The sequence below is a fragment of the Bradyrhizobium sp. AZCC 2289 genome (genome assembly GCF_036924615.1).
In the GTDB taxonomy this organism is placed as follows: domain Bacteria; phylum Pseudomonadota; class Alphaproteobacteria; order Rhizobiales; family Xanthobacteraceae; genus Bradyrhizobium.
This window is the reverse complement of record NZ_JAZHRY010000001.1, coordinates 10,210,004-10,265,301: the sequence shown is the minus strand read 5'-3', so window position 1 is coordinate 10,265,301 and position 55,298 is coordinate 10,210,004. Positions and strand designations below refer to the sequence as shown.

Below are 55,298 nucleotides of genomic sequence, written 5' to 3'. Positions count from 1 at the left end.
GTGGTGGCCGGGAAATACGAGCGCTATCTGGCGGGTTAGGCCGGCTTTCTCGCGCGCATCGTGTACAGTCCAACCGCGACCAGCGAAAACACCGTCAGCACAATACCGAGCGCGAACATCGCCTCGTGCGATACCGTTGCCGTCAGCCACACCCCGATCGCCGCCGTCATCATCTGCCAGAAGCCGACCAGCGCGGAGGCTGCTCCTGCTCTCTCGCCGAATGGGGACAGTGCCTGTGCCGTGCCTAACGGATTCACGATGCCCATGCCGAGCAGGAACACGCTCATGGCGGCGAGGAACGGCAGGAAGGTGGGCGTGAACAGCGACACCAGCAGGATCGCGACGCTGCCGGTTGCGGCGGCAAAGAGTCCGCCGCGGATCGAGCGGTCGAGCCCGTAACGCGGCGCCAGCTTCGTTGCCAGCATGCCGGCGGCGAATACGATCATCACGGTGCCCGCGAAGAACAGGCCGAGTTCGATCGGCGAGAAATGCAGCGCCTCGATCAGGACGCGGGGCGAGGCCGAGAACATCGAAAACAATCCGCCCATGATCAGGCTGACGGTCGCGGCCGGCACCAGAAAACGGCGGTCGGCGATCAGGCCAAGATAGTTTTTGGCGATCGCCAGCGGATCGAGCGGGGTGCGCGTCGCGTGATGGGTCTCGCCGAGCACGGTGCCGTAGGCGACGGCGCCAAGTCCGGCGAAGGCTGCGACCAACGCAAATTCGGAGCGCCAGCCGAAATAATGGTCGAGCGCGCCGCCGAGCAGCGGCGAGAAACCGGGAGCGGCCGCCATTGCGATCATGATCAGCGCCATCGCGCGCGCCAGTGCGGCGCCGGAGAACATGTCGCGCGCTATGGCGCGGGACAGCACGGATGTCGCACAGGCGCCGGCGGCCTGGATCACGCGGCCGGTCAGAAGGCTCGGCAGGTCGGCGGCCAAGCCGCACCAGACGCTGCCGGCGAAGAACACGGCGAATCCGATCAGCACCGGCCAGCGGCGGCCAAAACGATCCGAGATCGGCCCGACCACGAGCTGGCCGAGCGCGAACACCGCGAGGAAGATGGTGATGGCGGAAGTGACCGCCGCGCTGGTGACGTTCAGCGAGGCCGCCATCTGCGGCAGCGAGGGCAGCAGGATGTTGGTCGCGAGCGTCCCGGTCGCCGCCAGCACGGCAAGCACCGCGATCTGCAGCACGGTCGAGGAGATCTCCGGACGGGGAGCTGCGTCGATCGCTAAGGTCTGGTCGGCCATGGGGACTCCCGGTCTGATATGAAATGACGTATATCATACAAAGCGGGATGGGGAAGCTATTTGAAGCGAGAAGAGGGGGCGTTGGAAGAAATTTAGGAGAACGTGCCTATAAAACCCGTCATTGCGAGCGAAGCGAAGCAATCCATCTCACCACGAAAAGAAAGAATGGATTGCTTCGCTTCGCTCGCAATGACGTCCTAGGTTAGCGCATGGACGAGACGGCTAACACCGTGCCGCTTCACCAACCATCTCCGGCTGCCGCACCAGCGAGACCGCGGGCGATGCCAGGATCACCAGCGCCTGGACGCCGAAGATCGCGGTGGCGAGATAGAGGCAGGCTTCCGCGCCATAGAATCCGCCGACGATGGCGCCGAGCGCGGAGCCGAGCGGGCGGGCGCCATAGCTCATGATGTTGATGGCGGAGACGCGTCCGAGCAGCGACGGCGGCGTCACCGATTGCCGTAGCGTCGTGGTCGAGATCACCCACAGGATCGGGCCGACGCCGAGCAGGAAGAAGCTCAAGCCCGCCAGCAGCGGCGTCGGAACGATCGTGGTCAGCGCCATCACGGCGGCGGCGACAAAGCCGGTTACAGGCCCGAGCCCGATCACGGTGCCGAAGGCGAGCCGGCGCATCACACGCGTCGCCAGCAACGCGCCGACCACCATGCCGACGCCGTACATTGCCAGCGTGGTGCCGACGCCGGTGGCGGTCAGGCCGAGATGGCGCACCGCATAGGGCACGAACACCGCGAGCAGCAGGAAGGAAGCTGTGTTGAAGATGAATTGCGTGATGAACACCGGCCGCAGCAGCGCGTGATGCAGCACGAAGGCCGCACCTTCCTTGATATCCTGCAGCGGGTGGCGCCGCGGCACCGGTTTTCGCGGGGGCTCGTAAATGCCCGACAGCAGCACGACCGCGATCACGGAGAGGGCTGCGGCACATCCGAAGGCGGGCGCGGCACCAACCCATCCCACCAGCACGCCGCCAAGCGCCGGTCCGCTGGCGAACGCCACGGTGCGGGCGAGTTCGATCCGCGCATTGGCCGCGGGCAGCTGTAGCGGCGCCACCAGCGAGGGCACCAGCGCAGGTGCGGCGACGCTGTAGACCACCGTTCCGCAAACCGCGACGAAGCCGAGCAGCGCAAGCAGCGGCAGCGTCATCAGCCCGAGCCAGATCAGCAGCAGAATTCCGGCCAGCGCTGCGGCGCGCAAGCCTTCCGCGCCCGCCATCAGCCAGCGCCGCGAGATGCGATCGGCGAGTAAACCGGCCGGAATCGCAAACAGGATGAACGGCAGCGTCAGCGCGGTCTGCAGCAGGCCGGTCTGGCCTTCGCCGACGCCAAGCAGCAGCACCGCGACGATGGGCGCTGCGGCCAGCGCAATCTGCTCGGCCGATTGCGCGGCGAGGTTGGACCAGGCGAGGCGGTTGAAGGTTGAGGGCAGCGGCGGGACCTTGGTAGCGGACATGGCGTGATTCCCTAAAATGTCGATTGGCCGCCATTGTCGGGGGTCGGGGCCCCCAAACCCACCCGGTTCCCGACAGGGCGGGCGGGATTGGCGTCCTAACCACCCATCCAGATGCAGTTGCAAATGAGTTGCATTAAGATTGGTTATCCCCCATCTTGCCAATATGGATGCGAGATCACCGAGTTTGCCACCGGATTCCCTGCCAAAGCTGGTTTCCAGCACTGGACGCTGGCGCATTGAGGCAGCGGTAGACACCCGGCCGAGCCTGCCCGAGGTGAACGGGACCGTTGCCGTCCCCACCGGCGGGCACTGGGTGCGCCGGCTGCTGGCCTTTGCCGGTCCCGGCTATCTGGTTTCCGTCGGCTACATGGACCCGGGCAACTGGGCGACCGATCTCGCGGGCGGTTCGAAGTTTGGCTACACCCTGCTGTCGGTCATCCTGCTCTCGAACCTGATGGCGATCCTGCTGCAGGCGCTCGCAGCAAGGCTTGGCATCGTCACCGGTCGCGATCTCGCCCAGGCCTGCCGCGCCAGCTATTCGCGGCCCGTCAACTTCCTGCTTTGGCTGGCCTGCGAGGCGGCGATCATCGCCTGCGATCTGGCCGAAGTGATCGGCACCGCGATCGCGCTGAAATTATTGTTCGGCATTCCCCTGATCGGCGGCGCGCTGCTGGCGGCGCTCGACGCCTTCCTGTTGCTGCTTCTGATGAACAAGGGCTTTCGTTTCCTCGAGGCGTTTGTCATTGCGCTCCTGATCGTCATCGCCGTCTGCTTTACGATCCAGATCGCGGCCGCGGCGCCGCCGGTCGCGGTGATGCTAAGGGGATTTGTGCCGTCGAGCGAGATCGTCACCAACCCCGAGATGCTCTACATCGCCATCGGCATCATCGGCGCCACGGTGATGCCGCATAATCTCTATCTGCACTCCTCGATCGTGCAGACCCGCGCCTATGAACGTTCCGACGCAGGCCGCCGCGACGCGATCAAATGGGCGACGGCGGATTCCACCATCGCGCTGATGTTGGCTTTGTTCATCAACGCCGCGATCCTCGTCGTCGCGGCCGCGACCTTTCACAAGAGCGGGCATGCCGACGTTGCCGAAATCGGCCAGGCCTTCGAATTGTTGTCGCCGCTATTGGGCCTCGGTATCGCATCGACACTGTTTGCGGTTGCCCTGCTCGCCTCCGGCCTCAACTCGACCGTGACGGCGACGCTGGCCGGCCAGATCGTGATGGAGGGTTTTCTCGACCTGCGGCTTCCCAGTTGGGCGCGGCGGCTTGTCACCAGGGGCATCGCCATCGTCCCGGTCGTGATCGTCACCGCGTTGTACGGCGAGCGCGGTACCGCCGATTTACTCGTATTCAGTCAGGTCGTGCTGTCGATGCAGCTTCCGTTCGCCGTGATTCCGCTGGTGCGGTTTGTCTCGGACAAGCGAAAGATGGGTGATTTCGCGGTATCGCGTTCCGTCTCCGCCGCGGCGTGGTTCGTGGCTGCCGTCATCGTGGTTTTGAACGTGAAACTTTTGCTCGATATGCTGTTTGGATGAGGTGTCAACCCTCATGGTGAGGAGCGCGCATCGCGCGCGTCTCGAACCATGAAGCCCCGATGCCGCCATCCTTCGAGACGCCGCGCTATGCGCGGCTCCTCAGGATGAGGTCCGTAAATCAATCCTGCGGTTCGGACGGCACTTCGCCGGTCGCGTCGACCCGCAACCAGCCGGACGGCGCCAGCCGCTGCTGCGGCAGGAAGCGGCCCTTGTAGTCCATCTTCTTGGAACCCTCGATCCAGTAGCCGAGATAGACGTAAGGCAGCCCCAGCCGTCTCGCGCGCGTAATGTGGTCGAGGATCATGAAGGTGCCGAGCGAGCGGCTGACTTCCGACGGTTCGAAGAACGAATACACCATCGACAGCCCGTCGCTCAGCACATCCGTCAGCGCGACCGCGATCAGTTCCTCGCCGCGGCCGGTGATGCCGGAGTCGATGTTGCGCCGGCGGTATTCGATGATGCGGGTTTCGACGTGGCTGTCCTCCACCATCATGGCGTAGTCGAGCACGGTCATGTCGGCCATGCCGCCGTGGCGGTGGCGCTTGTCGAGATAGGCGCGAAAGACTGAATATTGTTCCGAGGTCGGCACCGCGTTGCGCTGCTCGCCGATGATATCGGCGTTGCGCGCCATGACTTTCCGAAAATTGCGCGAGAGCCGGAATTCGTTGGCGATGACGCGCACCGACACGCAGGCGCGGCACTGGTCGCAGGCCGGCCGGTAGGCGATCGACTGGCTGCGCCGGAAGCCGCCATGGGTCAGCAAATCGTTGAGATCGCCCGCCTTGTCGCCGACCAGATGGGTGAACACCTTGCGTTCGTGCCGGCCGGGCAGATACGGGCAGGGCGACGGCGCCGTCAGGTAGAATTGCGGGGTGTCACGCGAATGCTGGGTCACGTCAGTTCGTCAGGCCTCCGAAGCAACTGGTCACAGCATCGCGCCGCGGAGGCCGACGGTCAATTAATTTAGTCCTGGTCAATAGCTGCGCGCGGCCGGTGCGACCTGGGTCCGCACCGAACTGTTGATAATTACGGTTCCCAGGATGATGTCGTGCAGCAGCCGGCGGCGGCCATTGAACAGCCCGACGAGGAGCACCAGCGGGGTCAGGAACGAGATCGAGACGTAGAACAGCACCGCGTGCGTGGCGCCGAGCACGAAATAACCCGGTGCGCCGTACCAGGTGCGTAATTCCAGATCCATCACGCGCATGCCTACGGTAGCCGAATGCGGGCCGCCCAGCGAGGCGCCGTAATAGACGATGGCCCAGACGATCGAGGCCGGCCACGCCAGCCAGAACAGCGCCCAGCCTAACCCGAGCGTAATCAGGCCGAACACGGCGATGAAGATGTAACCCAGGATCACCGGGATCGACAGCACGACGAGGTCGATCAGGAACGCAAACACCCGTCGCGTCAGCACGCCGCGAAACAATTCCGGCTGCAAATAAGGATCGAAGGCGTGCGGCTGCACCCCACCGTCGTTGCGCCAGGCACCACCACCCATGTTACCCGAACCGCTATAAGACATGACCCGTCCTCCCGACATGACGTCCGGTGCAGCAGATGGGAACCGGCCCGGGGCGTGCCAAGGCCCCGCCAGCATTAACAAGCCGCAATATTCGGGCGATTTGGCGGCTGACCGTCGTCCCGGCTGTCCCCCATCCGTCATTGCGAGGAGCAAAGCGACGAAGCAATCCATCCATCCGCGTGCGCCGCGCGATGGATTGCTTCGCTGCGCTCGCAATGACGTGGAAGGGGCGGGGGTCTACCCTTCCGCCTTCAGCTTCTCGGCCGCCTTCGGCGCGAAGTAGGTCAAAATGCCGTCGGCGCCGGCGCGCTTGAAGCCGACCAGGCTTTCCATCATCGCACGGTCGCCGTCGATCCAGCCATTATTGGCAGCGCCTGCGATCATCGCGTATTCGCCGGACACCTGGTAGACGAAGGTCGGCATCGCAAAGGTGTCCTTCACCCGCCGCACGATGTCGAGATAGGGCATCCCGGGCTTCACCATCACCATGTCGGCGCCCTCGGCGATGTCGAGTTCGACCTCGCGCAGCGCTTCGTCGGAATTGGCGCTGTCCATCTGGTAGGTGCGCTTGTCGCCGGTCAGCGTTTTCGCCGAACCGATGGCGTCGCGGAACGGGCCGTAGAAGGCGGAGGCATATTTGGCCGCATAGGCCATGATCTGCACGTCGAGGAAGCCGGCCTGATCCAGCGCCTCGCGGATGGCGCCGACGCGGCCGTCCATCATGTCGGAGGGCGCAATGATGTCGCAGCCGGCTTCGGCCTGCACCAGCGCCTGCCGCACCAATACCGCCACCGTCTCATCGTTGAGGATCTTGCCGTCCTCGATCAGCCCGTCATGGCCGTGGCTGGTGAAGGGATCGAGCGCCACGTCGCAGAGCACGCCGAGATCCGGGAACTCCTTCTTGATCGCGCGCACCGACTGGCAGACCAGATTGTCGGCGTTCAGCGCCTCGGAACCCTCCTCGTCGCGCAGCGAAGGCTCTGTGTAAGGAAACAGCGCGAGGCAGGGGATATTCAGCTTGGCCGCGCGCTCGGCATCCCGGACCGCCTGATCGACGGTGACGCGGTCGACGCCGGGCATCGAGGCGACGGCGGTCCTGGTATTGTGGCCGCCGACCACGAACAGCGGCCAGATCAGATCGTCTGTCGTCAGCACGTTTTCCCGCACCAGCCGCCGCGCCCATTCGGCCTTGCGGTTGCGCCGGGGACGGGTGACCAGGTCGAGCGGGGGCGAGGAGAGGGCGGTCGGCCGCCGAGGCGCGTCGCGCATTTCGATCGGACGCCCGAATTTGATCGCCATGTGATGGTTGCTCCTCGACGGCGGGATAGGTTCGATTTGGTCCAATTCTAGCACCTTGCCGGGGCCCCGTCACCGCACCGTTGATTTACCGCAACGGCAATTGATTTTACCGCCCCGGCAGGCCAAGACTCGGTCTATGAGGACATCTTTCCGGCTCATGAGCTTCGATTCCCAGGTTCAATCTCAGGTCCAATGCGATGTCTGACACCTCGACGCGCGAGCAGTCGCGGGACAACGCCATATCGGTGGCGGCGATCTCGTCCGAACGGATCGAGCCCGACGATAATGCGTGGACGCGGCGACTGGTCTTGTTCCTGCGGATCATGGCGGTGGTCTCGATCGCCAAGGGCCTCTACCACTGGGCGCAGGTGACGGGCTTCATCGGCGGCGAGGAAGAAGCGTTCGAAAACCAGTCGATGGCCTGGCAGACCGCGACGATCTATTTCGCGGTGATCGAACTCGTGGCCGCGGTCGGCCTGTGGCTCGCGACCCCATGGGGCGCGGTGGTGTGGCTGACGACCGTGGTGTCGATGGCGGTGATCGAGCTGATGTTTCCGGGTATCTACGGCGGCAGCCTGACAGTGGTGGGTTTCGAGGCCGTGATGCTGGCGGCGTATCTCGCGCTCGCCTGGATGGCCGCGCGCGAGCGCCCGCCATAGGCTCGTCCGCCTCGATAGTAGCTTGCTGCGCATTCCGTGGCTTCATGGTTCGAGACGCGCGGCTTTGCCGCGCTCCTCACCATGAGGGGCCGACCAGGACCAAGACCTCATCCTGAAGAGCGGCGCAAGCCGCGTCTCGAAGGGTGAAGCCACCGAACTTCAATTGGCCTAACCCACCTGCGTGCAGGAATCGCCACGCGGCCGCGTAAGATTTTCCGAAAATTTGCCGGTAACCCTTCGCTCACCGTAAAGGGTTCCCTCACACCTGTTACGCAGGCGTTTCGAATTTGAACGAACCTGTTTCCGAATGCGACAGGGGGCGCAGACGAAGCGTGAACAGGGGCCCGCCACCGTCAATGAAAGGTTGCGAAAAGCCCTTGAGCCATGGGCTTAATCCGTGATTCACTGTCTTAAATTCATGATCTCTTTATTGTCTTATTTAAGCTGATCTTCAAACGCCCCCCTTAAGTTGAAGCTATCAGGCGGGACACAAGTTTCGTCGAAATAAGTCGATAAAAACGACTACAGGGGAAGTGTCATGATCAAAGCCGTTGCAACGGCGGTGGAAACCGCTGAACGCTCTGCCGGTCAAGCTCCGGTGCAGCCGCTCTATCTTGAAGCATTGACTTTGGTAGAGCGGTTGCATCGCCGCCTGCTCGACGTCATCAAGGACGAATTCGATCGCCGCGGCCGCGCCGACATCAATTCGGTGCAGGCGCTGTTGCTCTACAACATCGGCGACAAGGAATTGACCGCGGGCGAACTGCGCACGCGCGGTTACTATCTCGGCTCCAACGTCTCCTATAACCTCAAGAAGCTCGTCGAACTCGGTTTCCTCGATCATCAGCGCAGCCGCGTCGATCGCCGCTCGGTCCGCATCCGCCTGACCGCGCAGGGCCAGGAAATCCGCAAGATCGTCGACGCGCTTTATCAGAAGCACGTCAAGACCGTGGAGCAGGTCGGCGGCATCTCGAACGAAGAGTTTGCGACGCTAAACAAGTCGCTGCACCGGCTCGAGCGGTTCTGGACCGACCAGATCCTGTATCGGCTCTGAGACAAGTTTCGAAGCCTCGACGGCCAAGCCGGCGACTCAAGAAGACCGGCAGCCCAACGGTTTCAGATAGAATCGTAAGGCAATAAGCCTTCACGGAGCGCATCGGGTCCGGTCTTCCGGCCCGGTGCGTTTTGTTTTTCGGCGGTGCGAAGACGAATTTCCGAAAAGGAACTTATGATCGGGTGACGCATTATCCGTTGTAACGGAGACCCGGATCATGCTGGTCGAGCGCGGATTGCAGGTGATGAATGTCGAGGTGGTGGGCGATGCCTACGCCATCGCCTCGAACTATCTGCGCAAGACCGGCGCCATTCCCGACAGCTTTGCGACCGACGAGCGGCTGCTGGAAATCATCGTCCAGATGTTTCAGCGCGGCGAATTCAACCGGATCAGGCTCGCCAACAAGGCGATCGCCAAATTCGAAGCCGAAACATTCATCGCCTGACCTCTCCCGGAGAAAATCATGGAAGCCGCCGTCGACCGCATCATGCTGACCTATGACCTGCTGCTGAACCGCACCGCGGCGGCCAGCGCCGAGGCGCGCGAGAAGGTGACCGACTATGTGAAGACGCTGTTCGAGGCCGGCGAAAAGGATATCCACCGGCTGACCGTGTGCGGGCTGACCTATCTGCGCCAACTCGACGGCTCCACCGATCCGGTGAAGGCCGGGTTTACCGGGCTGTAGCGGCAAGCCGCGCGTTCGCTCATCGCGGCTTTGTCAGGCCACGGGGTTAGACAGTAATCTCCAAGAGCCGCGGCCTTACCATTGCTCCGATGCAACCTGATTGCATCCATAGCAACGGAAAATTCTGGCCGCGGCGAAGCTCTTGGTGTTCGGCAGGTCACCCAAATGCGTCATCTCCTCTCCGCAAACGTCGCATTTGCAGGTCGGTGACTCCTCGGGCGGTTCGGCAACATCGTTCATCGCGGCTTATTGTTTGGGCCTGTCCAGGCCGGACAACGCCGTCAGCATACTCCATCGAATGGGTCGAAATAGTGAAACGCGCCCCCCGTAAAACTACGCTCCTTTTCTCGGCTCATGCGGGCTACTCGTGACGTCGAGACCGCCAGGCCGGAGACGGTAAGCTCGCGCCGGCGCTGATGTTCGATACCGAGGATATCGTCCCGAAGATCGTGAATGCATTGGCGTAAATGGTTGGGCGATGGTGCTATAAGCTCCGCGCACCAACAAGAAGCCCCAGGAAACGCCGATGCTCACGTTTCACCATCTCAACGACTCCCGCTCGCAGCGCATCCTGTGGCTGCTGGAGGAGCTTGGGCTACCCTATGAGATGAAGCGCTATCAGCGCGATGCGGTGACGCGGCTGGCGCCGCCGGAATTGACTGCAGTGCATCCGCTCGGCAAGTCGCCGGTCATCACCGACGGCGATATCAGGATCGCGGAATCGGGCGCGATCGTCGATTACATCATCCGCCGTTACGGAAAGGGGGCGATGATGCCCGCGCCCGGCGGCGCCGAATATGAGGCCTACAATGGGTGGCTGCATTATTCGGAAGGCTCGGCGATGCTGCCGCTGATGCTGAACCTGTATGTATCGCGGCTGAAGGAAGCCGGCGCGCCCCTGCATCCGCGCATCGACAGCGAGATGGCCAATCATCTCGGCTATGTCGATGGCGCGCTGAAAGGGCGCGAGTTCTTCGTCGGTCCGGCGCTGACCGGGGCCGACATCCAGATGAGCTTTGTCGGCGAGATGGCAAAGGTGTTCGACAAGCTCGGGCCGTATCCGAACCTTGCGGCGTGGCTGTCGCGGATGCATGCGCGGCCGGCGTTCCAGCGGAGCGTGGAGAAGGGCGGGGCGTATCGGTTTTCGAAATAATTCCGTCGTTCCGGCGAAAGCCGGAACCCATACGCCGCGGCCAGGGAAAGGGGCACCTTGGCGGAGGCCTTCTTCCTTCCCCCAACGGGCTTCTGTGGTTATGGGCCCCGGCTCAAGGCCGGGGCGACCGGTAGAAAGTTCCCTTGTTCCCCGCCATCCCCACCATATCTTGCACAAATATCAGTCTTGTACCGCAAGCGCTTGGCCAATTCCGGGCGATGTGGTATCTCGCAGGCGCTTCTTCGACCGCCACAACTGACCGGCCGCATCCCGCCGAACGGCTTGCGGCGATGGAGATATTTCTTCCATGACCGCTCCGTCCCCCTTTGCCAAGACCGCTTCCGCGCCCGACTCGTTCTTCACCGCCACGCTCGCCGAGGCCGATCCGGAGATCGCCGCCGCCATCCAGGGCGAACTCGGCCGGCAGCGCCATGAGATCGAGCTGATCGCGTCCGAGAACATCGTCAGCCGCGCCGTGCTGGAAGCGCAGGGCTCGGTGATGACCAACAAATACGCCGAAGGCTATCCGGGCGCGCGCTACTATGGCGGTTGCGAATGGGTCGACGTCGCCGAGACGCTGGCGATCGAGCGCGCGAAAAAGCTGTTCGGCGCTGCCTTTGCGAACGTTCAGCCCAACTCGGGCAGCCAGATGAACCAGGCGGTGTTCCTGGCGCTGCTGCAGCCCGGCGACACCTTCATGGGTCTCGATCTCGCCGCCGGCGGCCATCTCACCCACGGCGCGCCGGTCAACATTTCCGGCAAATGGTTCAAGGCGCAGCACTACACCGTGCGCCGCGAGGACCAGATCATCGACATGGAGCAGGTCGCGCGCCGCGCCGAGGAGGTGAAGCCGAAGCTGATCATCGCCGGCGGTTCGGCTTACTCGCGCGCGTGGGACTTCAAGCGCTTCCGCGAAATCGCCGACAGCGTCGGCGCCTATTTCATGGTCGACATGGCGCACTTCGCCGGTCTCGTCGCCGGTGGCGTGCACGCTTCGCCGGTGCCGCATGCGCATGTCACGACCACGACGACGCACAAATCGCTGCGCGGCCCGCGCGGCGGCTTGATGCTGTGGAACGACGAGGCGCTGACCAAGAAGTTCAACTCGGCGGTGTTCCCGGGCCTGCAGGGCGGTCCGCTGATGCATGTGATCGCTGCCAAAGCGGTGGCGTTCGCCGAAGCCTTGCGTCCGGACTTCAAGATCTACGCCAAGAACGTGGTCGAGAACGCCAAGGCGCTGGCGGAGAGCCTGCGCGCCAACGGCCTCGACATCGTTTCCGGCGGCACCGACAACCATCTGATGCTGGTTGACCTCAGGCCCAAGGGCCTGAAGGGCAATTTGTCGGAAAAGGCGCTGGTGCGCGCCGCCATCACCTGCAACAAGAACGGCATTCCGTTCGATCCCGAAACCCCGTTCGTCACCTCGGGCCTTCGTCTGGGTACACCGGCGGCGACCACGCGCGGTTTTGGCGTCGCCGAATTCAAGCTGGTCGGCGGCATGATCGCCGAAGTGCTGACCGCGCTGGCGCAGTCGGCGGACGGCAAGGCGCCATTGGTGGAGGTCGCGATCAAGGAACGCGTCAAGGCGTTGACCGACCGCTTCCCGATCTATCAGTAAAGGTCCTTTCGGATGCGCTGTCCCAGCTGCAACAGTCTCGATACGCAGGTGAAGGATTCGCGTCCGACCGAGGATTCCGCCGTGATCCGGCGGCGGCGGGTGTGCATCGCCTGCAATTTCCGCTTCACCACCTTCGAGCGGGTGCAGCTGCGCGAGCTGACCGTGATCAAGCGCAACGGCCGCCGGGTGCCGTTCGACCGCGACAAGCTGGTGCGTTCGCTGCAGATAAGTCTGCGCAAGCGGCCGGTCGATCCTGAGCGGGTCGAGAAGATGGTCTCGGCCATCGTGCGCGAGCTGGAGAGCGGCGGCGAAGCGGAAGTGTCGTCGGAGGCGATCGGCGAGATCGTGATGGAGCATCTGCGCCAGCTCGACGACGTCGCCTATGTCCGCTTCGCCTCGGTCTATCGCAATTTCCGCGAGGCCAAGGATTTCGAGACCGTGCTCGGCGAACTCTCCGCCGAAGACGCCGCGCGGGTCGCCACGTTACGCAAATGATCTTCCGCATTCTGGAAGACCAGCACGCGCAGAAATACCGGGAAGCGAAGGCGGCGGACGCGCGCTTCATGCAGCTTGCGCTGGCGCTCGGGCGGCGCGGGCAGGGCCGCACCTGGCCCAACCCTGCCGTCGGCGCGGTCGTGGTCAAGGACGGCGTCATCGTCGGCCGCGGCTGGACGCAAGCCGGCGGACGGCCTCACGCCGAGCCGGAGGCGCTGAAACGCGCCGGCGAGGCCGCGCGCGGCGCCACGCTCTATGTAACGCTCGAGCCCTGTTCGCATTTCGGCAAATCGCCGCCCTGCGTCGATGCCGTGATATCGGCCGGCATCGCGCGGGTGGTGTCGGCGATCGAGGATCCCAATCCGGAAGTGGCGGGGCAAGGCCACGCCAAACTTCGCGCGGCCGGTATCACCGTCGATGTCGGTCTCGGCGCCGCCGAGGCCGCGCGCGACCACGCTGGGCATTTCCGCCGCATCCGCGACAAGCGCCCGCATGTCATCCTCAAACTGGCCGTGTCCACCGACGACAAGATCGGCGCCGCCGGCCATGAGCCTGTTGCCATCACGGGCGAGGCGGCTAAGACCCGGGTGCATCTGTTGCGCGCGCAATGCGACGCCATCCTGGTCGGGATCGGCACCGTGCTCGCGGACGATCCGCTGTTGACCTGCCGCCTGCCGGGCATGGAAGCGCGTTCGCCGGTGCGTGTGGTGCTGGACCGCGCGCTGCGGATATCAGGCACCAGCCGACTGGTTCATTCCGCGCGCGAAACGCCGCTCTGGGTGATGACATCAGGTCTTTCGGAAGCGCCGGCGGCGATGAAACTTGGCGCCGCGGGCGCGCAGGTGATCCGGGTTGCCGCAACCACCCATCCGCCGGGGCTGGATTTGCCGGCGGTGCTGCATGCGCTGTCCGACAAAGGCATTACGCGGCTGCTGGTGGAGGGCGGCGGCAAGGTCGCGTCGTCCTTTGTCGCCGCCGATCTCGTCGATGAAATCTGGTTGCTGCGCGGGCAAGAAGCCATCGGCGCCGATGGCGTTCCCGCGCTGGACGCATTGCCGCTCTCGGCCATCACGCAGTCGCCGGGCTTTAAGGTCCGTGCTAGCGAGAGCCTGAACAAGGATACTCTGACCGTGTACGAGCGCGTTTAGCCAAACTCGTCATGCCCGGCCTTGTGCCGGGCATCCACGTCTTGGTTGCGAGCGATGAAGGAAGACGTGGATGGCCGGGACAAGCCCGGCCATGACGGTAACTAAGAGGACCCGTTGTGTTCACCGGAATAGTCACCGACATCGGCGAGATCGTCGCCTTGACGCCGACGGCGCAAGGCCAGTTGCACCGCATGCGCATCGCCTGCCGCTATGACCGCACCACTATCGCCGACGGCGCCTCGATCGCCTGCAACGGCGTCTGTCTCACCGTGGTCGCCTCCGGCGTCGAGCAGGGCAAAACCTGGTTCGATGTCGATGCCGCCGCCGAAACGCTCGGCATGACGACCGCAAAACATTGGGTCACCGGCACCAAACTCAATCTCGAGCGCGCGTTGAAGATCGGCGACGAACTCGGCGGCCACATTGTCGCTGGCCACGCCGACGGCATCGCCACCATCGTCAAGCGCGACGATCTGCCCGACATGGCGCGGTTCGAACTGCGCACCACGCGGGAGCTGGCGCGTTTCATCGCCGCCAAGGGCTCGGTGACGCTGGATGGCGTGTCGCTGACGGTCAATGCCGTCGCCGACGTGGTGTTTTCGGTGCTGATCATTCCCCATACACTCAGCGTCACCACGCTCGGCGCCTGGCGCGCGGGCAGCGAGGTCAATCTCGAGGTCGATTTGATGGCCCGCTACGCGGCGCGGCTGGCGGAAATGAAGTGACCAATCGTCACGCCCGGGCATAGCCGTCCGAAGGACGGCGTCGCTTCCGCTCGCCTGTGCCCGGGCATCTACGTCTTGGCCGCAAATGACAAGGAAGACGTGGATGGCCGGGACAAGCCCGGCCATGACGGAACATAGAACAGCCCGCATTCGTGCTTGGCTTAATACGTTGCGGCGACTACAAACGCCCAACGTTGACATTTAACGTAGATACGAAATGTCAATGTTATGAAATGGATGATGTAATGGCAGACGCGCGGCGCGCACCCTTGAAAGACCAGACCGATATATCCGGCGCGCGCGCGCTGATCGTCGAGGCGCGGTTCTATGACGACATCCAGGATGCGCTGATGGAAGGCGCGGTCGCCGAGCTGAAGACGGCCGGCGTGAGCCATGACGTCATTACCGTGCCGGGCGCGCTGGAAATTCCGGCCGCGATTGCGATCGCGATCGATGCCGCCGAAAAAAGTGGAAAGCCCTATGACGCCGCGATCGCGCTTGGCTGCGTGGTGCGGGGCGACACCATCCATTTCGAGATCGTCTCGATCGAATCCTCGCGCGCGCTGATGGACCTTGCGGTCGCGAGAAAATTCCCGCTCGGCAATGGCATCATCACCGTCAATACCGAGGCGCAGGCCTGGGCGCGGGCGCGGGCCGGCGAACTCAACAAGGGCGGCGATGCCGCACGCGCGGCGCTGGCGATGCTGCGGATCAAACGCCGGCTGACAAAGGCCTGATGATGGCAGACAGCAAGAAGCCAGCGAAGGGTCCGGACAAGAAGAGTCCGGACAAGAAGGCCAACCGGCGCGGCGCAGCAAGGCTCGCTGCGGTGCAGGCGCTGTATCAAATGGACATCGGCGGCGCCGGGATCAACGACATTTTTGCCGAGTTCGAGAGCCATTGGCTCGGCAACGAGGTCGAGGGCGATAAATATCTGCCGGCGGAGGCCGCGTTCTTCCGCGACGTGGTGGCCGGCGTGGTGCGCGACCAGGCCAAACTCGACCCCTTGATCGACGATGCGCTGTCGAAGGGCTGGCCGCTGAAGCGGATCGACGCCATTTTGCGCGCGGTGCTGCGTGCGGGCTCCTACGAACTGGAGCATCGCAAGGACGTGCCCGGCCGCGTGGTGGTTTCGGAATACGTCGATGTCGCGCACGCCTTTGTCGAAAAGGACGAGACCGGCATGGTGAACGCGGTGCTCGACCAGATCGCGCGCCAGTTCCGCGCCGATGAGTTCGCGCGTGGCTAGCCACCTACCTTGCTGTCATCACCCGCGAAAGCGGGTGATCCAGCACGCCGCGGCGATCGTGGCTGGTCATCGGCGCCGTCGAATACTGGATCGCCCGATCAAGCTGGGCGATGACAGCTGTGGGTGTGACGCCTCATGGTAGATCGCCGAAGCAATCAATCCGGCGAGGACTCGCTGATCGCCCGCTATTTCAGGCCGATCGCGACCGACCCGGGCGCCTTCGATCTCGGCGACGACGCCGCAGTCTTGAAGGCGGAAGGCTGCGAGATCGTGGTGACAACCGACGCCATCGTCGAGGGCGTGCATTTTCTTAGCAGTGATCCGCCCGATACGGTCGCGCGCAAGGCGCTGCGGGTCAATCTCTCGGATCTCGCGGCGAAGGGCGCTGCGCCTGCCGGATTTGTGCTGACGCTGGCGCTGCGCAAGGTGGACGACGCCTGGCTAAAATCGTTCGCGCAGGCACTTGGCGAGGATGCGGCCTGTTTCAATTGTCCGCTGCTCGGTGGCGATACCGTTTCCACGCCGGGGCCGCTGATGATCTCGATCACCGCGTTCGGCCGTGTGCCCGCGGGCAAGATGGTTCATCGCAGCGGCGCAAAGCCGGGCGACCGCGTCGTGGTGACGGGGACGATCGGTGACGCCGCGCTGGGGCTTGCCATTCTCAGGGGTGGCAACGTCGCCGATGCCGCCGCCAACGATGGTGCCGCGCGAAATCTGCTGATCGGGCGCTACCGCGTTCCGCAGCCGCGCAATGCGCTGGCGAGCGCGGTTCGCGACCACGCCAGCGCGGCGATGGACGTCTCCGACGGCCTCGCCGGCGATCTCGCCAAGCTGTGTGCGGCATCCGGTGCTTCCGCGGTCATCGATCTGGAATCGATCCCGCTCTCCGCTGCCGCAAGCGATCTGGTGTCGCGCCGGATTGTCGGCATCGAAACATTGATCGCCGGTGGCGACGATTATGAGGTGCTGTGCACGGTCCCGGACGATCGTGTCGAAGCGTTCGCGGAGGCCGCGCGGCGTGCCGGGGGGCAGGTGACCTCGATCGGCATGGTGGTTGCGGGTGCCTCGGCACCAAAATTCATCGACGGGCAGGGCGCGGAACTCGCGCTGGAACGGCTGTCCTACAGTCATTTTTGAATCCTCGTCAGGGTGGTCGAAGCTTTATTTTCCCGCATGCATTGCAATTTCCGGGAAAACCTTTAGTTATGACGCCCCGATTACCGCCGTGCCTTGTCGAACGCGCCCTTGGGGCCTCTTCCAGAGACATCGTCGATATTGGATTGAATCCGCGCGATCGCCGTGCGGAATGCGAGCCTTACGTGCTTTGGAGAAGAGAAAATGGCTACTGGAACAGTGAAGTGGTTCAACGGTCAAAAGGGTTTTGGCTTCATTCAGCCGAGCGACGGCAGCAAGGATGTGTTCGTTCACATCAGCGCCGTCGAGCGCGCCGGTCTTGGCGGACTGGCTGAAGGCCAGAAGGTTCAGTTCGAACTCAAGGAAGACAAGATGCGGGGTAAGGTCAGCGCGGAAAATCTGTCGCTCGCCTAAGCTTCGAAAACGTTCGTTTCACGGATGTACTGGAATGACTAGCGTGCCCGCTCGACCCCTTGGGGTTGGGCGGGTTTTTCGCATTTTGAGGCAATCAACGACCGGGTGCCATCGGCCGGCTCCCGGCCGTTGCCGAAGAAGACGCGTATTCCCCGCCACGGAAAGCCGGTTTTCCCGGTATTTCCTTTCCAGAATCGACGGTTTTCGCCCTCCGCGGCGTTGCGCCGGGGAGACGATTTTGGCATGGTCCCGCCGATTTAAGGCCGCCCTTTTGGGCAGGGAAGGCCTTCTTTTTTTGCGCGCGCCGCGTCCACGGTGATGCGTTGGGGTGAGACAATCAAGATCTGAGGCAAATTCAATGACAGCATTATGGGTGATTGTGCTCTGCGGAGCGCTTTCGATCGTTTACGCCATCTGGGCGACGGCATCGGTGATGAAGGCAGACGCCGGCAATCCGCGGATGCAGGAAATCGCCGCCGCCGTGCGCGAAGGTGCGCAGGCCTATCTGAAGCGCCAGTACATGACGATCGGTATGGTCGGCATCGTGATCTTCGCGCTGCTGGCTTACTTCCTCGGCATGCTGGTCGCCGCGGGCTTCCTGATTGGCGCGGTGCTGTCGGGCGCCGCCGGCTTCATCGGCATGAACGTCTCGGTTCGGGCCAATGTGCGCACCGCGCAGGCGGCGACGACGTCGCTGGCGGGCGGACTTGAGCTCGCCTTCAAGGCTGGTGCGATCACCGGCATGCTGGTCGCGGGTCTCGCGCTGCTCGGCGTCACCCTCTATTTCGCCTATCTCACCCACTTCCTGGGGCTTGCCGCCAACAGCCGCACCGTGGTCGATGCGCTGGTCGCGCTCGGCTTCGGCGCTTCGCTGATCTCGATCTTCGCGCGTCTCGGCGGCGGCATCTTCACCAAGGGCGCTGACGTCGGCGGCGATCTCGTCGGCAAGGTCGAGGCCGGCATTCCCGAAGACGATCCGCGCAACCCCGCCACCATCGCCGACAACGTCGGCGACAATGTCGGCGATTGCGCCGGCATGGCGGCCGACCTGTTCGAAACCTATGCGGTGACCGCGGTCGCCACCATGGTGCTGGCCGCGATCTTCTTTGCGACCTCGCCGCTGCTGGTCAACATGATGACGCTGCCGCTCGCGATCGGCGGCATCTGCATCATCACGTCGATCATCGGCACCTTCTTCGTCAAGCTCGGCGCCAGCCAGTCGATCATGGGTGCGCTCTATAAGGGCCTGATCGCGACCGGCATCCTGTCGCTCGGCGGCGTCGCCGGCGTCATCTACTGGCTGATCGGCTTCGGTCCGCTGGAGGGCGTGAAGTTCACCGGCATGGCGCTGTTCGAATGCGGTGTCGTCGGTCTCGTCGTCACCGGCCTGATCATCTGGATCACCGAATACTACACCGGTACCGACTTTCGCCCGGTGAAGTCGATCGCAGCCTCGTCGGTCACCGGTCACGGCACCAACGTGATCCAGGGTCTGGCGATCGCAATGGAATCGACCGCGATGCCCGCGATGGTCATCATCGCCGGCATCCTCGTCACCTACAGCCTTGCCGGCCTGTTCGGCATCGCGGTTGCGACCACGACAATGCTGGCGCTGGCCGGCATGATCGTGGCTCTCGACGCCTTCGGCCCGGTCACCGACAATGCCGGCGGCATCGCCGAAATGGCCGGTCTGCCGAAGGAAGTGCGCAAGTCGACCGACGCGCTCGACGCAGTCGGCAACACCACCAAGGCGGTCACCAAGGGCTACGCCATCGGCTCGGCCGGCCTCGGCGCGCTGGTGCTGTTCGCGGCCTACAATGAAGATCTCAAATTCTTCATCGCCAACACTGCCAAGTTCCCGTACTTCCAGGGCGTGCTGCCCGACTTCTCGCTCAATAACCCTTACGTCGTCGTGGGTCTGTTGTTCGGCGGCCTGCTGCCGTATCTGTTCGGCGCGATGGGCATGACGGCCGTGGGCCGTGCGGCCGGTGCGATCGTCGAGGAGGTGCGGCGCCAGTTCCGCGAAAAACCCGGCATCATGCAGGGCACCGACAAGCCGGATTACGGCAAGGCGGTCGACCTTTTGACCAAGGCCGCGATCAAGGAAATGATCATTCCGTCGCTGTTGCCGGTGCTGTCGCCGATCTTCGTCTACTTCGTGATTTTCGCGATCGCAGGCGGCGGCGCGGCAGGCAAGTCGGCGGCGTTTTCCGCCGTCGGCGCGATGCTGCTCGGCGTCATCGTCAACGGACTCTTTGTCGCGATCTCGATGACCTCAGGCGGCGGCGCCTGGGATAACGCCAAGAAGTACATCGAGGACGGCCATTACGGCGGCAAGGGCTCCGACGCGCACAAGGCGGCGGTGACCGGCGATACCGTCGGCGATCCCTACAAGGATACGGCGGGTCCCGCCGTGAACCCGATGATCAAGATCACCAACATCGTTGCGCTCTTGCTGCTGGCGATCCTCGCGCACTGAACCCAAAACACGCGACCCGCGACAAACCCGCGGTGCAAGCCGCGGGTTTTTTGTTGCCGGTTGGGACAGGCGGCTCTCTTGAAAGGTTGGCCACCATGAAGTTTGAGATGACCAAGTGCAATCAGTGCGGCAGTGAAATGCTGATGGGCGTGACCTTCTGTCCGAGCTGCGGCAAGCCGCAAACCGGCCTCGGCAAACCAGGTGGTCTCTATACGCCGGGGACGATGTTGGCGGTCGGGCTGGCCGCGGCGGTGCTCATCTTCTTTAACTGGATCAAGTCCCCGGCGCCGCAGGTGAGCCAGATCACTTCGCCTCCATCTGCAACCCTTCCTTCTCGATGACGACGGCGGTAGTCGCTGCACGACCATCCTCAGTTCACATCCATCTGCAGGCCCTCCTGCTTGATGATCCCGGCGAACTTCACCGTCTCGGCCTGGACGAAATCGGAAAATTGTTGCGGCGTTCCCCAGTCGGTGCGCGCGCCCATGCTGGCGATGGTCTTCTTGATGTCGTCGCGCTCCAGCATCGTCTTGATCTCCTTGTTGAGGGCATCGACGACCGGGGCAGGCGAGGCCTTCGGCAGGAACACGCCGAACCATGACGAGACGTCGAATTTTGCAAGCTCGGGCGCGCTTTCGCGCATGGTCGGGATATCAGGCGCCACCGCGCTGCGTTCGGGCGTGGTGACAGCCAGCGCCGTGAGCTTGCCTTCCTGGGTTTGCGGCAGCGATGGGTAGAGGTTGTCGAACAGGATCTGGATATCGCCGGCAAGGGCTGCCTGCAGCGCCGGCCCCGCGCCGCGGAACGGCACGTGCACCATCTTCAGCCCGGTGAGCTGCAGGAACCAGGCACCGGTGAGGTGAGGGCTCTGTCCGACTCCGGAAGACGCGTAGTTCAGCTTGTCCGGGTTGGCCTTGATGTAGGCGATGAGCTCGGCGATCGACTTGATGCCGGTGGAGGGGTGCGCCGACACGATGTTCGGCGTCCGGATCAGGTTGGAGACCGCCTGCAACTGGTCGGCCTTGTAGGTCAGGTTGCGGAAGATGCTGTAGGCGATGGCGTTGGGGCCGGGATTGCCGATCAGGATGGTATGGCCGTCGCCCTTCTGCCGGATCACCTCGACGGTGCCGATGGTGCCGCCGCCGCCAGAGCGGTTTTCGACCACCGCGGACTGACCCCACGCGGTCTGCAGATGCGCCGCCAGCAACCGCCCCATCACGTCGGTGGTGCCGCCGGCCGCAGCCGGCACGATGATGCGGATGGTCTCGGTCGGCCGCCAGTCGGCAAAACTTACGCGAGGCAGGATGGCGGCCGTCGCGAACGCCGCGGCCCCCGACAATACGCGGCGGCGGGAAAAAGCTCTGTTGCGCACCAATTCGCTCCCTGCTGAAATGTTGTTTTGCAGGGGAGCGTAGGGAGCGTGCGGCCGCCCGGCAAGCGGACGACTTGGCGCAGGCACCTCAATCATCGCGTCGTTCCCCGGATGCTGCGCAGCGGGGCGCATCTGCGGCGTGGTGCGCTGCTGATCCGGGGTCCATCGGTGAGGCTGGGTGATGGGTCCCGGCTCTGCGGAGCCATAAGCGCGTCGGAGACGCGCGTGAACGCGCTGGTGCCACGCTGCACCGCGTCCGGGACACGAGCGTCAGTTGAAGCTGAGCAGCTTGAACAGCGGCGTCAGGTAGCTCATCTCCTGGCCGGACGTCGGCGTGGTGCGGCTGATGAAGTCGAAGATCTTGCCGTCCTGCAGCCCGTAATTGGCGAGCCGCTGCACTTGCCTGTTCTTGTCGAAATAGACTGCGATCACCCGCTGGTCGACCACCTTCTGGTTCATGAACGCGACCTTGCGTTCGGAGCGCTGCGAAATGTAGTAGAACACCTCGCCGTTCAGGGTGGCGACGGTGGAGGGCGTGCCCATCACGATCAGGACCTGATCCTGGCTCGCGCCGATCGGAATCTGCTCGAGCGCGCCTTGCGGCAGGATATAGCCCTTCTGGAATTGCTCGCCGGTGCAGGCGCCCAGCGCCGCGCACAATAGCGCAACCGCCGCAACCGCGCGAAAACTGCGCCAGCGCGCGGTCAGGCCGCGCGAAGAGGCCGCGCGTGAGCTAAAATGGCTCGTCTTGGTCATTTACGGAACTGTCCCGTCCCCTTGCATCGCGCGATGCGTTGACGTACCGGGCAGCACGCTGGATTGCAACATGCGCGCGCTCCCAGGAAATAAACCCTTGGGGCTCGCTTGCGGAACCCACAATGCTTTGGCCGTTCAATCACTTCAGGAAACCCCGGACACCCCACCGCGGCACCATTGAAGCCATCTATGGCATGATCGTGACGCGAGCGCGAGAACCGTTGTTTTATCGGGCTTTAGGGGTGCCGGACACGGTTAACGGCCGTTTTGATCTGCTTCTGCTGCATCTGTGGCTGGTGTTGCGGCGCCTGCAGTCGGCTGCGGCCGGTGCTACCCTGTCGCAGGCGCTGTTCGACCATTTTTGCAATGATATGGACGATAATCTGCGCGAAATGGGGGTCGGCGACCTCACGGTGCCGAAACGGATGCAGGCATTTGGCGAGGCGTTTTACGGCCGCACCGCAGCCTATGATCTGGCGCTGACCGGGGGCCCTGAGGCGTTGGCGCAGGCGCTGTGCAAGAATATCCTGAGCGGGGCGGACATCGAAAAGGCACGCCTGCTTGCGGCTTACGCCGAGGCGGTTGTCGCGGCCCTGGCCGGGCTCGACGAGACGGCACTGGTGAGCGGTGCCTGGAAGTTTCCTTCGCCGGAGGCGAACGTGCAGCCATGACCAAGAGTGCCAAGAGTGCAATGACAGAAAAACCGGACCCGTGGCGCGTACCCATCGCCGTGCTGAAAATCCCGGACACGGGGCTGCATCGCGATATCGAGGCCGATGCAGCCACGCGCCACGCGGTGGCCGAAATCGGCGGCTTGCGCGAAGTTCTCTCGGCGCATGCCTCGTTCGATGTAACGCCGCAGAGCAGCGGCCGCTATCATGTGACCGGCCAGGTGCGGGCGCGGATCGGACAGACCTGCGTGGTGACGCTGGAGCCGATGGAGAGCGACATCGACGAACCGATCGACATGATTTTCGCGCCGCCTGAGCAAATTCCAGAACTCTCCGATCTCGTCGACGACGCCGCTGAGAGCGACGAAGACATTCCGGATCCGCCGGAGCCGATCGAGAACGGCATCATCGATCTCGGCAGGGTGGCGACCGACGCGCTGTATCTCGCGGTCGATCCCTATCCGCGCAAACCGGACGCCGTGTTTGAACCGTTGGTGGAAGCCGCTGATCCCGAGGATCATCCGTTTGCCGCCCTGAAAGCGCTGAAGGCCGAGGCCAAACCGGCCGGCGCGAACAAGCCCAAGGGCAAGTGATAAGGGCAAGCGAGACGCGGTTAATGTGGACCGCGCGGGCGCATTCCGGTTGAAGTGGATGCGCCATCTCGCGAGGAATTTCATATAACACATTGAATAAGCTATATTTATTGAACTTTCCGGCTTCCGGGTAGCGCCGGCGGCCGATCCTGAAAGAGCGCGGTCAAGAGGTTGTTTCGGGGCGGGGACACGCTATTGTCGCGGCCCGGCGGAGGCGCAGCGTTGCGCTTTGCCGAGCGCCGCCTTCCGCGGCAGCTTCCAGCGCGCGGCCGGGCTCTAACAGGGCCGCCAGAGATCAGGTTTCCGGGACGTTCATGCCTCAAAAGGTTCGAATCGCGCTTGACGCCATGGGTGGCGATGTCGGCGCATCGGTCGTTATTCCCGGCGCCGCGACGGCGCTAACCCGGCGTCCAGACTCCGAATTTCTGCTCTTCGGCGACAGCGCATTGATCGAAGCGCAACTCGCCAAATACCCCGCGTTGAAGGCAGCCTCGCGCGTTGTCCATACCGACGTCACCGTCAGCATGCACGACAAGCCAAGCCAGGCGCTGCGCCGCGGCCGCAAGACCTCGTCGATGTGGCTGGCGATCGACGCGGTGAAGAAGGGCGAGGCCGACGTTGCGGTATCGGCCGGCAATACCGGCGCGCTGATGGCGATGGCGCGGTTTTGTCTGCGTACGCTGCCCGGCGTCGACAGCCCGGCGATTGCCGCGGTATGGCCGACGGTGCGCGGCGATTCGGTCGTGCTCGATCTCGGCGCCACCATCGGCGGCGATGCGCGCCATCTGGTGACGCTGGCGGTGATGGGCGGCGCGATGGCGAGCGTGCTGTTCAATCTCGAACGGCCGACGGTCGGGCTGCTCAATATCGGGGTCGAGGAGATCAAGGGCCACGAGGAAATTCGCGAGGCCGCCGAATTGTTGCGCGCGATGAATCTGCCCCAGCTCAACTATATCGGCTTTGTCGAAGCCGACGGCATCGGCAAGGGCCTTGCGGACGTGATCGTCTCGGAAGGCTTTAGCGGCAACATTGCGCTGAAGGCCACCGAGGGCACCGCGCGCCAGATCATGGACCTCTTGCGCACCGAGATCTCGAGCCGATGGCTTGCCAGGATCGGCTATCTGTTCGCGCGGGGCGCCTTCCGCGCGCTGCGCGACAAGCTGGACCCGAAGAAATCCAATGGCGGCGTGCTACTCGGGCTCAAGGGCGTCGTCGTCAAAAGCCATGGCGGAACCGACGCCGAGGGCTTTGCCTATGCGATCGATGTTGGCTATGAGATGGTCCGCTACGATCTCCTCACCAAGATCAATCAGATGCTTAATCGCGACGGCAGCGCGCTGGTATCAGCGCAGACCGCGCAGGAGGCTGTCTCGTGACTGCGATACGTTCGGTCGTGCTCGGCTGCGGCTCCTATCTGCCGCAGCGGATCCTGACCAATGCCGAACTGGCGGCCAAGGTAGACACCTCGGACGAGTGGATCGTGCAGCGCACCGGCATCCGGCAGCGCCACATCGCCGCCGAAGGCGAGTTCACCTCGCACTTAGCGATCAATGCCGCGCGCGCCGCCCTGGCCCATGCCGGGGTCGACGCGCAGTCAATCGACCTGATCGTGCTGGCGACCTCGACCCCAGACCAGACTTTTCCGGCGACCGCGGTCGCGGTGCAGAACGGGCTCGGCATCAATCATGGCGCGGCCTTCGACCTGCAGGCGGTCTGTTCCGGCTTCGTTTTTGGGCTCGCCACCGCCGATAATTTCCTGCGCACCGGCGCCTTCAAGCGCGCGCTGGTGATCGGCGCCGAAACCTTTTCGCGCATCCTGGACTGGAACGACCGCGGCACCTGCGTGCTGTTCGGCGACGGCGCCGGCGCCGTCGTGCTGGAGGCGCAGGTCCAGCCGGGAGCACCGTCCGATCGCGGCTTGCTGACGACGCATCTGCGTTCCGACGGCCGGCACAAGGGCAAGCTCTATGTCGATGGCGGTCCGTCCTCGACCCAGACCGTCGGCCATCTCCGGATGGAAGGCCGCGAAGTGTTCAAGCACGCGGTCGGCATGATCACCGACGTGATCGTCGATGCCTTCAACGCCACCGGCGCGACCGCCGACAGCATCGACTGGTTCGTGCCGCACCAGGCCAACAAGCGAATCATCGATGCTTCAGCGCACAAGCTTCATATTGCGCCGCAGAAAGTGGTGCTGACAGTCGACCTCCACGGCAACACCTCGGCGGCCTCGATTCCGCTGGCGTTGGCGGTCGCCGTCAACGACGGACGCGTCAAGAAGGGCGATCTCGTGCTGTTTGAAGCGATGGGCGGCGGCTTCACCTGGGGTTCCGCGCTGCTGCGCTGGTAGGCAGACGCTTAAATTTCGATATAGTTTGTCGCTTGTTTCATGCCTGTGCATGATGAGCGCTGTTGACCATCGCCTGCTAAGCTCCTAATTTCAGGAGACAAAATTTGTTCGCCGAGAGTGCGGGGCAGGCGATGACCGGGACGGGAAAAACAGTCACACGCGTCGATCTATGCGAGGCGGTCTACCAGAAGGTGGGCCTGTCGCGAACGGAGTCGTCTGCGTTCGTCGAGCTTGTTTTGAAGGAGATTACCGACTGCCTGGAGAAGGGCGAGACGGTGAAGCTGTCATCATTCGGTTCGTTCATGGTGCGCAAGAAGGGTCAGCGTATCGGACGTAACCCGAAGACCGGCACCGAGGTGCCGATCTCTCCGCGTCGCGTGATGGTGTTCAAGCCGTCGGCCATTCTGAAGCAGCGCATCAATGGTCATGTTGTCAGTAACGGCGACGGCAAGGAAGACTGAGATTAGTCTCACACGGTAAGGGAGCCAGGCATTTGGACAAGGCGCCGGATGCGTTCCGTACCATCAGCGAGGTCGCGGACGATCTCGACATCCCCCAGCACGTGCTGCGGTTTTGGGAGACGCGGTTCGCCCAGATCAAGCCGATGAAGCGCAGCGGCGGGCGGCGCTATTACCGCCCCGACGACGTCGACCTGCTCAAGGGCATCCGCCGCCTGCTGTACGGCGAGGGCTATACCATCCGCGGCGTGCAGCGGATCCTCAAGGAGCACGGCATCAAATCGGTGCAGGGCATCGCCGACCAGAGCTCGGCGGTCTCGTTCGGCGCGGTCGAGGAAGCGATCGGGCTCAGCCTGAACGAGCCCGACGAAGGCGAGGCCTTGGGCGTCGATACCGATGACGAGGATATCGAGGGCGCCGACAGGGAAGGCATCGACTACCGCTTCGCCGATACCGGCGACGAGGAGATTTTGGCGCCGTTCGGCAAGGCCCGCGCGGCTGCGGCTGCCGCACCGGCCCGTCCGGCGATATCAGCGCAGGACCGCGAGCGCCTCGAACACGCGCTGCAGGATCTGATCGCCTGCCGGCAATTGATCGATTCCGCGCTGAAGGACGGCTAGCGGGCAGGAGACCACGGAGGGGCGGAACCGGCCGCCGTGCCCCTGCCCAAAACCCCGTGGCGCGCCTTGCGCCGGGACCTGATCGCAGCTAATGGAACGGCATCGGAGCGTGGCGCAGCCCGGTTAGCGCACTAGTCTGGGAGACTAGGGGTCGGAGGTTCAAATCCTCTCGCTCCGACCAATTAACTCATTGATTTCTTTTACTGTGATTCCGACCTACTCGATGCGATTCTGATCGTTGGTTGCGAGGCTCCGTGGCTAAGCCGCTGCGGGCTCGACGCGGAAATCGCGAAATCTGCCACACGAAATTCCCGTACGGCGTGCGCCATGTCCCGCCGAAAACCTGTTGGGTCGCGTATCAACGTCGGTATAGTGAGCGAGCAAAGAGTTTGTTGCGCAATCGGGGGTAAGCGGATGTCGATGCCAGCGGTGAAGGGGCCCAACGAAAAATTTTGCACAGACTGCGGATCGGTTATCAGCGCGAGAGCGGAGATATGTCCGAAATGCGGAGTCCGGCAACTTTGCCCTGCTGCTGGGAGGCCTGGGAATTCACAAATTCTATCTGGGCCGCGTAGGTCAGGGGGTACTCTATCTGCTGTTTTGCTGGACCTTCATTCCGACGATCATCGGGTTCATCGAAGGCATTATCTATCTCACCATGAGCGATCAGGCCTTCGAAGCCAAGTATGGCTGAAGGCGGCATTCCCGGCCAATACGTTGACTGGTCGCAGCTTCGACATTCATCGCGTGGGGCGGAATAGCGAAGGCCTATTCCGCCGTTTTTGCTGCATCAAGCTCGTCAAAAAAGCTCTGTCGTTACTTCGGGTATGTGAGTGCCCTTGCACGCGGCTTCGTACAGCTTGCCGCCCACGACCAGATCCAGTTGGTGATCGTTCAATTCAATCGACTTCGCTTGGTCCCTGGCTTCCTGCGGGATATTCTCGTTTTCAGACTGATGCTGGCTCAAGTTGTTGATCCTCAGACTAACGACTATCGCTTATGTCACCGCAATCTATACTGATGACGGAAGCCCCACTGTGACGGTCCTCACGTTTCGCCTGTCTGGTATCGGACCCAAAGGCCGTTATTTGGAACCATCCGGCCGCGCAGGACTCTGAATCTCGCCCTGGCATTCCGCCCCCAAGCCGCCAGGGCACTTCTGGCGACAGTCCCGGCGCCGCTGATAGCCGGGGCTGTCGCTACAGCCAGCGCTGCGGAGTGGCGTGAGCGCCGTTGGTGTAGCCACTTTGCCGAACCGATCCCGCTGCCGGAGGGGCGAATTTTTGCCTCGCTAATCCGCCATTAAATCATACACATGCCGCAACGCCTGCTGCACATTCAGCGCCGCACGCGCGGCCGTGTTGGCATCGGCATCGCCCGCGGATAACACGCACATCGACCAGTTATTTCCAGCCCGCTTTATCCCAGACGCGATTGATTGCGATCTTGCTGACCCTTTCGCAGCCGGGTTGCTGCCGGATTTCCGCCAGCGCGCGTGCCTGCAAATCGTCTATCGAAAGCAGGTGCTTGGCCATTGATGTCACGGGGCCTCACGTCGGGACATGGGCGATCTTGTGCGCGAGATGGCCCGTCTCGTGGTCGCGACGGAGCTGGCTCAGCGAGGTCTCGTTCAGGTTGGCCAGAACGTCGCTCAGTTTCTCGGTTGGGGGATAACCGGCTGCGAAGCCCGGTCCGTAGATCTTGCGCAGCGTACCGACGAGGGTGTTGCCGTGCTTGTGGCTGATTTCGCCATCCTTGTTGCGGTGGCGATTGTCGAGACCTGCCTTGCTCATACTGCTCTCCCTGGTGCCCACGGGCCGGCAGCATCCTCCCGCCGCGACCAAATGGCAACGCATGCGTGGGCACGACGCAACCGCAGCATTTTATGAAATGATCCGCGCTGCCCGAGGCGCAAGCGTGCACGGAGCCGGGCAGGCGGGCATTCCCGCCAGGCCGCATCCGTTCCCCGGCGCGACCGCCGCTATTTCTTGAAGAAGCCGATGATGATCAGCAGGATCACGGCGCCGATGACGGCGTTGACGATGGCCGCGAGGATGCCGCCGACCAGAACAAACCCGATTATCGGCAACAGCCAGCCGGCAATGATGGCGCCGATGATGCCGACCACGATATTGCCGACCAGCCCGAGGCCATAGCCCTTGACGATCAGCCCGGCGAGCCAGCCTGCGACCGCGCCGATGATGAGCCAAATGATGAGCGATTCAATCATGAGCATCCTCCTCATTGTAACACGCCGCGGTATCTCGCGGTCGCCATCATCGGAGCCGGAACGCCCGGCATTCCGCCGCCTTCGCTGCCGTGCACCATTGATCTATCTAAAGTAGTATTACGATCCGCTCCCGTGGCGTTGTCAACTGTAGCTGGCTCCGGTCGGGTCGATCGCACCGCCGTAGCCTGCGCGCGGGTCGCAATCGGCTCTCTGACAGGCTAAGTGGCGCGGGGGTCCGGCCCGGGGGAATCGATGAACAGCGCTTTGCCAATGTCGTCGCTCGTCATTGCGCTGCTTCCCGGGTGGCTGGCTGCCGGTGGACTCGCCGTTAGATATCTCGTGGCGCGCTAACTATCCGGACCCAGCAACAGCGCAAGAACTGTGACGCCAGTCACAGCGGCGCCGACGACCGCGCTGCTAGATTGCCGTCGTCAACGCCAGTCCAATCCTGAGCGAAGGGAGCAACGACAATGACCACCACAATCAATCCGGCTGAATCCTGCGAACGGGATCATCAGACAGCGGAGCTGACCGAATTCGTACTCTTTGAGGTCACCGGCGGTTCACAAAGCTCAGGCGCAGGCGCGGGCAAAGTCACAATCGATCCTTTCCAGATAACGAAGTGGATCGACGCGGCAAGCCCCAAGTTCTTTTTATAGGATAGCAGCGAAGCCGCCAGGGCTTCGTGATCTGCACTAACAACACAAGGGAGACATCGATGAGCAAGCACCAGGACAAGCTCGAGCAGAAATCACCTGCGAAGCCTGAGATCAAGAACGGCAGTGGCGGCCTCGACGATCAGGACCTTGAGAAGGTGACCGGCGGCGATAAAAAGGTGACCGGCCGAGACAAGGGCGTAACTGAGACATTAACGCTCAGCTTTACGGAGTTAAAGTGGGCCTACACCGAGTAGCACTGGGCCGAGAGGACGGCGCCCAAGCGGACTACCGCACGCTCCAGCGTAGGTGTGCGGGCGGCGATAGCAGGCTGCTGGAACACAATGCTGGCGCAAATAGTGCTGCGCCCTAACGGCTGAATTTCGAAATCGTCACCCAGTCCTTGTGATCCTTGTCAGTGCTTTCGCCCTTAATATCCCCAAAGTTCAAAAAACTGTCGATGGCACCTGCCGAGACCTTGTCCAACTCCTCCTGGGTCAATTCGGTGGTGACCTCGCTGGTCTTCGCTTTCCTGGTTGGCTTCCTGATCTTGGTCATGGCGGAACCCCGTTGTTGGTCGCAGGGCCCAGCATGGCAACACGGGTCGGTTTCAGGATGACTTCACGCGAGAGAAAAATGGTTTCGCTCGCATCGCAGCACGCCCATGTCCGTTTTGTGCCGGTCGTGTTGCAAAAGTCGGCAACCGAACGTCTCCAAGAATTTCGCGAACGTCGATTTTTGGACGGCGCTACCCGGACGACTACCTATCCAGTATAAGACCATGCGTCGGTGCGGCGACGCCGCACTGCATCCGCGAAGCCAACCATGCAGCCTCCCGCGCCCGCCGATCCGGATACGATCTTTGCCCGCACCACGGCACTGCTCGCGTCCGGCGCGAGCGGCGAGGCGCTTGAGCTGCTCGGCGCGGCTCGTGCCAGCTTTCCTGAGCACGCCGGTATTGCAGGTCGCTACTCGGACGCGCTGCATCTGGCCGGACGGCTCGACGAGGCGGTTGATGCCTATCAGGTCGCACTCCGGCTCGATGCAACGTCGACGCAGTCATGGTACGGTCTCGGTTGTGTGCATCTGGCGCGGCGGCAATACGGCGCGGCTGCACGGGCGCTGAAACGCGCGGTCGTGCGGCAGCCTGATGCCGGTCTCCCGAACCACAGTCTTGCCGAGGCCCTTTACCAACTCGGACATGTGGATGCCGCCATCGATCATTTCCAACGCGCTTCCCGCGCCGGGATTCCAGGGTTGGCCGAGGTCGCGCGAAGCAACATCGCTTGCATCATCCCGGGCAGTAGCGCGGCTGACAATGCAGCTGTACTGCGCGCGCGGCAGGACTGGGCGGCGCTCGAGGCAAACAAGATTCCCTCGTCTGCGCGTCGCCGGAATGTGCGGACGGCCAAGGGTCTAAAGCTCCGCATTGGCTATCTCTCGGCCTTTTTCGGTGAGCGGAACTGGATGAAGCCGGTCTGGGCCCTGATCAATTGTCATGACCGCGCGCGCTTCGAAGTGCACATGTTTTCCGATGGTGGCCGTCCTTCCGCCGATAACGGCTACCGCGACCATCCGGACGACAATATCCATGTCATCCGCGGGGTCGCGAACGAGCGGGTGGACCGGATCATCGCCGGTGCGGGCATCGATGTACTGATCGATTTGAACGGTTACAGTTTCCAGGGTCGCCTGCCGCTGCTGATGCGGCGCCCGGCGCCGGTGATCGTCGGTTGGTTCAATATGTTCGCAACCACCGGCATCGCCGCCGTCGACTGGCTGGTGGGCGATAGCGCGGTTATCCCTCCAGGCGAGGAGCCGTACTACGTCGAGCGCATCCACCGCCTGCCCAGCACGTATCTGGCCTTCGAGGTACTTTATCCGGTTCCGGAGGTCGCACCGCTGCCGTCACTGACCCATGGGGCCATCACCTTCGGATGCCTCGGCTCGCAGTACAAGCTCACCGATGCCGTGCTTGGTGCCTGGGCGCGCATCCTGAAAGGGGCGCCGGCCGCAGGACTCTTCATCAAGAACCGCGCGCTGGAGGATACCTCCACCCGCGCCGACTTGCTCGACCGTCTGGCCCGCCACGGCGTGGACGCGGCGCGTGTCACGCTGGAAGGCCATGCGGAGCATTTCGACTTCCTGCGCGCCTATGACCGGATCGACATCGCGCTTGATACGTTCCCGTACAACGGCGGCACGACAACGACGGAGGCGCTGTGGCAAGGCGTGCCGGTCCTGGCGTTCAACGGTGACCGTTGGGCCGCCCGCACCAGCCGTTCGTTGCTGCTGGCCGCCGGATTGCAGGATTGGGTTCTGCCTGACGCAGAGAGCTACGTGCAACGCGCCATCGCGCTTGCCGCCGACCCGGCAACGCCGGCACGGCTGGCAACTTTGCGCGGAGAGCTGCGCGACCGGCTGCGCGCCGCGCCGGTCTGCGATTCCGTCGGAATGTGCCGCGCGATGGAGGCGTTCTACCAGCTGGCGGCGGCCGGCGTCACATAGGCGACAGCGCAGCCTCGAATTGAGCCCAAGAGCATTTTTGCGGGCATTTTTGCCGGGCAACAAACCCACGACCGCGGATGATGTGTATCCGCGGTTTGGGCAATGCCGGAGCCCCAAGGTTCAGCTCTGATAACTCAGAAACCCGTCACCATCACCCAGTCCTTGTGGTCTTTGTCGGTGCTTTTTGATATCCCCAAACTTCAGGAACCCGTTGTATGCACCTGCCGAGACCTTGCCCAGCTCCTCCGGGGTCAATTCGTTGGCGGCTTCGGTGGTGTTCAGTGCCTTGGATGACTTCCGCTGCGGTTGGAATTGCATCGTATCTCTCCTGGGGTTTTCGGGTCCGTGGGGTTGCCCGGCGAAAACCTTTCCTCTCTCGCCGATGGTTGATGGGTGGCACGGCCTCGTCCCGAAAACTGTGATGTTGGGCACAGAGTTTGCGCGATGCTGCGCTGCGCCACATTCATCGCGCAGGGAAGGCCGAGTGTTCCGGTGAACCTGTGGCGACCAACTCGCGGGGACGGCACGCGCGGATGCGAAATGGCGATGATGCACATGATGCATGGCTCGCACATGAGGATGATGAAGTCGGGGATGTAGATCGCAGCGAGGTGGCGGAGCAGGGCAACGCGCGGTTTTTCCGTGGCGCGGACATCGTGTGACCCGTCATGCCGTGACGGCAAAGAGCTTTACCGGCCGGGGCGGAATGCTAGACTTCGCCCGGGCCCCGCGCGCGGCTCACGAAAACAACGACAGAAAAACCAACAACAGAAGAGAAGGGAGCCGCGATCTCCATGAAGGATTTTGCCGGAAAGATTGCTGTCATCACCGGAGGCGGTACGGGAATGGGCCGCGAGCTGGCGCGTCAGCTCGTCGCCGAGGGCTGCAATGTCGCGATGTGCGACGTCTCCGCCGAGGCGATGGCCGAGACCAAGCGGTTGTGCGAGGTCGAAAGACTGCCGCAGGGGCTGCGCATCACCACCCATGTCGCCGACGTCTCCATCGAGGACCAGTTTTTGCGGTTTCGCGACGAGCTGATCGAGCAGCAGGCGACCGACAAGATCCATTTACTGTTCAACAATGCCGGCATCGGCGGCGGCGGCAGCCTGTTCACCAACACGCGCGAGCAGTGGGAGCGGACCTTCAACATCTGCTGGGGCGGCGTCTATCTCGGCGTCCGCACCTTCCTGCCGCTGCTCGTGAAGGCTGACGAGGGCCACATCGTCAACACCTCCAGCGTCAACGGGTTTTGGGCGTCGGTCGGCCTCGGCGTCTCGCACACCGCCTATTGTTCCGCCAAATTCGCGGTGAAGGGTTTTACCGAAGCGCTGATGAACGATCTCAGGCTCAACGCGCCGCATATCAAATGTTCGGTGGTGATGCCCGGCCATATCGGCACCTCGATCGTCTCCAACTCGCGCAAGGTGCAGAACGGCTCCGACCAGCTGACGCCGAACGAGATCGTGCAGACGCGCCAGCGGCTGAAGGGCATGGGCATCGACGTGGCTCCGATGTCGGATGACCAGATCCAGCAGATCGCGCTCGACCGCGCGCAAAAATTCCACGATGAGGCGCCAACCACGGCGGCGGCCGCGGCAAAAATCATCCTCGACGGCGTCAAGGCCGAACGCTGGCGCATCCTGGTCGGCGACGACGCCCACCGGCTCGACCAGCGCGTGCGGCAGGCGCCGGAAAAAGCCTACACGCCGGAATTTTATCAGAGCTTTGCCGAGGAGGTCGGCTGGCGGCTGGGATGAGGGTCCCTGTCGTTCCGGGGCGGGAGCGAAGCGAGCGAACTCCGATGTGCAATTGCACATCGAAGTTCGATGCTGCGCATCGCCCCGGAATGACGTTTGGGAGCTACCCGTGCACGACCGTCTTTGCGATCATGCAGTGAATGCCCTTTGACCCGTTCACGGTCTGCGTCACCCGCAAATCCGCAGCCAGGCTGCAGAGCGTGTAGGCGTCCTCGCGCGACAGGTTTCGCTTTTCGCCGAGCAGGGCGATCATGTCGCGCAGCGACCGCACCACGCATTGATCGAGGTCGGGGTCCATCGCCATCGTCAAATAATGCGTCTGCGTTTCCGCACGGGGATAGTCGAGCCTGATGTCCTTGCGCAGCGTCAGCCTGAAGCGGCCCTGCAGCGCGGTCTCGATCGCGGTGACGCAGACTTCGCCATCGCCCTGCACGCCGTGGCCGTCGCCGCAGGAAAACAGCGCGCCCGGCACGAACACCGGCAGATACAATTTGGCGCCGGCGCCGAGCTCCTTGTTGTCGAGGTTGCCGCCCATCGCGCGCGGGATCAGCGAGGTGATGCGGCCCCAGGCGGGCGGCGGCGCAACCCCCATCACGCCGAAGAACGGTGCGAGCGGCAGATCGAGCCCCCATGGCAGCCGGCCGACCATCCGCTCGCGGTCGAGCGGAATGTTCAGGAGCCGCGTTTCGTGGAAATCGTCGGGCAGGGTGCCGGCCAGCGGACGGATCAAATTGTAGCCCCAATCCTGCCTGAGCTGAACGTCGAGGATGTCCACTTCCAGCACATCGCCGGGCTCGGCGCCTTCGATCGCAATGGGGCCGGTCAGGATATGGCCGGGCACCATCCGCTCGCTGCGGGCATGAATATCGGCAAGCTCGGGCGGAATATGGAATTTGCTTCTGTCCGGCAGTACGTCCGGCCCGCCGCTGACGGTATCGACCGTGACTTCGTCGCCGCTGGCGATGGTCAGGACAGGCTTCAATTTCGCTTCGAAAAAGCCCCAGTGGCAGGTTTCGGGGCTGGAATGCAGGTGATGATGTGTCATGAGGAGCTTTCTTGTCGGCGTGATTGTCTTCTATTTGTCATTGCCGGGCATAGTAGTCTGCCTGCGCAGACTGCGTATACTTGTCAGTGCTCCCGGCAATCCATCATTTTTTGAACAAGCCTTTTGTGAAGATAGATGGATACGCGGGTCAAGCCCGCGTATGACAGTGAATCCGAGGTTCGGCGCAGCGTCCATTCAAAAGAGAATTTCCCTTGTTTTTTGTGCTCTCCAAGACGCTCGGCCACATGATGCTGCCGGTGAACTTTTTGATCGGCATTGGGTTGGCAGGCCTGATCCTGCTGGCCACGCGCTTTGCGTCGCTGGGCCGCAAGCTTGCGATATCAGCGCTCGTGCTGCTCGCGATCTGCGCCTATTCGCCGCTCGGAAACGTTCTGCTCTACCCGCTGGAGGCGCGCTTTCCGTCATGGGATGCGGCGCGTGGCGCGCCGGATGGAATCATCGTGCTCGGCGGATCGATCGAAGCGGATATCTCGGCCGCGCATGGCACAGCGGTAGTGCGAGGCGCGCCTGACCGCATTATAGGCGCGGCGGCGCTGGCGCTTCGTTATCCGAATGCGCGGGTGGTTTTCTCCGGCGGCAGCCCGAACCTGATTTCCAACGATGCAAGGGAAGCCGACTACGCCGGCGCTATCTTCGAAAGCCTCGGCATTGCCAAGTCGCGGCTGATCATGGAGCGGGGCTCGCGCAACACGCTTGAAAATGCCGAGTTCTCCAAGGCGCTGCTTGCGCCGAAGGAGGGCGAGCGCTGGCTGCTGGTGACATCGGCCTACCACATGCCGCGATCGGTCGGCCTGTTTCGCAAAGCGGGATTTTCCGTCGAGCCCTATCCGGTCGACTGGCGGGTCGGCGGGCGCGGCGATCTCCTTGCGTTTACGGACGTGGCCGTTGACGGACTGGGACGAACGGACCTCGCGGTGCGCGAATGGATGGGCCTGATTGCCTACCGGGCCACCGGCAAGATCGACGATTTGCTGCCGGGACCGGCCCTGAAGTAGGTCGCAACCGATCGTCAATGCGGCTAGAATTGCCGCAAACAGGCGCGCAAGGTTTCGCCGATTTGGGAGTTTACGCCATGCAACAGCAATCGCCGCCGGAACAATTCGATTTGTCCGGTATGGTGGACGACCTGAATGCCTTGCTGCGGCTGAAGACCACCGTGATCGGCATCAAGATGTTCGCAGCCGTGGAGGAGATGGCGGCGATCCCGAAGATCAGGCGTCCGACCGCCGTTCATACCACCGATCAGATCGTCAGCATGGCATCGCGGCTGGGCTGGACCGTCGGCATCACCGGCGACGATCTCGTCGGCGCGCAATGCCGCGCGGTGATCGGCCTCAGCCCCCAGGACGACAAATGGCTTGCCGGCGAAAACTATGTCGGCGTCTGGCATGGCACCGCCGAGGATGCGCGTAAGCGCCAGGAGGCGCTCGACGTCGTGCCCTATGGCCGGTACCAGGCGATGGCGGTCAGTCCGCTCGTAAGCGGCCGGCTCAACCCGCCCGATATTTGTCTGGTCTACGCGACGCCGGGCCAGATGATCATCTTGATCAACGGCCTGCAATATACCGGCTACAAGAAGTTCGAATGGGGCGTGGTCGGTGAGACCGCCTGCGCCGATTCATGGGGACGGGCGCTCAAGACCGGCGAGCCCTCGCTGTCGCTGCCGTGCTTCGCCGAGCGCCGTTATGGCGGCGTGCCCGATGAAGAGATGCTGATGGCGCTGCAGCCGGCGCATCTCGCCAAGGCCATCGGCGGCATGAAACAGCTTGCCAAAAACGGTCTGCGCTATCCGATCGCGCCCTACGGCATTCAGGCCGACGTCCGCGCCGGCATGGGCGTTTCCTACGCCAAGAAATAGCCTTGCGAAATGGAGCGGAAACCGTCATTGCGAGCGAAGCGAAGCAATCCATGATGCCGCAAAGAAGGTATGGATTGCTTCGTGGCAACGCTCCTCGCAATGACGAGTCTTAAGGGAAATCAACGTATGTATTCGTCGAAATTCGACATCGTCGTCTATGGCGCCAGCGGTTTTACCGGCCAGCTCGTCGCCGAATATCTCGCCGCGCATTACACGGGCGACGCCAATCTGAAATGGGCAATGGCCGGCCGCAGCAAGGACAAGCTCGCCACCGTGCGCGATGCGATCGGCGCGCCCGCGGATACGCCCCTGATCGTTGCCGATGCCAGCGATCCCGCCTCGCTAAAGGCCATGGTGGCACAGACCAAATCGGTGATCACGACCGTCGGCCCGTATCAGCTCTATGGCTCCGATCTGGTTGCGGCCTGTGCGGCGGCGGGGGTCGATTATTTCGACCTCAGCGGCGAGCCGGTCTGGATGCGCCAGATGATTGATGCACACGAGGCGACGGCGAAATCGACCGGCGCGCGAATCGTGTTTTCCTGCGGTTTCGACTCGATTCCCTTTGAACTCGGCGTGTTCTGTGCGCAGGAGGAAGCGAAGAAGGTTTTCGGCGCGCCGGTCAACCGCGTCAAAGGCCGCGTCCGCGCCATGAAGGGAACATTCTCCGGCGGCACCGCGGCGAGCGCCAGGGCGAGTTTCGCGGCGGCGGCGAAAGACCTGAGCCTGGTTGCGATGTTCCAGAATCATTTCGTGCTGACGCCCGGATTCGAAGGCCCGAAGCAGCCACGAGCCAACAAACCGGCGCTGGACGAGGATATGGGCCAGTGGACGACGCCCTTCGTGATGGCGAGCATCAACACCCGCAACGTGCATCGCTCCAACATGCTGATGAATTTTCCGTACGGCAAAGACTTCGTTTATGACGAAATGGTCCTGACCGGTGCGGGAGAGCAGGGCGAAGCCAACGCCAAGCGCGTCGTTGCGGCCGTCAACGCCGAGCGGATCGGCGCATCGTCGGACGGACCGAAGCCCGGCGAGGGGCCTTCGAAAGCAGAGCGCGAGAACGGCATGTACGATCTCTTGTTCGTCGCCATCGCTCCCGATGGGAAGCAGGCGCGTGCGGTAGTCAAGGGCGATCGCGATCCCGGCTATGGCTCGACCTCGAAGATGATCTCGGAATGCGCGATCTGCCTGCTGCGCGACACGCCGGATGTTGCCGCGGGATTTTGGACGCCCGGCGCCGCGATGGGGCACAAGCTGATCAAGCGCCTCGCCGACCACGCCGGGCTGACGTTCTCCGTCGAAAAGTAGCTCTATTTTCGAGCGTCTTCTTTTAAGAAATCAGAGTATGTATTCGCCGAAATTCGACATCGTCGTCTATGGCGCCACCGGCTTTACCGGCCAACTCGTCGCCGAATATCTCGCCACGCAATACGAGGGCGACGCCAATCTGAAATGGGCGATGGCCGGACGCAGCAAGGACAAGCTCGCCTCGGTGCGCGATGCGATCGGCGCGCCGGCGGATACCCCCTTGATCGTCGCCGACGCTGGCGACCCCGCCTCGCTGAAGGCGATGGTCGGTCAGACCAAATCGGTGATCTCGACCGTCGGTCCGTATCAGCTCTACGGCACCGACCTGCTTGCGGCCTGTGTGGCGTCGGGAACGGACTATTTCGATCTCTGCGGCGAGCCTTTGTGGATGCGCGAGATGATCGAGAAGCACGAGGCGACGGCGAAATCGACCGGTGCGCGCATCGTATTCTCCTGCGGTTTCGACTCGCTGCCGTTCGAGCTCGGCGTGTTCTGTGTGCAGGAGGAGGCGAAGAAAATGTTCGGCGCTCCGGCCAGCCGCGTCAAGGGCCGCGTCCGTGCCATGGACTTGAAGCACTCCGGTGGCACGGCAGCGAGCATGAAGGCGAGCTTCGTGGCGACGGCGCGTGATCTCAGCCTGGTGGCGCTGTTGCGGAATCCGTTCGCGCTGACACCTGGCTTTGAGGGCCCGAAGCAGCCGCCGGGCAACCGGCCGCTGTTGGATCAGGAACTGGATTCCTGGACCGCGCCGTTTCCGATGTCGACCATCAATACCCGCAACGTGCACCGCTCCAACGTCTTGATGGGCTTTCCCTACGGCCGGGATTTCGTCTACGACGAGATGATGCTGACGGGCCCCGGCGAGAAGGGCGAAGAGACCGCCAGGCGCGTTACGGCCGCCATCAATGCCGAGAAGATGGGGCCATCCAGCGGACCGAAGCCGGGCGAGGGTCCTTCGAAGCAGGAGCGCGAGAGCGGCATGTACGATCTGCTGTTCGTCGCCTTCGCTCCCGATGGGAAGCAGGCGCGCGCGGCAGTCAAGGGCGATCGCGATCCCGGCTATGGCTCGACCTGCAAGATGATCTCGGAATGTGCCATCTGCCTGCTGCGCGACACGCCGGACGTTCCTGCGGGAATCTGGACGCCCGGCGCCGCGATGGGGCACAAGCTGATCAAACGTCTGGTCGACAACGCCGGGCTGACGTTCACGGTAGAGAAGTAACGCTTTCCTACCTCGCCCCGCTTGCGGGCAACGCGCCGTCTAGGAAGCCTGCAACGGCTCCCTGAACGTGTGATCGCTAGTGACCTTGTAGCGCTCGGCGGCGACGAACAGGCCCCACATCGTGCCCAGCATCATCCAGAAATGCCGCCAGTGGTCGGTATCGATGATGAAGCTTTCGCCGACCGTGCCGAGATAGGCCGCGAAGATCGCGAGATAAGTGCGCTGCCAGGGCAGCGGCACGAAGATGTAGCGAAACCCGGTCATCGCGGTGACGAACACCAGCGCCGGATAGCAGACGCCGGACAGCCAGCCGCCGGACATGAACGCGTTCAGATAGGAATTGTGCGTGTCTTCGGGGAAGTAGTTGTGGAACTGCAGCGGCCCGATCCCGAACGGCAGATCGAGCGCCATGTCGGCGCCGAGGATATGGCGGCCGAAGCGGCCGAAGCGGCCCTCGTCGTAGCTCTGGTCGAAGCTCGCACGCTGCTTGAACATGTCGGCGATGGAATCGAACGACAGCAGCACCGCGATCAGCGCGGCGGCGAGAATGACGGCGACGATCGCCATCACGATGATGCGCGAGCGTTGCGCCTGCGAGCGGCTGGTCAAGACCATCAGCGCCAGCATGAAGGCCGAGGTCAGCACGAGGCCGCCCCAGGCCGCCCGCGAAAACGCCAGCAGGATCGCCAGCGACATGACGCCGAGCGCCAGCGCGTTGCGGAACGACTTGCGGAATTTGTCCGAGACGACGCTTTGCAGGGCGAACAAGGCGGGAAGGATCAGGAACGCGCCGAGCACGTTCGGATCCTTGAAGGTGCCGCTGGCGCGTTCGTAGAGCGTGAACAGGCCGTGCCCGCCGGGGACGAGATTGAAATAGCCGACGAGCGCCGCCGCCGACGCAATCATCGCGCCAACGACCAGGCCGCGTCTGAGCATATCGAGCCGCGCCGCGGTATCCTCGGAGACGACCATCGCGAAAAACATCACGGTGACCGCCATGTACCAGGAGGTCGCGATCCAGTTGCCGACATTGGGCCGGTCCATCACCGCAACCGCGCTGATGGTGTAGCCGACATTGAGCAGGAACAGCAGCAGAAGCACCGGCACGAACACCAGCCGCATCCGCAGGCCGGTGGCGAAGAAGATCACGGAGGCGGTGAGCGTCACCAGCTCATAGGGGCTCGGTTCGATGAAGACGATGGCGCCGGATGCACCGACCAGCCAGACCAGCGCGCGCTGCAAGGCGAGCACGCCGGGCGCGGCCGTCATCGATGGAAGCGAACTCCCCGCTGTCGCCGCATACGCCATCACACACTCGTAAAATTACGCAACGCAACCCGTACGCAAATCCTGTAGATATCAGTAGGCGTTCTCGTTCTTCATCATCAGCGCCAGCGGCGTCTTGAGCAGAATGAAAAGATCGAACAGCACCGACCAGTTCTCGATATAATTGAGATCGAACTCGACGCGCTTCTGGATCTTCTCGTCGGTGTCGACTTCGCCGCGCCAGCCATTGATCTGCGCCCAGCCGGTAATGCCGGGCTTGACGCGGTGACGCGCGAAATAACCGTCGACCGCTTCGTCGAACAGCCGGCTCTGCAATTTGCCCTGCACGGCGTGCGGGCGGGGACCGACCAGCGACAGATTGCTCTTGAACACGACGTTAAAGAGTTGCGGCAGTTCGTCGAGGCTGGTCTTGCGGATGAAACGTCCGACACGGGTGACGCGGGGATCGTCCTTGGTCACGACCTTCGAGGCCGTCGGATCGGCCTGGTGATGGTACAGCGAGCGGAACTTGAAGACGTCGATGCGCTCGTTGTTGAAGCCGAACCGTTTCTGGCGGAACAGCACCGGGCCCGAGCTGTCGAGCTTGATCGCGAGCGCGATCAGTCCCATCACCGGAAGCGCCACGAGCAGCACCAGCGCGCCGACGACATGGTCGAACAGCCATTTCATCACCAGGTCCCAGTCGGTGATCGGCGCCTCGAACACGTCGAGGGTAGGCACCTCGCCGAGATAGGAATAGGAGCGGGGACGGAAGCGCAGCTTGTTGGTGTGGGCGGAAAGCCGGATATCCACCGGCAGCACCCACAGCTTCTTCAGCATTTCGAGGATCCGCGTCTCCGCCGAAATCGGCAGCGCGAACAAGACGAGGTCGACGCGGGTGCGGCGGGCGAATTCGACGATGTCGTCGACCTTGCCGAGTTTTGGGCTGCCGGCGCAGGTGTCGAGCGCGCGATCATCGTTGCGGTCGTCGAACACGCCGAGCACGTCGATATCGGAATCGTCCTGGGTCTTCAGCGCCTGGACCAGCTGCTCGCCGCTCTGGTCGGCGCCGACCACGATGGTGCGGCGGTCGAGACGGCCCTGACGGGCCCAGCCGCGCACCATCGCCCGCAGGAACACGCGTTCGGCGATCAACGCCGCTAAGCCAGCGAAGAAAAACGTCGAGAGCCAGAGCCGCGAAATCTCGCTGCCGAGCTTGACGATGAAGGATGCGCCGATGAACAGCAGGAACACGAAGGCCCAGGACGAAACCATCCGCGCCATCTGCAGGAGATTGCCGCGAAACACCTGGACTTCGTAGATATCGGCGGCCTGAAAGCAGATCACCGCGGTTGCGGCCATGGCGAAAATCGCCGCGACATATTCCCAGTGAAAGCCCGCCAGCCGCGACACATAGCAAAAATAGAGCGCGACGCCGATCAGGCTGAGCAGGATGAAGTCGGCAAGGCGCACGGCGCCCGCGATCACGATCGGCGAATAGGCGCCGCGTACTTTCTGGTTGGTGACGGCGAGGGCGGCCGGCGTCAGCCGGCGGCGGCGTTCGACCTGCGGGCGATCGGCCGTCGCGGCGGCCGCAGCGTCCAACATCGAGCGAGCGTTAATCGGTTCCAATTTGTCCACGTCCCGTTCTTGCAGCGACACATAGGGACGTGCCTGCCGAGGCGGAATTCCCCGCCTCTCGCATTAAGGGACAAATCGGAAGAAACAGTTACGTTGGTAAAGAACGGTTAACGACTGGCAAACGCGTCGCGGTAACCGGCCAAGACGCCTTCGACCATCGCCTTCTGCGAGAAATGCAGGAAGATTCGCTCGCGCAGCGACCTGGCCCGTTCCTGGGCGGCGGCCGGATCCTCGAGCGCGCTCTCGATGGCGTCGGCCATTGCAGCCGCGATGTTGGGCGCGAACAGCGCGTCGGTGTGGGTATCGAAAATCTCCGGGATGCCGCCGACATTGGCGGCCACCATCGGAATTCCGGCCGCCGCCGCCTCGATCACGACATAGGGCATGGAATCGCCGCGGGAGGGAACCACCAGCAGCGAGCCCTTGGAAAAGCCGTAGCGCGCCTTGACGTGCCCGATGAACCGCACCGCCTCGCCAAGACCGAGCCGCTGCACCTGGGCTTTCAGACCGGCGCTTTCCTCGCCGTCACCGGCCAGCGTCAGCGTCACCGGCCGGCCGTCGGCGCGCAGCCGCGCCACCGCGTCGATCAAGAGGTCGGCCCCCTTGATGTGCCTGAATTCGCCGACATAGACCACGTCGGTGGCGTCGGCGGCCTTCACGGCCGGATCGAACTCGTCGGCGGTGACGCCGTTGAACACGCAGCGCACCAGCCCTTTTGGAACACCGATGGTGCGCTGATAGGTGTTGCGCGCGAACGCGCTTTCGAACAGGAACAGGTCGGTCGAATTCATCAGCGTGCGTTCGAGACGGCTGTAGAGCACGCCCTTGAACGTGGTCAGCGGGTAATGCAGCGAACCGCCGTGCGGCGTATAGACCCGGATCGTGTCCTTTGCGGGGGTTTTCAGGCGCAGGAAGGCGCCGGCCTTGGCACCATGACCATGCAATACATCCGGTTTCAGGCGCCGGGTCAGGCGCAGGAAACGCGCCCATACCAGCGCGTCGGCAGGCACCAGTTCGCGGCGGATCGCAACGCGATGAACGCCGAGCTTGAGGCGCGGCGCGATCTCCGCCAGCGCCTGCTCGGCGCGTTCGCCGCCGGTGAGGCTGTCGGCGATGATGCCGACGTGATGGCCACGGGCGGCCTGACCGTTGGCGAGATCCAGGATATGGCGGAAGATGCCGCCAACCGGGGCGCGCGTCGCGTGCAGGATACGAAGCGGCTGACCTTCGACCAAAGGCATGATCAGAACCAGCGTTCGCCGACGAGCACGGTGTCGCCGGGGCTGAGGGGCGTGCCGGGCGGCACCACAAAGCGCCCGGTTCCGGACTCGTCGGTATGCGTCAGCGTGACGCTGTCGCGCCGCGCCCGCGGCGAGAAGCCGCCGGCGATCGCCACCGCACTCTCAACCGTCATGTTGGGCACATAGGGATATTGGCCGGGTGCGGCAACTTCGCCGAGGATGAAGAACGGCCGATAGGCCTCGATCTCCACCGCGACCGACGGATCCCGGATAAAGCCGCGGCGCAGTTTGGCTGCAATCTCGGCAGCGAGCCCCGCCGGCGTCCGTCCCCGCGCCGGCACCGGCCCGATCAGCGGCATCGTGATCGCGCCGCCGGCATCGATGGCGTAGGTATTGGTGAGGCCTTCCTGGCCGTAGACCATGACGCGCAGCTTGTCGCCGGCGTCGAGATGATAGGCCGCGTCATACCGAACCGGGGCGGGTTCGGCATAGGCCACGGGAATCGGGGCGGGCGCTGCCGCGTAGGATTGACCGTAGGCGATGGTGTCGAGGCTGCTTTGAGGGGCTACCGCCACCGGCGCGGTCCGGCCCATGCAGCCCGACAGAACGAGCGCAGCGGCCAGACATGAAAAAGGGGCGAGCACGCCTCGCATTACGAGAATCCCGAAAAAGTATCGGCGCGATTAAGGGCTTTCATGGTTAACAAAACATGACCGCGGCCTTCGGTGGCCATGCTTCCGCTCGCAAAATGCCCGGATTAACCCAGCGGCAACCTTAATGGAGTGTAATCGGCCCGGTTCAAGCTGATTGGTTGCGTTCGCGGGAGTGTGCGATGCGTTTAGCGTTCTGGCGTACGGGCAAGTACAGGGCGGTGGTGCAGCGGGTGATTTCGAAGCCTGCGCCCGTTGCCTCCAAGCCCGTTGCCTCCAAGCCCGTTGCCTCCGAACCGGTTGTCGCAAAGCCGGTCGCAACGCCGGAGTCCGGCGATCTGGATTTGCACGCGCTCGGTCAGGCGCTGATGCGCAGGCGGAGCTGGATCATCGTCCCGACGGTGCTCGCCGCCGTGCTGTCGATCGCCGCCGTCAATATGGTCTCCCCCCGCTACAAATCGGAAGTGCGCATCCTGATCGATGGCCGCGAGAACGTGTTCCTGCGGCCGAACGGCGAGCGCAGCGAGGAACGGAATGCGCTCGACGCCGAGGCGGTGACGAGTCAGGTGCAGTTGCTGCAGTCGCGCGATCTCGCCCGCGAGATCATCAGGAAGAACAAGCTTGCCGAACGGCCGGAATTCGATCCGGTGCTGCAGGGCCTTTCACCGCTGCGGTCGCTGCTGGCGCTGTTCGGAATCGGGCGCGATCCGTTCTCGCTGACGCCGGAAGAGCGCGTGCTCGACGCCTATTACGACCGCTTCACGGCGTATGCGGTCGACAAGTCGCGCGTCGTCGTCGTCGAATTCCAGTCGCGCGACCCCGAACTTGCGGCGCGTGTCGCCGACTCGATCGCCGAGGGCTATCTGGTGCTGCAGCAGGGTGCGCGGCAGGCGCAGGCCAAATCCGCCAGCCAGTGGCTGGCGGGCGAGATCGAGAGCCTGCGCAAGAAGGTCGCCGACGCCGAATCGCGCGTCGAGGATTTCCGCTCGAAGTCGAGCCTGTTCGTCGGCACCAACAACACCACGCTCTCCAACCAGCAGATGGGCGAGCTGAACACGCAATTGAACAACGCCCGCGCGCTGAAGTCGGACGCGGAGTCCAAGGCGCGCCTGATCAAGGAAATGCTCCAGAGCGGCAAGCCGATCGAGGCTTCCGAAGTGCTCAATTCCGAAGTGATCCGGCGGCTGTCCGACCAGCGGGTGACGCTGCGGGCGCAGCTGGCCGAGCAGTCCTCGACCTTGCTCGACGGCCATCCGCGCATCAAGGAATTGAAGGCCCAGCTTGCCGACATCGATCGCCAGATTCGCGAGGAGGCGGGCAAGGTCTCCCGCTCGCTGGACAATGATTCACGCATCGCCAGCGGCCGGGTCGAGGGCCTGAGCGCCAGCCTCGATCAATTGAAGAAGCAGGCGTCCTCGAACAACGGCCAGGATGTTCAGCTGCGCGCGCTCGAGCGCGAAGCCAAGGCGCAGCGCGATCTCCTCGAATCCTATCTTGCGAAATACCGCGAGGCCAATACCCGCGAGAATATCGAGGCGGCGCCGGCCGATGGCCGCATCATCTCGCGCGCCACCGTCTCCAACACGCCGGCCTATCCGAAGAAGCTGCCGATCGTGCTGATTGCGACGCTGGCAACCTTACTGCTCTCGGCCGGCGCGATCGTGACCGGCGAGTTGCTGCGCATGACCGCGCCGCGCGCGGTCGCCGTATTCGCGCCGTCCGCGGCGGCACGGCGCACGCCGGTCCTTGCACCGGCGGTCGAAGCCGACGCCGAACCCGCGCTTGAGCCCGAATCCGGACCCGAGCCCGAATCCGGACCTGAGCACGAATTCGCGCCGGAGCCCGCGTTGCGCGAGCCGCAGGCCGAGGTCGCGACCGCCATCGGCGAAATCGAGCAATTGGCCGAGACGCTCGTCGACGCCGGCGCGGCGGCGCACAAGGTGACCGTGCTCGGCGCCGCCGCGAGCGAGAGCATCACGCTGACCGCGCTGACGCTGGCCCGCCTGATGTCGCGCCGGATGAAGGTCGTGGTGGTCGATCTCGCGGCATCGTCGTTGACGATCCCCGCGGTGTCGGCCGATCCGAATGCACCGGGCCTTGCGGAACTGATGCAGGGGGAAGCCTCGTTCGCGCAGATCATCACCAAGGACCGGCTGTCGCGGGTCCATCTCGTCAGCGCCGGCCGTCCGGGTTTCGACCGCGCGCTGCTGCAGTCGCCGCGCCTGATGCTGGCGATCGACGCGCTGCTCAGGGTCTACGACCATGTGCTGCTGGATGCCGGCGCCGCCTCCGATCTGCCGGCGGAACTGCTGACCGCGCAGGCGCGCGCCGTGGTGGTGCCTGACGCATCGATGGCAGATGAGGCCCGCACGCTGATGTGCGATCAGCTCCGGGCGGTCGGCTTCTCCGAAGTGACGATGCTGAGCGAGCCGTGCCAGGCAATGGACGCGGTCGAAGTGGGGCCGCGGGTGGTGGCGGCCTGAGAACGCGGCAGAGACCGCAAGCCGTAGGGCGGACGAGGTCGCCTCCAATCCGCTACGCGGAGCATTTTCCGGCCGAGTGAGCGTGCGCAAAAGGAACTTTTTATCAATCCGCCGGTTTTCTTTGGGGCAAACTGACAGGAGATTCGTCATGTTCAAAGCACTCATGGCGGGAGCGGTCGCGGTTGGCCTCATCGTCGCTCCGACGGCCGCAGGCGCGGTGTCGACCCACAAGACCGACAAGATGCACAATCCCCACAAGATGCATCATGCGCAGAAGAAGATGGCGCCCGGCACCACGACCGGCATGTCGAGTGGAACGGCAACCGAAAAAACGACTGGCAGTGCAAAGGCCAAATCAGGGTACTAAGTACGTTGACCATCGCGCGATACGCTGAGGGTGGTTGACGTGAGGGTGGTTCCCGCGCGCGGAGGAACCGGCGCAGCGGGGGGGGGGGGGGCTGCGTATGTAAATCAGAAACAGAGCTCAGGGCGGATTGGAGCCAACCCCGTCCGCCCTCGCTCAACGAGCGAAGGCGGAAGGCGTAATCCGCCATGCCGCTGACGCGAGCGCATCATGTTTATCCTGCGCCGCATATCGGATGATCGTCGCGCGTTCGTTAAACTGTAGTTCTCGTCATTCCGATCGGTGGATTCATCGGATCGCAATAGCCCGTCGGGCAAAATCCGCCCTTTGAGTTAGCGCCGGCACCGTCAAACCGGCAGCAGCTCGGTTGCTCGAAAACGCCGATTTGTCGAACCGTTTTAATGTGATTTGCCCTGTCCAGTCCTTTCAGAGAAAATATTCCTGTTTCCAAATACCCCAAATCAGGTCTAGAAACTTCGCCGTCTCATCCCTCAACGAGGGGCGTATCCGGATCGTCAAATACGTTGGGATGGGATGCGGTGGACGCGGCAGCGTCGGGCGCGATCGTGTTCGCAGGGCGGGCTTCGGCTCGTGAGCGATCAAACGGCGCGCAGACGAACGATGCTAACGCGGACGGCAAAACCGTGTGGTCCTGGCACCCGTTGCTGGTGTCAAATCGGCGGAGGTATGTCGACCCAACCGGGCGCGGACATGCCGTCAATCCGACGATGACGGTGACAAGACGAATTCGTCGCCGGGGAGAAACCATTCGCGTGCGGGAATGCCGGTGCGACCGTGGTGACTACCCTGTGCTTACTACCAATGCACAGGGGCTGCGGGTGCATCGGGCACCCGGCATTCCCCACGCCCTCTATTTTCCAAGGGCGAAAGTTAGCTTGCACGACTCGGGCGCACTGCGCGGCGAGATCTTGAACGTGCGTGTGGGTTCGTCATTGCGAGGAGCGAAGCGACGAAGCAATCCATTATTCTTTTCCGCGGTGCGATGGATTTGCTTCGCGGAGCCTGTCATCGGGCGCGCGTTTGCGCCGAACCATTAACTCGCAATGACGGCTGGGCTGTTCGAAAATTGAATCAGAGGTTTGCGGGGACGTCATCCTGAGAGGTTGTGAAGCTATCTCGGACCTCATCCTGAGGAGCGGCGTCTTCGCCGCGTCTCGAAGGATGGCCGCGAGTCCGTTGTTGCGTCCATCCTTCGAGACGCTTGCTTCGCAAGCTCCTCAGGATGAGGTCCGTACTATCCGTCATCCTGAGGTGCGAGCCTTGCGGTGCACTTGCACCGCCGAGCGCACCTTCCGAGCGAACGCAAGTGCGTTCGTCCGGGGATGACGGGAGACAGTGCTAGGGCGACGCGCCGATCTAATGCGAGCGAAACGCGCTGCGCAGCTTTTGCGCCATCTCCAGCAGCGCCGGATTATGCTTCACCATGCGCTTGGTGCGGTTGAGGCCCGACATTGCGGCGGCGGCCATCTTGCCGCGTGGGCTCAGGGGAATGAAACTGTCGAAGATCGGCTCGTCGCTCTTGCAGAACAGCCGCTTGTATTCGTCCGAGCCAATGCCGAGATCGAAGGCGCGATAATCCTGGGCGGCGAAGTGATCGATGATGTCGCGCATCAGGATCAGGCCGGGGCTGTATTTCGAATTGCCCGACATCGTGTAGGTGTTGAACATCATCGAAAAGCGATGACCGTCGGCGACGCCGGCGAAGATCGCGATCACCTCTTCGTCGCAATCGAGCGCGTGGATATGGATCGCCCGGCCGCCGTTGGCGAGCCGCATCATGCAGGCGTTGCGGATGAAATCCTCGACGCCGGGGTCGGCGAACACGTTGGGCAGCTTCTGTTCGGCCATCCGCAACGGCTTGACGCGGAAGAACCAGTCCAGCAGCCGCGTGATCTCGGCGTCTTCGGTCGCAACGTGATAGCGATAGCCGGGCAGCGGCTGCAGCTTGCGCTCCTTGCCCTTCAGGCGGCGGCGGAACGAGTTGCTGACCAGCGTTGCGGGCGTTGCGCCGGGTTCCATCGTCAGCAGCGGGCAGTCGTTGGCGGAGGGTTGGTTTGGCAGCAGCGCCAGCGGGTTCGGCAGATCGCGCCAGCGCAGGGGTTGCTGATGCAGCGCGAGCACGTCGGTTTCGGAGCGTTCCGCCAAGGCCGTGATCAAGGCATCGAGATCGGCCGGGGTGGCGTTCGCGGCGAAATCCTTGTCCCACAACGCCATGTTGAAGGTCGAGTGCTTGCCGCCCATGAAGCCGGCGCTGCGCACGCCATAGGCATGCCGGAGCGCCAGCGGCAACAGCAGCAGCGGCCGGCGCTCCGCGTTGAATGCAATCACGATGAAGGGGACGAGACCTTCGCGCGCGCCGACCTCGCGCTGCCATGCGGCGACGAAGTCAAAGCGCTGATACGGTGTGAAGGATTGCCCGGGGCTTTCCATGCCGCGCCAGATCGCTTCCGCGGCGGCGAGATCGTGGATGATGTCGATGCTGGCGATGCGGTTCGGCTTCGACCATGCCGTTGCTTCCGCCGTCTGGCCTTCGATCGCGGCAGCCATGGTCATCGCAACACCCGCTATATAAAATTGTTTACAATTTTCGGCTTGGGCGCGACCTTCGCAGGGAAATGTCAACAAAGAGTAATAACAATGCAGTCGCGGCGGGGCGCGCGCGGCCGGAATCAGGGACGGGACGTTGGCATCGGATAACCGGTTTTTGCAGCGGGCGCGGATGGAGCTCGCTTATTTCAGCGGCTTCGCGCGGCTGAAGCAGCGGCGGGCCGGCGGCGCCGGTGTCGTGCTGCGGTTCGAGCGCGTGCGGCCACGCCGTTCGGTTCGGTTTCAGCCGCTAAAATCCCGGGAGATCACGCCGGAATTTCTCGATCGCACGATCCGGGCGCTGAAGCGCTGGAAGTTCGATATCGTCCCGATGGACGAGGTATGTCGGCGGGCGGTCACGCTGCCGCAGCCGAAGCGGTTTGTCAGCCTGACCTTCGATGGCGGCTACAAGGATGTGATGGCATCGGCCTATCCAGTGTTGTCCCGGCACGGCGTGCCCTTCACCGTCTACCTGCCGACCGCGTTTCCGGACGGGGTTGGGGAGGCCTGGTGGCAAGCGCTTGAGGACATGATCGGGCGCGAAGACCGCCTGAGCCTGGTGATCGACCGCAGGGAACGCCGCTTCACGATCCGCAGTACGCCGGAGAAAATCGAAGTCTACGAATTTCTCGCAAGCTGGATGCGGACGCTGACGCCGCCGGATCTTTCATTCGCGATCAACGATCTCTGCAAGCGGTACGCCGTCGACCTGACGGCGCTGTCACGCAGCGCATCGATGGACTGGGACGATCTGGCAAAACTCGCCGCCGATCCGAATGTGACGATCGGAGGTGCGACGGTGAACTATCCGGTGCTGGCGAACTTGCGGGATGTCGACGCCCAGCGCGAGATGGCGATGGGCAAGGCGGTCGCCGAGGCCGCCTTTCGTCGCGGCATCCACCATTTCGCCTATCCCTTTGGCGACCGCGAATCCTGGCGCCGGGCGCATGCGACGATGGCCAAGGAGATCGGTTTTATCAGCGCCGCAACGGTGATTTCGGGTGTGGTGCAGGCGCAGGGGCGCGGCAACCTGCACGCGCTGCCGCGCCTTGCCTGGGACGGGCGGCAGCGCTCGCTGCGCATGATGCGCGTGATGCTCTCCGGCGCATTTTTCGCGCCGGAGAGGCCAGCCGGGCGCGCCCCGACCTAGACGTCCGGCCGCGACATCCAGCTGATGATCGGCATCGCCGGCAGCACCCAGCCAAGTCCGGCTACGACATAAAAGATGGCCTGCAGCAGGCCGGAATTGGCAAGCCATGGCGTCTGCGCGACCGTCATCCCCATCAGCGACCACACCACGACCAGCATCAGCAGAGCGATGGTTCCGAACAATTTGCGGGTGCGTATCGTCATGGCGGATTTGTGAAGCTTTCGGCTAGTTGCGCGCAGGAAGGGGCGGACTATAAGGGGCGCGTCAATTCAATCAAGCACGGGTTCCAGAAACGGCTTCCATGACCGGTAATTCCGCACAGCAGGCCCCGCAAAACCGCGCCATCCGGTGGTGGCTGTTTTCGGTCGCCGCCCTGATCGCGATCATGGTGCTGGTCGGCGGCGCCACGCGGCTGACGGAATCCGGATTGTCGATCGTCGAGTGGAAACCGGTCACCGGCGCGCTGCCGCCGCTGACCGAGGCGCAATGGACGCAGGCGTTCGAAGCCTACAAGACCATTCCGCAATATCGCGAACTCAATGCCGGAATGAATCTGGCCGAGTTCAAGACGATCTTCTGGTGGGAATGGAGCCACCGGCTGCTCGGGCGCGTGATCGGCGCGGTCTATCTGCTGCCGTTCCTGTTCTTCCTGTGGCGCGGCATGATGGGGCCTGAGCTGAAGCGGCGGCTGTGGCTGATCTTCGGGCTCGGCGCGCTGCAGGGTGCGGTCGGCTGGTGGATGGTGGCCTCGGGGCTTTCAGCGCGGGTCGAGGTTTCGCAATATCGGCTGGCGACGCATCTGGTGCTGGCGCTGCTGATCTTTGCCGCCATCGTCTGGACGCTGCGGCGGTTGAAAGAGCGAACACAGTTTACGGCGCCGTCACGGCTGAAAATCACCAGCATGATCCTGCTGGCGCTGACCTTCGTGCAGCTCTATTTCGGCGCGCTGGTGGCGGGCTTGCGTGCGGGCAGGGTCTACAACACCTGGCCCGATATCGACGGCGCGTTCATTCCGTCGGCGGCGCGGCTGTGGTTCGAGCAGCCTTGGTGGCGCAATCTGTTCGACAATACGCTGACGGTGCAGTTCGAACATCGCATGACCGCCTATGCGTTGCTGGCGCTGGCGGCGCTGCACGTATTCGACGCGGTTCGTTCACGCGCCGGCTCCGCGGTGATCGGCGGCGCCTGGTCGTTGCTTCTGGCGATCACACTGCAGGCTGTGCTCGGCATCCTCACGCTGCTCAACCAGGTGCCGATCGATCTCGCATTGACCCACCAGGCCGTTGCGATCGTGGTGCTGACGCTCGCGGTGTTCCAGGCCGAACGGCTGGCGTCGCGCCGGGTCGAGACCGGTCAGCCAAAGCTGGTTTTGCCGGTCGGGCAGCCCGGCTGAAATCGAACTATTCTAATCTGTCGCAATCGGCAGAAGTCCCCGTATTGCAGGGCTTTTGTCGCGGCGCGATCGGTTGACGCGTTTGTGTGGCGCAGGGCTGCTTTACTTGAAGCATCGGAGGCATAGAACGAACGCAAATAACGGGTTCGCTCATGTCGTCAGCATTCATCCAATCCGCCGTCATCCTGCTCCGCGAGGGGCTGGAAGCCATGCTGGTGATCGCAGCCCTTGCGGGCTATCTGACCAAGGCCGGCGCCGGTCATCGCATTCAGGCGCTGTATGGCGGCGCGCTCGCCGCGGTCGGCGCCAGCATCGTCGCCGCCTGGCTGTTCGCGGTGCTGAATTCGGGCGAGCACAGCGACGTGCTCGAAGGCGTCATCATTCTCGTCGCCGCGGCCCTGATGCTCTATGTCAGCGGCTGGCTGATGGTGAAGCAGGATCCACGCGGCTGGCAGGATTATCTCGCGCACAAGGCCGACAGCGCGCTGGCGCAGGACACAGTGTGGGCGGTCGGCGCGCTGGCCTTCCTTGCCGTATTCCGCGAAGGCGCCGAAACCGTCCTGTTCATCAATGCACTGGCGACGACGGAAGGCGGCTGGAGCGCCGGCCTGTTCGCGGGCCTCGGTTCGGCGACGCTTGGGCTCGTCGTGTTGTTCTATTTCATCAACCTGATCGCCCGGAAGATTCCGCTGCGCCCGCTGTTCATCATCACCTCCGCGTTCCTGTTCGCGATGGCGATCAAATTCATCGGCGAAGCCGTGCAGGAATTCCAGGAGCAGGCGATGCTGCCGTTCACCGAACTCAAGGGCGTGTCCTGGCTCGGCGCACTCGGGCTCAACCCGACGCTGGAGGCGTTGTCGGCGCAGCTACTGGTCATCGTGTTTGCGCTCGCAACCTATTCGGTGATCCAGCGCAACAACCGGCTGGCGCGCGCGGACAAGGGAGCGGTGCGGACGGCGAAACCCTAATACGTCAGCAATAGCCGTACACGCCGCAGGCGTAGGGCAGCCGGTTCCAATAGCTGACATAGGGGCCGCCGTAATAGGGGCCCTGGTAATTGTAATCGAACGCCCGTCCATAATAGCCCGGGAGCGCCGATGAGCCCGGCAGCAGCGGAGTGCCGACCAGCGGCGGGATGTACGGAACGTATCCACTCGACGGCGTGAACAGCACTTCCGGCTCTTCCTCGACATAGACCCGTCGCCCATAAGGCGGCGCGGCGGGCGCAACGGTCGTCCGGTATTTGTAATGGGTGCGGGGCAGGCCCGGCGGCAGTTTGCTGGCGGCGCGATAGGCGGCCCGCTTGGTGGCCAAAGGCCCGTCGGCGGCGGAAGCGGTCCCAACCGCGAAAACCGCAACGAGACATGGCATCAGATATGGCATCATCCAGTGCAACATCGATCATCTCCCGAATCATCCGGAGCTATTCAATGCCACTTTATGCCGGAATGACCGTTAACGAGAGGCTCGTGATTTCGGGCCAGATGGCCGAGTGGGACGGCGCGGTCGCCAAACGCGACCGGGCCAGGATGATCGAGATATTGATGGCGACCGAACTGACGGCGGAGCAGGCGGCGTCCACGACAGACACCACGCTGGGCAATCCGGAGAAGTATGGGTACCCGCCTGCGAAGGGGTGAAACGCCTCCTCCGTCATTGCGAGCGAAGCGAAGCAATCCATCTCACCGCAGATGGAACCATGGATTGCTTCGTCGCTGCGCTCCTCGCAATGACGGCCAACTAGGCGCTCAGCGCCTGCTCGAGATCTGCGATCAGATCTTCCTTGTCCTCGATGCCGATCGATAGACGCACCACGTCGGGAGCTGCACCCGACTTCACCTTGGCGGCGTCGTCGAGCTGGCTGTGCGTGGTCGAGGCCGGGGTGGATCACCAGCGAGCGGGTGTCGCCGACGTTGGCGAGGTGGGAAAACAGTTTCAGGTTCGACACCAGGCTGACGCCGGCGTCGTAGCCGCCCTTGAGGCTGAAGGTGAAGACGGCGCCGGCGCCCTTCGGCGCATATTTGCGCGCCAGGTTGTTGTATTTGTTGCTCGCGAGGCCTGAGTAATTCACCTCCGCCACCGCCGGATGGCCGGAGAGGAATTCCGCGACCCCCTTGGCGTTCTCGCAATGCTTCTGCATGCGCAGCGGCAGCGTCTCGATGCCGGTCAGGATCAGGAACGCATTGAAGGGCGAAATCGCCGGTCCGAGGTCGCGCAGGCCGAGCACGCGGCAGGCGATCGCAAATGCAAAGTTGCCAAACGTCTCCTGGATCCTGATGCCGTGATATTCGGGGCGCGGCTCGCTCAGCATCGGATATTTGTTGTCCTTCGACCAGTCGAAGGTGCCGGCATCGACGATGATGCCGCCGAGCGAGTTGCCGTGGCCGCCCAGAAACTTCGTCAGCGAATGCACGACGATGTCGGCGCCGTGGTCGATCGGGCGGATCAAATAGGGCGTCGCCAGCGTGTTGTCGACGATCAGGGGCACGCCGGCCTTGCGCGCGACGGCGGCGATCGCCTCGATATCGGTGATGCTGCCGGCGGGATTGGCGATCGACTCGATGAAGATCGCCTTGGTATGCGGCGTGACCGCGCGCTCAAAAGTCTCGACATCGTCGGGATCGGCCCATGCCACGTTCCAGCCAAAGCTCTTGAACGCATGGGTGAACTGGTTGATCGAGCCGCCATAGAGTTTTCGCGCGGCAATGAATTCGTCGCCCGGCATCAGTAATTGCTGAAGCACGACGACCTGCGCGGCGTGTCCGGACGCAACCGCCAGCGCGGCGGTGCCGCCTTCGAGCGCTGCGACGCGCTCTTCGAGTACGGCGGTGGTCGGGTTGGTGATGCGGGTATAGATGTTGCCGAACGCCTGCAGTCCGAACAGCGAGGCGGCGTGATCGGCATCGTTGAACACGAATGAAGTGGTTTGATAGATCGGCGTCACGCGCGCGCCGGTGGTCGGATCAGGCTGCGCGCCCGCGTGCACGGCAAGGGTCGAAAATCCCGGAAGACGGTCGGTCATTATTTACGTCCTATTTTTGGCTTGTTCGAAAATGCGCGGCATGCTGATGGCGGCCGCGTCCGCCGTCAAGGCGCGTAGTTCGCATATCGTGGATTAGAACGGTCGTGCTTCGTTATTTGCGTTTTCAAAACAATCGTTTCGCATTTG

General features: G+C 63.3%; 59 protein-coding genes, 1 tRNA gene and 1 pseudogene (1 of these 61 cut by a window edge). 39 read left to right on the top strand and 22 right to left on the bottom strand.

What is annotated here, in order from left to right:
- Positions 1-39, top strand: the final stretch of a protein-coding gene (locus tag V1289_RS48470) for a hypothetical protein (RefSeq protein WP_334406939.1). Its footprint begins 93 nt before the window's first position; only the last 39 of its 132 coding nucleotides appear in the window; its start codon lies off the left edge, out of view; it ends in the stop codon at positions 37-39.
- On the opposite strand, the gene V1289_RS48465 is transcribed toward V1289_RS48470, so the two are convergent.
- Together V1289_RS48465 and V1289_RS48460 are read right to left on the bottom strand one after the other, a co-directional pair.
- Entirely contained in the window at positions 36-1,253 is a 1,218-nt protein-coding gene (locus V1289_RS48465; protein WP_334406937.1) for a multidrug effflux MFS transporter, read from the bottom strand. The genes V1289_RS48470 and V1289_RS48465 overlap by 4 nt on opposite strands.
- 222 nt (positions 1,254-1,475) lie before the next feature.
- Positions 1,476-2,720: an MFS transporter gene (locus tag V1289_RS48460; RefSeq protein ID WP_334406935.1), complete on the bottom strand. Its 1,245-nt coding sequence runs from the start codon at positions 2,718-2,720 to the stop codon at positions 1,476-1,478.
- A 163-nt stretch (positions 2,721-2,883) separates the two neighbouring features.
- Between V1289_RS48460 and V1289_RS48455 the strand changes: the two genes are divergently transcribed.
- Positions 2,884-4,266, top strand: coding sequence for an Nramp family divalent metal transporter (locus V1289_RS48455; RefSeq protein WP_334407960.1), 1,383 nt, complete (start codon positions 2,884-2,886; stop codon positions 4,264-4,266).
- A 118-nt stretch (positions 4,267-4,384) separates the two neighbouring features.
- On the opposite strand, the gene V1289_RS48450 is transcribed toward V1289_RS48455, so the two are convergent.
- From V1289_RS48450 to hemB, 3 genes are all read right to left on the bottom strand, one after another.
- The gene (locus tag V1289_RS48450; protein WP_334406933.1) at positions 4,385-5,161 is read right to left on the bottom strand and encodes an arginyltransferase; all 777 of its coding nucleotides are present in this window, start codon (positions 5,159-5,161) and stop codon (positions 4,385-4,387) included.
- A 78-nt stretch (positions 5,162-5,239) separates the two neighbouring features.
- Positions 5,240-5,791, bottom strand: a complete 552-nt coding sequence (locus tag V1289_RS48445; RefSeq protein ID WP_309177382.1) for an RDD family protein — start codon at positions 5,789-5,791, stop codon at positions 5,240-5,242.
- A 237-nt stretch (positions 5,792-6,028) separates the two neighbouring features.
- The gene (gene hemB, locus V1289_RS48440) at positions 6,029-7,090 is read right to left on the bottom strand and encodes a porphobilinogen synthase (RefSeq protein ID WP_334406930.1); all 1,062 of its coding nucleotides are present in this window, start codon (positions 7,088-7,090) and stop codon (positions 6,029-6,031) included.
- A 197-nt stretch (positions 7,091-7,287) separates the two neighbouring features.
- Here hemB and V1289_RS48435 point away from each other — a divergent pair, with 197 nt between their 5' ends.
- The 15 genes from V1289_RS48435 to V1289_RS48365 all read left to right on the top strand — a co-directional run bounded on the left by V1289_RS48435 (position 7,288) and on the right by V1289_RS48365 (position 20,244).
- Positions 7,288-7,749: a DUF6163 family protein gene (locus V1289_RS48435; RefSeq protein ID WP_309177380.1), complete on the top strand. Its 462-nt coding sequence runs from the start codon at positions 7,288-7,290 to the stop codon at positions 7,747-7,749.
- Between the two features lie 538 nt (positions 7,750-8,287).
- A complete protein-coding gene (gene ldtR, locus V1289_RS48430) occupies positions 8,288-8,803 on the top strand; it encodes a transcriptional regulator LdtR (protein ID WP_074276258.1) in 516 nt (171 codons plus the stop codon).
- A gap of 217 nt (positions 8,804-9,020) precedes the next feature.
- Positions 9,021-9,248: a hypothetical protein gene (locus V1289_RS48425; protein ID WP_334406927.1), complete on the top strand. Its 228-nt coding sequence runs from the start codon at positions 9,021-9,023 to the stop codon at positions 9,246-9,248.
- Positions 9,249-9,266: 18 nt separating this feature from the next.
- Positions 9,267-9,488, top strand: a complete 222-nt coding sequence (locus V1289_RS48420; RefSeq protein WP_334406925.1) for a hypothetical protein — start codon at positions 9,267-9,269, stop codon at positions 9,486-9,488.
- A gap of 526 nt (positions 9,489-10,014) precedes the next feature.
- Positions 10,015-10,641 carry a glutathione S-transferase family protein gene (locus V1289_RS48415; protein WP_334406923.1) on the top strand — a complete coding sequence of 209 codons (627 nt, stop codon included), beginning with the start codon at positions 10,015-10,017 and terminating at the stop codon, positions 10,639-10,641.
- Between the two features lie 307 nt (positions 10,642-10,948).
- Positions 10,949-12,259 carry a serine hydroxymethyltransferase gene (gene glyA / locus V1289_RS48410; RefSeq protein ID WP_334406921.1) on the top strand — a complete coding sequence of 437 codons (1,311 nt, stop codon included), beginning with the start codon at positions 10,949-10,951 and terminating at the stop codon, positions 12,257-12,259.
- A gap of 12 nt (positions 12,260-12,271) precedes the next feature.
- On the top strand, positions 12,272-12,754 hold the full coding sequence (nrdR, locus tag V1289_RS48405; protein WP_074276262.1) for a transcriptional regulator NrdR: 483 nt from the start codon (positions 12,272-12,274) through the stop codon (positions 12,752-12,754).
- A complete protein-coding gene (gene ribD, locus V1289_RS48400) occupies positions 12,751-13,902 on the top strand; it encodes a bifunctional diaminohydroxyphosphoribosylaminopyrimidine deaminase/5-amino-6-(5-phosphoribosylamino)uracil reductase RibD (RefSeq protein WP_334406919.1) in 1,152 nt (383 codons plus the stop codon). The genes nrdR and ribD overlap by 4 nt, the downstream gene beginning before the upstream one ends.
- Positions 13,903-14,018: 116 nt before the next feature.
- Entirely contained in the window at positions 14,019-14,627 is a 609-nt protein-coding gene (locus V1289_RS48395; protein ID WP_334406918.1) for a riboflavin synthase, read from the top strand.
- A gap of 245 nt (positions 14,628-14,872) precedes the next feature.
- Positions 14,873-15,364 carry a 6,7-dimethyl-8-ribityllumazine synthase gene (gene ribH, locus V1289_RS48390; protein WP_334406917.1) on the top strand — a complete coding sequence of 164 codons (492 nt, stop codon included), beginning with the start codon at positions 14,873-14,875 and terminating at the stop codon, positions 15,362-15,364.
- A 2-nt stretch (positions 15,365-15,366) separates the two neighbouring features.
- Positions 15,367-15,876, top strand: coding sequence for a transcription antitermination factor NusB (gene nusB, locus V1289_RS48385; RefSeq protein WP_334407958.1), 510 nt, complete (start codon positions 15,367-15,369; stop codon positions 15,874-15,876).
- A gap of 135 nt (positions 15,877-16,011) precedes the next feature.
- Complete coding sequence (thiL, locus tag V1289_RS48380) at positions 16,012-17,013, top strand: thiamine-phosphate kinase (protein WP_334406915.1); 1,002 nt, start codon at positions 16,012-16,014, stop codon at positions 17,011-17,013.
- A gap of 201 nt (positions 17,014-17,214) precedes the next feature.
- Complete coding sequence (locus V1289_RS48375) at positions 17,215-17,424, top strand: cold-shock protein (protein WP_074276268.1); 210 nt, start codon at positions 17,215-17,217, stop codon at positions 17,422-17,424.
- A 358-nt stretch (positions 17,425-17,782) separates the two neighbouring features.
- Positions 17,783-19,903 (top strand): sodium-translocating pyrophosphatase, encoded by a 2,121-nt coding sequence (locus V1289_RS48370; RefSeq protein WP_334406913.1) that lies wholly within the window; start codon positions 17,783-17,785, stop codon positions 19,901-19,903.
- Between the two features lie 95 nt (positions 19,904-19,998).
- Positions 19,999-20,244 carry a zinc ribbon domain-containing protein gene (locus V1289_RS48365; RefSeq protein WP_334406911.1) on the top strand — a complete coding sequence of 82 codons (246 nt, stop codon included), beginning with the start codon at positions 19,999-20,001 and terminating at the stop codon, positions 20,242-20,244.
- A 29-nt stretch (positions 20,245-20,273) separates the two neighbouring features.
- Here the strand turns inward: V1289_RS48365 and V1289_RS48360 are convergent, their stop codons facing one another.
- Both V1289_RS48360 and V1289_RS48355 read right to left on the bottom strand, forming a co-directional pair.
- Positions 20,274-21,275 carry a Bug family tripartite tricarboxylate transporter substrate binding protein gene (locus V1289_RS48360; protein WP_334406910.1) on the bottom strand — a complete coding sequence of 334 codons (1,002 nt, stop codon included), beginning with the start codon at positions 21,273-21,275 and terminating at the stop codon, positions 20,274-20,276.
- Between the two features lie 270 nt (positions 21,276-21,545).
- Positions 21,546-22,031 (bottom strand): outer membrane protein assembly factor BamE, encoded by a 486-nt coding sequence (locus tag V1289_RS48355; RefSeq protein ID WP_334406908.1) that lies wholly within the window; start codon positions 22,029-22,031, stop codon positions 21,546-21,548.
- Positions 22,032-22,153: 122 nt separating this feature from the next.
- On the opposite strand from V1289_RS48355, the gene V1289_RS48350 reads away from it, so the two are divergent.
- The 8 genes from V1289_RS48350 to V1289_RS50125 all read left to right on the top strand — a co-directional run bounded on the left by V1289_RS48350 (position 22,154) and on the right by V1289_RS50125 (position 27,417).
- On the top strand, positions 22,154-22,702 hold the full coding sequence (locus V1289_RS48350; protein WP_334406906.1) for a ubiquinol-cytochrome C chaperone family protein: 549 nt from the start codon (positions 22,154-22,156) through the stop codon (positions 22,700-22,702).
- A 20-nt stretch (positions 22,703-22,722) separates the two neighbouring features.
- Entirely contained in the window at positions 22,723-23,295 is a 573-nt protein-coding gene (locus V1289_RS48345; RefSeq protein ID WP_334406904.1) for a YceD family protein, read from the top strand.
- Positions 23,296-23,609: 314 nt separating this feature from the next.
- Positions 23,610-24,671 (top strand): phosphate acyltransferase PlsX, encoded by a 1,062-nt coding sequence (gene plsX, locus V1289_RS48340; RefSeq protein ID WP_334406902.1) that lies wholly within the window; start codon positions 23,610-23,612, stop codon positions 24,669-24,671.
- Positions 24,668-25,645, top strand: a complete 978-nt coding sequence (locus V1289_RS48335; RefSeq protein WP_334406900.1) for a beta-ketoacyl-ACP synthase III — start codon at positions 24,668-24,670, stop codon at positions 25,643-25,645. Before plsX ends, V1289_RS48335 begins: the two co-directional genes overlap by 4 nt.
- Before the next feature lie 131 nt (positions 25,646-25,776).
- Positions 25,777-26,106: an integration host factor subunit alpha gene (locus tag V1289_RS48330; protein ID WP_074276276.1), complete on the top strand. Its 330-nt coding sequence runs from the start codon at positions 25,777-25,779 to the stop codon at positions 26,104-26,106.
- A gap of 32 nt (positions 26,107-26,138) precedes the next feature.
- Entirely contained in the window at positions 26,139-26,723 is a 585-nt protein-coding gene (locus V1289_RS48325) for a MerR family transcriptional regulator (protein WP_334406898.1), read from the top strand.
- 103 nt (positions 26,724-26,826) lie between these two features.
- A tRNA-Pro gene (locus V1289_RS48320) sits at positions 26,827-26,904 on the top strand.
- Positions 26,905-27,249: 345 nt separating this feature from the next.
- Positions 27,250-27,417, top strand: a complete 168-nt coding sequence (locus V1289_RS50125) for a TM2 domain-containing protein (RefSeq protein WP_442896237.1) — start codon at positions 27,250-27,252, stop codon at positions 27,415-27,417.
- Positions 27,418-27,522: 105 nt separating this feature from the next.
- Here the strand turns inward: V1289_RS50125 and V1289_RS48315 are convergent, their stop codons facing one another.
- The 4 genes from V1289_RS48315 to V1289_RS48300 form a co-directional block, all read right to left on the bottom strand.
- Positions 27,523-27,690, bottom strand: coding sequence for a hypothetical protein (locus tag V1289_RS48315; protein WP_334406896.1), 168 nt, complete (start codon positions 27,688-27,690; stop codon positions 27,523-27,525).
- 436 nt (positions 27,691-28,126) lie between these two features.
- Entirely contained in the window at positions 28,127-28,258 is a 132-nt protein-coding gene (locus tag V1289_RS48310) for a hypothetical protein (protein ID WP_334406895.1), read from the bottom strand.
- 15 nt (positions 28,259-28,273) lie between these two features.
- Positions 28,274-28,516 (bottom strand): hypothetical protein, encoded by a 243-nt coding sequence (locus tag V1289_RS48305; RefSeq protein ID WP_334406893.1) that lies wholly within the window; start codon positions 28,514-28,516, stop codon positions 28,274-28,276.
- Between the two features lie 188 nt (positions 28,517-28,704).
- Positions 28,705-28,953, bottom strand: a complete 249-nt coding sequence (locus tag V1289_RS48300; protein WP_442896154.1) for a GlsB/YeaQ/YmgE family stress response membrane protein — start codon at positions 28,951-28,953, stop codon at positions 28,705-28,707.
- 470 nt (positions 28,954-29,423) lie between these two features.
- Here V1289_RS48300 and V1289_RS48295 point away from each other — a divergent pair, with 470 nt between their 5' ends.
- A complete protein-coding gene (locus V1289_RS48295) occupies positions 29,424-29,612 on the top strand; it encodes a type VI secretion system tube protein Hcp (RefSeq protein WP_334406889.1) in 189 nt (62 codons plus the stop codon).
- 59 nt (positions 29,613-29,671) lie between these two features.
- Complete coding sequence (locus V1289_RS48290; RefSeq protein ID WP_334406887.1) at positions 29,672-29,866, top strand: hypothetical protein; 195 nt, start codon at positions 29,672-29,674, stop codon at positions 29,864-29,866.
- Positions 29,867-29,978: 112 nt separating this feature from the next.
- Here V1289_RS48290 and V1289_RS48285 read toward each other — a convergent pair whose 3' ends face one another.
- A complete protein-coding gene (locus V1289_RS48285; RefSeq protein ID WP_334406885.1) occupies positions 29,979-30,167 on the bottom strand; it encodes a type VI secretion system tube protein Hcp in 189 nt (62 codons plus the stop codon).
- Between the two features lie 267 nt (positions 30,168-30,434).
- Here V1289_RS48285 and V1289_RS48280 point away from each other — a divergent pair, with 267 nt between their 5' ends.
- A complete protein-coding gene (locus V1289_RS48280) occupies positions 30,435-32,117 on the top strand; it encodes an O-linked N-acetylglucosamine transferase, SPINDLY family protein (RefSeq protein WP_334406883.1) in 1,683 nt (560 codons plus the stop codon).
- A 120-nt stretch (positions 32,118-32,237) separates the two neighbouring features.
- Here V1289_RS48280 and V1289_RS48275 read toward each other — a convergent pair whose 3' ends face one another.
- Positions 32,238-32,435: a hypothetical protein gene (locus tag V1289_RS48275; RefSeq protein WP_334406881.1), complete on the bottom strand. Its 198-nt coding sequence runs from the start codon at positions 32,433-32,435 to the stop codon at positions 32,238-32,240.
- A gap of 476 nt (positions 32,436-32,911) precedes the next feature.
- Between V1289_RS48275 and V1289_RS48270 the strand changes: the two genes are divergently transcribed.
- On the top strand, positions 32,912-33,874 hold the full coding sequence (locus tag V1289_RS48270; RefSeq protein ID WP_334406879.1) for an SDR family oxidoreductase: 963 nt from the start codon (positions 32,912-32,914) through the stop codon (positions 33,872-33,874).
- 103 nt (positions 33,875-33,977) lie between these two features.
- On the opposite strand, the gene V1289_RS48265 is transcribed toward V1289_RS48270, so the two are convergent.
- The gene (locus V1289_RS48265) at positions 33,978-34,919 is read right to left on the bottom strand and encodes an acetamidase/formamidase family protein (RefSeq protein WP_334406876.1); all 942 of its coding nucleotides are present in this window, start codon (positions 34,917-34,919) and stop codon (positions 33,978-33,980) included.
- A gap of 212 nt (positions 34,920-35,131) precedes the next feature.
- Between V1289_RS48265 and V1289_RS48260 the strand changes: the two genes are divergently transcribed.
- The 4 genes from V1289_RS48260 to V1289_RS48245 all read left to right on the top strand — a co-directional run bounded on the left by V1289_RS48260 (position 35,132) and on the right by V1289_RS48245 (position 39,334).
- On the top strand, positions 35,132-35,935 hold the full coding sequence (locus tag V1289_RS48260) for a YdcF family protein (protein WP_334406874.1): 804 nt from the start codon (positions 35,132-35,134) through the stop codon (positions 35,933-35,935).
- A 77-nt stretch (positions 35,936-36,012) separates the two neighbouring features.
- Positions 36,013-36,798 carry a DUF169 domain-containing protein gene (locus V1289_RS48255; RefSeq protein ID WP_334406873.1) on the top strand — a complete coding sequence of 262 codons (786 nt, stop codon included), beginning with the start codon at positions 36,013-36,015 and terminating at the stop codon, positions 36,796-36,798.
- Between the two features lie 126 nt (positions 36,799-36,924).
- Positions 36,925-38,112, top strand: coding sequence for a saccharopine dehydrogenase family protein (locus tag V1289_RS48250; RefSeq protein ID WP_334406872.1), 1,188 nt, complete (start codon positions 36,925-36,927; stop codon positions 38,110-38,112).
- A gap of 37 nt (positions 38,113-38,149) precedes the next feature.
- Entirely contained in the window at positions 38,150-39,334 is a 1,185-nt protein-coding gene (locus V1289_RS48245) for a saccharopine dehydrogenase family protein (protein WP_334406871.1), read from the top strand.
- A 39-nt stretch (positions 39,335-39,373) separates the two neighbouring features.
- Here the strand turns inward: V1289_RS48245 and V1289_RS48240 are convergent, their stop codons facing one another.
- From V1289_RS48240 to V1289_RS48225, 4 genes are all read right to left on the bottom strand, one after another.
- A complete protein-coding gene (locus V1289_RS48240) occupies positions 39,374-40,642 on the bottom strand; it encodes an O-antigen ligase family protein (protein WP_334406869.1) in 1,269 nt (422 codons plus the stop codon).
- 51 nt (positions 40,643-40,693) lie between these two features.
- Positions 40,694-42,208: an undecaprenyl-phosphate glucose phosphotransferase gene (locus V1289_RS48235; protein ID WP_334406867.1), complete on the bottom strand. Its 1,515-nt coding sequence runs from the start codon at positions 42,206-42,208 to the stop codon at positions 40,694-40,696.
- A gap of 140 nt (positions 42,209-42,348) precedes the next feature.
- Positions 42,349-43,482, bottom strand: a complete 1,134-nt coding sequence (locus V1289_RS48230; protein WP_334406865.1) for a glycosyltransferase family 4 protein — start codon at positions 43,480-43,482, stop codon at positions 42,349-42,351.
- 2 nt (positions 43,483-43,484) lie between these two features.
- Complete coding sequence (locus V1289_RS48225; protein WP_334406864.1) at positions 43,485-44,135, bottom strand: polysaccharide biosynthesis/export family protein; 651 nt, start codon at positions 44,133-44,135, stop codon at positions 43,485-43,487.
- 179 nt (positions 44,136-44,314) lie between these two features.
- Between V1289_RS48225 and V1289_RS48220 the strand changes: the two genes are divergently transcribed.
- Positions 44,315-46,615 carry a GumC family protein gene (locus tag V1289_RS48220; RefSeq protein ID WP_334406862.1) on the top strand — a complete coding sequence of 767 codons (2,301 nt, stop codon included), beginning with the start codon at positions 44,315-44,317 and terminating at the stop codon, positions 46,613-46,615.
- 148 nt (positions 46,616-46,763) lie between these two features.
- Complete coding sequence (locus V1289_RS48215; RefSeq protein WP_334406860.1) at positions 46,764-46,982, top strand: hypothetical protein; 219 nt, start codon at positions 46,764-46,766, stop codon at positions 46,980-46,982.
- A gap of 1,374 nt (positions 46,983-48,356) precedes the next feature.
- Here V1289_RS48215 and V1289_RS48210 read toward each other — a convergent pair.
- Positions 48,357-49,553, bottom strand: coding sequence for a GNAT family N-acetyltransferase (locus V1289_RS48210; protein WP_334406858.1), 1,197 nt, complete (start codon positions 49,551-49,553; stop codon positions 48,357-48,359).
- Between the two features lie 130 nt (positions 49,554-49,683).
- On the opposite strand from V1289_RS48210, the gene V1289_RS48205 reads away from it, so the two are divergent.
- Complete coding sequence (locus V1289_RS48205) at positions 49,684-50,736, top strand: polysaccharide deacetylase family protein (RefSeq protein ID WP_334406856.1); 1,053 nt, start codon at positions 49,684-49,686, stop codon at positions 50,734-50,736.
- Here the strand turns inward: V1289_RS48205 and V1289_RS48200 are convergent.
- Entirely contained in the window at positions 50,733-50,939 is a 207-nt protein-coding gene (locus tag V1289_RS48200) for a DUF2842 domain-containing protein (RefSeq protein ID WP_309177330.1), read from the bottom strand. The two genes, V1289_RS48205 and V1289_RS48200, sit on opposite strands and share 4 nt — an antisense overlap.
- Before the next feature lie 98 nt (positions 50,940-51,037).
- On the opposite strand from V1289_RS48200, the gene V1289_RS48195 reads away from it, so the two are divergent.
- Complete coding sequence (locus V1289_RS48195; RefSeq protein WP_334406853.1) at positions 51,038-52,129, top strand: COX15/CtaA family protein; 1,092 nt, start codon at positions 51,038-51,040, stop codon at positions 52,127-52,129.
- Between the two features lie 152 nt (positions 52,130-52,281).
- Positions 52,282-53,097: an FTR1 family iron permease gene (locus tag V1289_RS48190; protein ID WP_334406851.1), complete on the top strand. Its 816-nt coding sequence runs from the start codon at positions 52,282-52,284 to the stop codon at positions 53,095-53,097.
- A 4-nt stretch (positions 53,098-53,101) separates the two neighbouring features.
- Here the strand turns inward: V1289_RS48190 and V1289_RS48185 are convergent, their stop codons facing one another.
- On the bottom strand, positions 53,102-53,527 hold the full coding sequence (locus V1289_RS48185; RefSeq protein ID WP_334406849.1) for a hypothetical protein: 426 nt from the start codon (positions 53,525-53,527) through the stop codon (positions 53,102-53,104).
- Positions 53,528-53,559: 32 nt separating this feature from the next.
- Here V1289_RS48185 and V1289_RS48180 point away from each other — a divergent pair, with 32 nt between their 5' ends.
- Positions 53,560-53,769, top strand: a complete 210-nt coding sequence (locus V1289_RS48180; protein WP_334406847.1) for a hypothetical protein — start codon at positions 53,560-53,562, stop codon at positions 53,767-53,769.
- 100 nt (positions 53,770-53,869) lie between these two features.
- Here V1289_RS48180 and V1289_RS48175 read toward each other — a convergent pair.
- Positions 53,870-55,151: pseudogene (locus V1289_RS48175) on the bottom strand (O-acetylhomoserine aminocarboxypropyltransferase).
- Between the last annotated feature and the right edge of the window lie 147 nt (positions 55,152-55,298).

Excerpts from the sequence above, each read along its gene's own strand:
- V1289_RS48345 (WP_334406904.1), top strand. The coding sequence starts at position 22,723 with ATGACAGAAAAACCGGACCCGTGGCGCGTACCCATCGCCGTGCTGAAA.
- V1289_RS48295 (WP_334406889.1), top strand. The coding sequence starts at position 29,424 with ATGACCACCACAATCAATCCGGCTGAATCCTGCGAACGGGATCATCAG.
- V1289_RS48435 (WP_309177380.1), top strand. The coding sequence starts at position 7,288 with ATGTCTGACACCTCGACGCGCGAGCAGTCGCGGGACAACGCCATATCG.
- V1289_RS48445 (WP_309177382.1), bottom strand. The coding sequence starts at position 5,791 with ATGTCTTATAGCGGTTCGGGTAACATGGGTGGTGGTGCCTGGCGCAAC.
- V1289_RS48370 (WP_334406913.1), top strand. The coding sequence starts at position 17,783 with ATGACAGCATTATGGGTGATTGTGCTCTGCGGAGCGCTTTCGATCGTT.
- V1289_RS48365 (WP_334406911.1), top strand. The coding sequence starts at position 19,999 with ATGAAGTTTGAGATGACCAAGTGCAATCAGTGCGGCAGTGAAATGCTG.
- ldtR (WP_074276258.1), top strand. The coding sequence starts at position 8,288 with ATGATCAAAGCCGTTGCAACGGCGGTGGAAACCGCTGAACGCTCTGCC.
- thiL (WP_334406915.1), top strand. The coding sequence starts at position 16,012 with ATGGTAGATCGCCGAAGCAATCAATCCGGCGAGGACTCGCTGATCGCC.
- V1289_RS48420 (WP_334406925.1), top strand. The coding sequence starts at position 9,267 with ATGGAAGCCGCCGTCGACCGCATCATGCTGACCTATGACCTGCTGCTG.
- V1289_RS48280 (WP_334406883.1), top strand. The coding sequence starts at position 30,435 with ATGCAGCCTCCCGCGCCCGCCGATCCGGATACGATCTTTGCCCGCACC.
- V1289_RS48265 (WP_334406876.1), bottom strand. The coding sequence starts at position 34,919 with ATGACACATCATCACCTGCATTCCAGCCCCGAAACCTGCCACTGGGGC.
- V1289_RS48425 (WP_334406927.1), top strand. The coding sequence starts at position 9,021 with ATGCTGGTCGAGCGCGGATTGCAGGTGATGAATGTCGAGGTGGTGGGC.
- V1289_RS48255 (WP_334406873.1), top strand. The coding sequence starts at position 36,013 with ATGCAACAGCAATCGCCGCCGGAACAATTCGATTTGTCCGGTATGGTG.
- V1289_RS48270 (WP_334406879.1), top strand. The coding sequence starts at position 32,912 with ATGAAGGATTTTGCCGGAAAGATTGCTGTCATCACCGGAGGCGGTACG.
- V1289_RS48290 (WP_334406887.1), top strand. The coding sequence starts at position 29,672 with ATGAGCAAGCACCAGGACAAGCTCGAGCAGAAATCACCTGCGAAGCCT.
- V1289_RS48460 (WP_334406935.1), bottom strand. The coding sequence starts at position 2,720 with ATGTCCGCTACCAAGGTCCCGCCGCTGCCCTCAACCTTCAACCGCCTC.
- V1289_RS48300 (WP_442896154.1), bottom strand. The coding sequence starts at position 28,953 with ATGATTGAATCGCTCATCATTTGGCTCATCATCGGCGCGGTCGCAGGC.
- V1289_RS48350 (WP_334406906.1), top strand. The coding sequence starts at position 22,154 with ATGCTTTGGCCGTTCAATCACTTCAGGAAACCCCGGACACCCCACCGC.
- V1289_RS48310 (WP_334406895.1), bottom strand. The coding sequence starts at position 28,258 with ATGGCCAAGCACCTGCTTTCGATAGACGATTTGCAGGCACGCGCGCTG.
- ribH (WP_334406917.1), top strand. The coding sequence starts at position 14,873 with ATGGCAGACGCGCGGCGCGCACCCTTGAAAGACCAGACCGATATATCC.
- V1289_RS48240 (WP_334406869.1), bottom strand. The coding sequence starts at position 40,642 with ATGGCGTATGCGGCGACAGCGGGGAGTTCGCTTCCATCGATGACGGCC.
- hemB (WP_334406930.1), bottom strand. The coding sequence starts at position 7,090 with ATGGCGATCAAATTCGGGCGTCCGATCGAAATGCGCGACGCGCCTCGG.
- V1289_RS48195 (WP_334406853.1), top strand. The coding sequence starts at position 51,038 with ATGACCGGTAATTCCGCACAGCAGGCCCCGCAAAACCGCGCCATCCGG.
- V1289_RS48245 (WP_334406871.1), top strand. The coding sequence starts at position 38,150 with ATGTATTCGCCGAAATTCGACATCGTCGTCTATGGCGCCACCGGCTTT.
- V1289_RS48185 (WP_334406849.1), bottom strand. The coding sequence starts at position 53,527 with ATGTTGCACTGGATGATGCCATATCTGATGCCATGTCTCGTTGCGGTT.
- V1289_RS48285 (WP_334406885.1), bottom strand. The coding sequence starts at position 30,167 with ATGACCAAGATCAGGAAGCCAACCAGGAAAGCGAAGACCAGCGAGGTC.
- V1289_RS48220 (WP_334406862.1), top strand. The coding sequence starts at position 44,315 with ATGCGTTTAGCGTTCTGGCGTACGGGCAAGTACAGGGCGGTGGTGCAG.
- V1289_RS48415 (WP_334406923.1), top strand. The coding sequence starts at position 10,015 with ATGCTCACGTTTCACCATCTCAACGACTCCCGCTCGCAGCGCATCCTG.
- ribD (WP_334406919.1), top strand. The coding sequence starts at position 12,751 with ATGATCTTCCGCATTCTGGAAGACCAGCACGCGCAGAAATACCGGGAA.
- V1289_RS48210 (WP_334406858.1), bottom strand. The coding sequence starts at position 49,553 with ATGACCATGGCTGCCGCGATCGAAGGCCAGACGGCGGAAGCAACGGCA.
- nrdR (WP_074276262.1), top strand. The coding sequence starts at position 12,272 with ATGCGCTGTCCCAGCTGCAACAGTCTCGATACGCAGGTGAAGGATTCG.
- V1289_RS48375 (WP_074276268.1), top strand. The coding sequence starts at position 17,215 with ATGGCTACTGGAACAGTGAAGTGGTTCAACGGTCAAAAGGGTTTTGGC.
- V1289_RS48250 (WP_334406872.1), top strand. The coding sequence starts at position 36,925 with ATGTATTCGTCGAAATTCGACATCGTCGTCTATGGCGCCAGCGGTTTT.
- V1289_RS48305 (WP_334406893.1), bottom strand. The coding sequence starts at position 28,516 with ATGAGCAAGGCAGGTCTCGACAATCGCCACCGCAACAAGGATGGCGAA.
- V1289_RS48230 (WP_334406865.1), bottom strand. The coding sequence starts at position 43,482 with ATGCCTTTGGTCGAAGGTCAGCCGCTTCGTATCCTGCACGCGACGCGC.
- glyA (WP_334406921.1), top strand. The coding sequence starts at position 10,949 with ATGACCGCTCCGTCCCCCTTTGCCAAGACCGCTTCCGCGCCCGACTCG.
- V1289_RS48465 (WP_334406937.1), bottom strand. The coding sequence starts at position 1,253 with ATGGCCGACCAGACCTTAGCGATCGACGCAGCTCCCCGTCCGGAGATC.
- V1289_RS48275 (WP_334406881.1), bottom strand. The coding sequence starts at position 32,435 with ATGCAATTCCAACCGCAGCGGAAGTCATCCAAGGCACTGAACACCACC.
- V1289_RS48355 (WP_334406908.1), bottom strand. The coding sequence starts at position 22,031 with ATGACCAAGACGAGCCATTTTAGCTCACGCGCGGCCTCTTCGCGCGGC.
- nusB (WP_334407958.1), top strand. The coding sequence starts at position 15,367 with ATGGCAGACAGCAAGAAGCCAGCGAAGGGTCCGGACAAGAAGAGTCCG.
- V1289_RS48180 (WP_334406847.1), top strand. The coding sequence starts at position 53,560 with ATGCCACTTTATGCCGGAATGACCGTTAACGAGAGGCTCGTGATTTCG.
- V1289_RS48190 (WP_334406851.1), top strand. The coding sequence starts at position 52,282 with ATGTCGTCAGCATTCATCCAATCCGCCGTCATCCTGCTCCGCGAGGGG.
- V1289_RS48215 (WP_334406860.1), top strand. The coding sequence starts at position 46,764 with ATGTTCAAAGCACTCATGGCGGGAGCGGTCGCGGTTGGCCTCATCGTC.
- V1289_RS48225 (WP_334406864.1), bottom strand. The coding sequence starts at position 44,135 with ATGCGAGGCGTGCTCGCCCCTTTTTCATGTCTGGCCGCTGCGCTCGTT.
- V1289_RS48235 (WP_334406867.1), bottom strand. The coding sequence starts at position 42,208 with ATGTTGGACGCTGCGGCCGCCGCGACGGCCGATCGCCCGCAGGTCGAA.
- V1289_RS48330 (WP_074276276.1), top strand. The coding sequence starts at position 25,777 with ATGACCGGGACGGGAAAAACAGTCACACGCGTCGATCTATGCGAGGCG.
- V1289_RS48455 (WP_334407960.1), top strand. The coding sequence starts at position 2,884 with ATGGATGCGAGATCACCGAGTTTGCCACCGGATTCCCTGCCAAAGCTG.
- plsX (WP_334406902.1), top strand. The coding sequence starts at position 23,610 with ATGCCTCAAAAGGTTCGAATCGCGCTTGACGCCATGGGTGGCGATGTC.
- V1289_RS48200 (WP_309177330.1), bottom strand. The coding sequence starts at position 50,939 with ATGACGATACGCACCCGCAAATTGTTCGGAACCATCGCTCTGCTGATG.